Annotated in this window: 47 protein-coding genes; 7 read left to right on the forward strand and 40 right to left on the reverse strand. The window is 71.6% G+C overall.

The annotated features are described in order from the left end of the window. Window positions 1-528: 528 nt before the first annotated feature. The 9 genes from KV557_RS32755 to KV557_RS32795 all read right to left on the reverse strand — a co-directional run bounded on the left by KV557_RS32755 (window position 529) and on the right by KV557_RS32795 (window position 10,904). On the reverse strand, window positions 529-2,052 hold the full coding sequence (locus tag KV557_RS32755) for a CoA-acylating methylmalonate-semialdehyde dehydrogenase (RefSeq protein ID WP_218205197.1): 1,524 nt from the start codon (window positions 2,050-2,052) through the stop codon (window positions 529-531). A 240-nt stretch (window positions 2,053-2,292) separates the two neighbouring features. Beyond that, entirely contained in the window at window positions 2,293-3,081 is a 789-nt protein-coding gene (locus KV557_RS32760) for a nucleotidyl transferase AbiEii/AbiGii toxin family protein (protein WP_218205198.1), read from the reverse strand. A 63-nt stretch (window positions 3,082-3,144) separates the two neighbouring features. After that, on the reverse strand, window positions 3,145-3,576 hold the full coding sequence (locus tag KV557_RS32765) for a bifunctional DNA primase/polymerase (protein ID WP_218205199.1): 432 nt from the start codon (window positions 3,574-3,576) through the stop codon (window positions 3,145-3,147). A 138-nt stretch (window positions 3,577-3,714) separates the two neighbouring features. After that, a complete protein-coding gene (locus KV557_RS32770) occupies window positions 3,715-5,109 on the reverse strand; it encodes an NAD(P)/FAD-dependent oxidoreductase (protein ID WP_218205200.1) in 1,395 nt (464 codons plus the stop codon). Between the two features lie 64 nt (window positions 5,110-5,173). Beyond that, window positions 5,174-5,977, reverse strand: coding sequence for an ABC transporter permease (locus KV557_RS32775; protein WP_218205201.1), 804 nt, complete (start codon window positions 5,975-5,977; stop codon window positions 5,174-5,176). After that, window positions 5,977-6,906 carry an ABC transporter permease gene (locus tag KV557_RS32780; protein ID WP_218205202.1) on the reverse strand — a complete coding sequence of 310 codons (930 nt, stop codon included), beginning with the start codon at window positions 6,904-6,906 and terminating at the stop codon, window positions 5,977-5,979. Before KV557_RS32780 ends, KV557_RS32775 begins: the two co-directional genes overlap by 1 nt. Next, a complete protein-coding gene (locus tag KV557_RS32785; RefSeq protein ID WP_218205203.1) occupies window positions 6,903-8,042 on the reverse strand; it encodes an ABC transporter ATP-binding protein in 1,140 nt (379 codons plus the stop codon). The genes KV557_RS32780 and KV557_RS32785 overlap by 4 nt, the downstream gene beginning before the upstream one ends. Before the next feature lie 43 nt (window positions 8,043-8,085). Beyond that, entirely contained in the window at window positions 8,086-9,336 is a 1,251-nt protein-coding gene (locus tag KV557_RS32790; protein ID WP_218205204.1) for a polyamine ABC transporter substrate-binding protein, read from the reverse strand. A gap of 56 nt (window positions 9,337-9,392) precedes the next feature. Beyond that, window positions 9,393-10,904, reverse strand: coding sequence for a gamma-aminobutyraldehyde dehydrogenase (locus KV557_RS32795; RefSeq protein WP_218205205.1), 1,512 nt, complete (start codon window positions 10,902-10,904; stop codon window positions 9,393-9,395). 359 nt (window positions 10,905-11,263) lie between these two features. Between KV557_RS32795 and KV557_RS32800 the strand changes: the two genes are divergently transcribed. Further along, the gene (locus tag KV557_RS32800; protein ID WP_218205230.1) at window positions 11,264-12,919 is read left to right on the forward strand and encodes a PucR family transcriptional regulator; all 1,656 of its coding nucleotides are present in this window, start codon (window positions 11,264-11,266) and stop codon (window positions 12,917-12,919) included. Between the two features lie 6 nt (window positions 12,920-12,925). Here KV557_RS32800 and KV557_RS32805 read toward each other — a convergent pair whose 3' ends face one another. The 3 genes from KV557_RS32805 to KV557_RS32815 form a co-directional block, all read right to left on the reverse strand. After that, on the reverse strand, window positions 12,926-14,125 hold the full coding sequence (locus KV557_RS32805; protein WP_218205206.1) for a polyamine ABC transporter substrate-binding protein: 1,200 nt from the start codon (window positions 14,123-14,125) through the stop codon (window positions 12,926-12,928). Between the two features lie 71 nt (window positions 14,126-14,196). Continuing rightward, window positions 14,197-15,555 (reverse strand): aspartate aminotransferase family protein, encoded by a 1,359-nt coding sequence (locus tag KV557_RS32810; RefSeq protein WP_218205207.1) that lies wholly within the window; start codon window positions 15,553-15,555, stop codon window positions 14,197-14,199. 212 nt (window positions 15,556-15,767) lie between these two features. Continuing rightward, entirely contained in the window at window positions 15,768-17,213 is a 1,446-nt protein-coding gene (locus tag KV557_RS32815; protein WP_218205208.1) for a gamma-aminobutyraldehyde dehydrogenase, read from the reverse strand. A gap of 299 nt (window positions 17,214-17,512) precedes the next feature. Between KV557_RS32815 and KV557_RS32820 the strand changes: the two genes are divergently transcribed. From KV557_RS32820 to KV557_RS32835, 4 genes are all read left to right on the forward strand, one after another. Then, window positions 17,513-17,986, forward strand: coding sequence for an Lrp/AsnC family transcriptional regulator (locus KV557_RS32820; RefSeq protein ID WP_030243538.1), 474 nt, complete (start codon window positions 17,513-17,515; stop codon window positions 17,984-17,986). Continuing rightward, window positions 17,983-19,377 carry an aspartate aminotransferase family protein gene (locus tag KV557_RS32825; RefSeq protein WP_218205209.1) on the forward strand — a complete coding sequence of 465 codons (1,395 nt, stop codon included), beginning with the start codon at window positions 17,983-17,985 and terminating at the stop codon, window positions 19,375-19,377. The genes KV557_RS32820 and KV557_RS32825 overlap by 4 nt, the downstream gene beginning before the upstream one ends. Window positions 19,378-19,600: 223 nt before the next feature. Further along, on the forward strand, window positions 19,601-20,356 hold the full coding sequence (locus KV557_RS32830) for an ABC transporter ATP-binding protein (RefSeq protein ID WP_218205210.1): 756 nt from the start codon (window positions 19,601-19,603) through the stop codon (window positions 20,354-20,356). A gap of 27 nt (window positions 20,357-20,383) precedes the next feature. Next, complete coding sequence (locus tag KV557_RS32835; protein ID WP_218205211.1) at window positions 20,384-21,535, forward strand: hypothetical protein; 1,152 nt, start codon at window positions 20,384-20,386, stop codon at window positions 21,533-21,535. A gap of 15 nt (window positions 21,536-21,550) precedes the next feature. Here KV557_RS32835 and rlmN read toward each other — a convergent pair whose 3' ends face one another. From rlmN to rpsB, 6 genes are all read right to left on the reverse strand, one after another. Further along, complete coding sequence (rlmN, locus tag KV557_RS32840; protein WP_218205212.1) at window positions 21,551-22,690, reverse strand: 23S rRNA (adenine(2503)-C(2))-methyltransferase RlmN; 1,140 nt, start codon at window positions 22,688-22,690, stop codon at window positions 21,551-21,553. Between the two features lie 91 nt (window positions 22,691-22,781). Next, window positions 22,782-24,272: a phosphatidate cytidylyltransferase gene (locus KV557_RS32845; RefSeq protein ID WP_374106704.1), complete on the reverse strand. Its 1,491-nt coding sequence runs from the start codon at window positions 24,270-24,272 to the stop codon at window positions 22,782-22,784. After that, window positions 24,272-24,829, reverse strand: a complete 558-nt coding sequence (gene frr / locus KV557_RS32850; protein ID WP_218205213.1) for a ribosome recycling factor — start codon at window positions 24,827-24,829, stop codon at window positions 24,272-24,274. The genes KV557_RS32845 and frr overlap by 1 nt, the downstream gene beginning before the upstream one ends. A 98-nt stretch (window positions 24,830-24,927) precedes the next feature. Next, a complete protein-coding gene (gene pyrH / locus KV557_RS32855) occupies window positions 24,928-25,692 on the reverse strand; it encodes a UMP kinase (RefSeq protein WP_153462872.1) in 765 nt (254 codons plus the stop codon). A 262-nt stretch (window positions 25,693-25,954) separates the two neighbouring features. Beyond that, window positions 25,955-26,794 (reverse strand): translation elongation factor Ts, encoded by an 840-nt coding sequence (gene tsf, locus KV557_RS32860; protein WP_218205214.1) that lies wholly within the window; start codon window positions 26,792-26,794, stop codon window positions 25,955-25,957. Window positions 26,795-26,923: 129 nt separating this feature from the next. After that, window positions 26,924-27,781: a 30S ribosomal protein S2 gene (rpsB, locus tag KV557_RS32865; RefSeq protein ID WP_218205215.1), complete on the reverse strand. Its 858-nt coding sequence runs from the start codon at window positions 27,779-27,781 to the stop codon at window positions 26,924-26,926. A 532-nt stretch (window positions 27,782-28,313) separates the two neighbouring features. On the opposite strand from rpsB, the gene KV557_RS32870 reads away from it, so the two are divergent. Then, window positions 28,314-28,949 (forward strand): M23 family metallopeptidase, encoded by a 636-nt coding sequence (locus KV557_RS32870; protein ID WP_218205216.1) that lies wholly within the window; start codon window positions 28,314-28,316, stop codon window positions 28,947-28,949. Window positions 28,950-28,958: 9 nt separating this feature from the next. On the opposite strand, the gene KV557_RS32875 is transcribed toward KV557_RS32870, so the two are convergent. The 18 genes from KV557_RS32875 to proS form a co-directional block, all read right to left on the reverse strand. After that, window positions 28,959-29,534, reverse strand: coding sequence for a TetR/AcrR family transcriptional regulator (locus tag KV557_RS32875; RefSeq protein ID WP_218205232.1), 576 nt, complete (start codon window positions 29,532-29,534; stop codon window positions 28,959-28,961). Window positions 29,535-29,680: 146 nt separating this feature from the next. Beyond that, window positions 29,681-30,511 carry an RNA polymerase sigma factor WhiG gene (gene whiG / locus KV557_RS32880; RefSeq protein ID WP_218205233.1) on the reverse strand — a complete coding sequence of 277 codons (831 nt, stop codon included), beginning with the start codon at window positions 30,509-30,511 and terminating at the stop codon, window positions 29,681-29,683. 550 nt (window positions 30,512-31,061) lie between these two features. Next, the gene (dprA, locus tag KV557_RS32885; RefSeq protein WP_256178308.1) at window positions 31,062-32,234 is read right to left on the reverse strand and encodes a DNA-processing protein DprA; all 1,173 of its coding nucleotides are present in this window, start codon (window positions 32,232-32,234) and stop codon (window positions 31,062-31,064) included. Next, entirely contained in the window at window positions 32,231-33,991 is a 1,761-nt protein-coding gene (locus KV557_RS32890; protein ID WP_218205217.1) for a YifB family Mg chelatase-like AAA ATPase, read from the reverse strand. Before KV557_RS32890 ends, dprA begins: the two co-directional genes overlap by 4 nt. A gap of 1 nt (window position 33,992) precedes the next feature. Next, complete coding sequence (locus KV557_RS32895; RefSeq protein WP_218205235.1) at window positions 33,993-34,451, reverse strand: YraN family protein; 459 nt, start codon at window positions 34,449-34,451, stop codon at window positions 33,993-33,995. Between the two features lie 195 nt (window positions 34,452-34,646). Continuing rightward, complete coding sequence (locus KV557_RS32900; RefSeq protein WP_148642766.1) at window positions 34,647-34,973, reverse strand: DUF2469 domain-containing protein; 327 nt, start codon at window positions 34,971-34,973, stop codon at window positions 34,647-34,649. 54 nt (window positions 34,974-35,027) lie between these two features. Further along, window positions 35,028-35,501: an NUDIX hydrolase gene (locus KV557_RS32905; protein WP_218205218.1), complete on the reverse strand. Its 474-nt coding sequence runs from the start codon at window positions 35,499-35,501 to the stop codon at window positions 35,028-35,030. A gap of 115 nt (window positions 35,502-35,616) precedes the next feature. Next, entirely contained in the window at window positions 35,617-36,372 is a 756-nt protein-coding gene (gene lepB, locus KV557_RS32910; protein WP_218205219.1) for a signal peptidase I, read from the reverse strand. 145 nt (window positions 36,373-36,517) lie between these two features. Further along, window positions 36,518-37,519 carry a signal peptidase I gene (gene lepB, locus KV557_RS32915; protein ID WP_218205220.1) on the reverse strand — a complete coding sequence of 334 codons (1,002 nt, stop codon included), beginning with the start codon at window positions 37,517-37,519 and terminating at the stop codon, window positions 36,518-36,520. A gap of 242 nt (window positions 37,520-37,761) precedes the next feature. Next, complete coding sequence (gene lepB, locus KV557_RS32920; protein WP_374106705.1) at window positions 37,762-38,514, reverse strand: signal peptidase I; 753 nt, start codon at window positions 38,512-38,514, stop codon at window positions 37,762-37,764. A 151-nt stretch (window positions 38,515-38,665) separates the two neighbouring features. Beyond that, window positions 38,666-39,556 (reverse strand): signal peptidase I, encoded by an 891-nt coding sequence (lepB, locus tag KV557_RS32925; RefSeq protein WP_218205222.1) that lies wholly within the window; start codon window positions 39,554-39,556, stop codon window positions 38,666-38,668. 77 nt (window positions 39,557-39,633) lie between these two features. Then, window positions 39,634-39,984 carry a 50S ribosomal protein L19 gene (gene rplS / locus KV557_RS32930; RefSeq protein WP_030306736.1) on the reverse strand — a complete coding sequence of 117 codons (351 nt, stop codon included), beginning with the start codon at window positions 39,982-39,984 and terminating at the stop codon, window positions 39,634-39,636. 154 nt (window positions 39,985-40,138) lie between these two features. Further along, entirely contained in the window at window positions 40,139-40,957 is an 819-nt protein-coding gene (gene trmD, locus KV557_RS32935; RefSeq protein WP_218205236.1) for a tRNA (guanosine(37)-N1)-methyltransferase TrmD, read from the reverse strand. A gap of 35 nt (window positions 40,958-40,992) precedes the next feature. Further along, complete coding sequence (gene rimM, locus KV557_RS32940) at window positions 40,993-41,583, reverse strand: ribosome maturation factor RimM (RefSeq protein ID WP_218205223.1); 591 nt, start codon at window positions 41,581-41,583, stop codon at window positions 40,993-40,995. A gap of 126 nt (window positions 41,584-41,709) precedes the next feature. Next, window positions 41,710-41,949 (reverse strand): RNA-binding protein, encoded by a 240-nt coding sequence (locus tag KV557_RS32945; RefSeq protein WP_030056773.1) that lies wholly within the window; start codon window positions 41,947-41,949, stop codon window positions 41,710-41,712. Window positions 41,950-41,951: 2 nt separating this feature from the next. Next, entirely contained in the window at window positions 41,952-42,380 is a 429-nt protein-coding gene (gene rpsP, locus KV557_RS32950; protein WP_045700219.1) for a 30S ribosomal protein S16, read from the reverse strand. Window positions 42,381-42,679: 299 nt separating this feature from the next. Continuing rightward, on the reverse strand, window positions 42,680-43,258 hold the full coding sequence (locus KV557_RS32955; RefSeq protein ID WP_218205224.1) for a hypothetical protein: 579 nt from the start codon (window positions 43,256-43,258) through the stop codon (window positions 42,680-42,682). 472 nt (window positions 43,259-43,730) lie between these two features. Beyond that, on the reverse strand, window positions 43,731-45,143 hold the full coding sequence (gene proS, locus KV557_RS32960) for a proline--tRNA ligase (RefSeq protein ID WP_218205225.1): 1,413 nt from the start codon (window positions 45,141-45,143) through the stop codon (window positions 43,731-43,733). Between the two features lie 247 nt (window positions 45,144-45,390). On the opposite strand from proS, the gene KV557_RS32965 reads away from it, so the two are divergent. Beyond that, window positions 45,391-46,215, forward strand: a complete 825-nt coding sequence (locus KV557_RS32965) for a class I SAM-dependent methyltransferase (RefSeq protein ID WP_218205226.1) — start codon at window positions 45,391-45,393, stop codon at window positions 46,213-46,215. Window positions 46,216-46,269: 54 nt separating this feature from the next. Here the strand turns inward: KV557_RS32965 and ftsH are convergent, their stop codons facing one another. The 4 genes from ftsH to KV557_RS32985 all read right to left on the reverse strand — a co-directional run. Beyond that, window positions 46,270-48,228: an ATP-dependent zinc metalloprotease FtsH gene (gene ftsH / locus KV557_RS32970; RefSeq protein WP_218205227.1), complete on the reverse strand. Its 1,959-nt coding sequence runs from the start codon at window positions 48,226-48,228 to the stop codon at window positions 46,270-46,272. 139 nt (window positions 48,229-48,367) lie between these two features. Next, on the reverse strand, window positions 48,368-48,910 hold the full coding sequence (locus KV557_RS32975) for a GNAT family N-acetyltransferase (RefSeq protein ID WP_218205228.1): 543 nt from the start codon (window positions 48,908-48,910) through the stop codon (window positions 48,368-48,370). Window positions 48,911-48,970: 60 nt separating this feature from the next. Next, entirely contained in the window at window positions 48,971-50,536 is a 1,566-nt protein-coding gene (gene ffh, locus KV557_RS32980) for a signal recognition particle protein (protein WP_218205237.1), read from the reverse strand. Between the two features lie 100 nt (window positions 50,537-50,636). Beyond that, window positions 50,637-52,177 (reverse strand): ACT domain-containing protein (locus tag KV557_RS32985; protein WP_218205229.1); only part of this gene is annotated, 1,541 nt, incomplete at its 5' end.

Consider the following 52,177-nt stretch of genomic DNA (forward strand, 5'->3'; position numbering starts at 1 on the left):
CTCCAACCCCGATCAAGTGATCGAGGCCGGGGATGTCAACATATCTGGCGTTGACTTTTGGCACGCTGTTGAGTTCTCAAGGAACGGACACTTCCTTCGGACCGCCTTCCAGCGGGCCCTCCGGGCGTTTCGTTCTTTCGTGTTTCCAGCTTATCAGATGTTTTCCGCTCCGCTTTCCGGGGCTTCGTCATCCAACTCGCCGGTGTCTTCCGGGACTTGATGCCCCGTCCGACGTTTCAAACTCTAGCCGATCCCCGCTCCGAAAAGCGAATCCGTCCGCAATCCAATTAACTGCGCACGCCGAATACGCACCGAGCCACGACAAGACGCGACCCGGCCCGAACCAGGAAGTGGTGTTTCAGAGGATTGGCTGCCCCAGGACCGTCCGCGCCGATGCGTGTCCGGTGCTCCCTGCCAGGCAGCTCGGAGAACACTACGCGTTTCCGCTACCGGACGCAAACGGGACGCAAAGAGCCGGCCGGGCCCTGGGGGGAAGGGTCCGGCCGGCTGTCCTGCGGGAGCGGGGGCTCAGCTGTTGGTGGGGAACCCGAGGTTGATGCCGCCGTGCGAGGGGTCGAGCCAGCGCTGGGTGACGGCCTTGCCGCGGGTGAAGAAGTGGACGCCGTCCGACCCGTACGCGTGGGCGTCGCCGAACAGGGACGCCTTCCAGCCGCCGAAGGAGTAGTAGGCGACCGGGACCGGGATCGGCACGTTGATGCCGACCATGCCGACCTCGACCTCGTACTGGAAGCGCCGCGCCGCGCCGCCGTCGTTGGTGAAGATGGCAGTGCCGTTGCCGTACGGGTTGGCGTTGATCAGGGCGACGCCCTCCTCGTAGGAGGCGACGCGGACGACGGAGAGGACCGGGCCGAAGATCTCGTCGTTGTAGACGGACATGCCGGGCTTCACGTGGTCGAACAACGTGGGGCCGAGCCAGAAGCCGTCCGCGGTCGGGGCGCCGTTCTTGTCCTCGGCGGTGATCGGGTGCTTGCGGCCGTCGACGGCGAGCTCGGCGCCGTCGGCGAGGCCGGACTCGACGTAGGAGGTGACCTTGTCCCGGTGCTGGCCGGTGACCAGCGGGCCCATCTCGGAGTCGCCGTTGCAGCCCGGGCCGACCTTCAGGGCGGCCATCCGCTGCTTGATCTTGTCGACCAGCTCGTCCCCGATCGGGTCGACCGCGACCAGGACGGAGACGGCCATGCAGCGCTCGCCGGCCGCGCCGAAGCCGGCGTTGACGGCGGCGTCGGCGCTGAGGTCGAGGTCGGCGTCCGGCAGGACCAGCATGTGATTCTTGGCACCGCCCAGGGCCTGCACGCGCTTGCCGTAGCGGGTGCCGGTCTCGTAGACGTAGCGGGCGATCGGGGTGGAGCCGACGAAGCTGACGGACTTGATGTCCGGGTGCTCCAGCAGGCGGTCGACGGCCACCTTGTCACCGTGCACAACGTTGAAGACGCCGGCCGGCAGCCCGGCCTCCTTCCACAGCCCGGCGAGGAAGTTGGCCGCCGACGGGTCCTTCTCCGAGGGCTTCAGCACGACGGTGTTCCCGGCCGCGATGGCGATCGGGAAGAACCACATCGGCACCATGGCCGGGAAGTTGAACGGTGAGATGACCGCGACCGGGCCGAGCGGCTGGCGGATCGAGTAGACGTCGATGCCGGTGGACGCCTGCTCGGTGAAGCCGCCCTTGAGCAGCTGCGGGATGCCGCACGCGTACTCGACGACCTCCAGGCCGCGGGCGATCTCGCCGAGCGCGTCGGAGTGGACCTTGCCGTGTTCGGACACGATGATCTCGGCCAGCTCGTCGCGGCGGGCGTTGAGCAGCTCGCGGAAGGCGAAGAGCACCGAGGTGCGCTTGGCGATCGAGGCGGTGCGCCACTCGGCGAAGGCCGAGGCGGCGGCGGCCACGGCCTGGTCGACCTCGGCGATCCCGGCGAAGTCGACGTGTCCGCTGACCTGGCCGGTGGCCGGGTCGAAGAGGTCACCGCGGCGGGGCGCCGCGCCGGCGGTGGCGACCGGCTCGCCGCCGATCCAGTGAATGATGTGCTTGCTCAAGGTCCGTCTGCCTCCGAAGTCCCGGGCGGCGTCCTGCCGCCGGTCCCTTGTCTGGCGCCGCCCGCGAGTGGGCCGGGCGACGGGAATCACGGGGCTACCGCGCTCATCACCCAGTCTGGTGGCCGCCGTGCCCGGCCTCAACGACCAGGCTGACGGGGATCCGGGATTCAGCCTTACAGGTCGTCCGGTCACTCGGCCGAATGCCTGAACCATGTGCGCAAACCAAACATGCACCGGGAGTCACTCCTCCGCGGACAGGTCCTCCAGGTACGGATCGTGCAGACCGTCGGCCGCCTCCTGCGTCTCCAGCAGGTCCAGCCGCAGGTCCTGTGCCCAGGCGAGCGCCCACCGCTTCAACCCGTCCACCGCGTCGGCCGCGACGCCCCGGGCGCGGAACCGGCCGTCCGCCGCCTCGGCCAGCGTCTCCAGCCGGTCGGCGAGCGCCGCGGGCTGGAAGTCGGCGTCCAACGCGCTTGCCAGCACCAGTAGTTCGCCCTCCCGGTAGCAGCCGGTGAGGGCGTGCACGTCGATCAGGTCGCGCGGCATGCCGCGGTCGACGAGCAGCGCGGTGGTGAGCGCCGCCGCGTCCTCCAGGGCGACGACCGGCAGCGTCACCTCGGGCTCCCCGAGCGCGGGCGCGCCGAGGTCGAGCCGGACGGGCCGGTGGCCCAGCGGGTCCTTCCGCAGCTCGACCGAGTGCGTCCGCCCGCCGAGCGCGAGCCGGACCGCGAGCTGTTCCAGCCGTGGCGTGCCGGGCCGCTCGACGGCCTCGCCCCCGGCCGCGCGGTAGGCGGCGGCAAGCGCGGCGGCCACCTCCGGCAGCCCGGCGTCGGCCTGCTCGGTGCCGCCGGCCACCAGGGTGAGCCCGTCCTGGGTGCACGCCGCCACGCCGTGGGCGCGCAGCGCGTGTCCCCCGGCCAGCGCGAGGCCGTACCGGTCGCAGACCGGGCCGGCCAGTTCGGCGAGCCGCAGCTGGGCCGGTCCCGGGCTGAGGGACGCATCGCGGGCGGCGTCCGGGGCGGTGGTCACGCCTCCAGTCTGCCGCGACGGCCCGCCCGCCGCGCCACCGGCGGCCGCCGCCCGGCCCGGCCCTCACCAGTCGCTGAGCGCGGCGGCCGCCTCGTGCAGCGCGAGTTCGAGCAGCGCCGGGTCGCTGAGCCGTCCGGAGCCGTCCGGCGGGACCAGCCAGCGCACCCCGCGGCTGCTGCGCTCGGGGTGCGGGAGGACGATCCAGGTGCCTTCCCCCATACACCGCACCCCGGTGCCGACCCAGCGGGCGGCGGTGCCGACCGGCACGAGGAAGCTGACGTGCTCGTCCCCGAAGTCGGTGAGGACCGGGCCGCTGAGACCGGCGGCGAGGACCTCCAGGGCCGGGTGCCCGAGCCGCCCGGGCACCGAGAGGACGTCCCAGCGGCGCCCGGCGGGCAGCAGCATCAGGCCCAGCCCGGTGCGCTCCCACTGCTCGCGGAAGGCCTCCGGGTCGGGTGCCGCCTGGGCGAGCCAGTGCAGTCCGGTGCTCTCCATGTCTGTCCCCGCTTCTGGGTGCTCGTGCCGGTCGTTCGCACGGCGGGGACCGAAACCCGCCGTCACCAGGGAGAGGCGGACGGCGGGTCTCTCTTACACAGGTAGCTCCACGATTACCGAGGTCAGCTGTTACCGAGGTCAGCTGTCGAAGCCGAGCCCCAGGCGGTCGAGCGTGCGCAGCCACAGGTTGCGGTGGCCGCCGTTGCGGTCCGCGCGCTGGAGGGAGCGGGCGGTGATCTCGATGCCGGCCCAGCGGACCGGTTCGGGCGGGAAGGGCAGCGGCTTGCTGCGCACCATCTCCAGCGAGGTCCGCTCGGTGCGCTCGCCGGCGAGCAGGTCGAGCATCACCTCGGCGCCGAAGCGGGTGGCGCCGACGCCGAGGCCGGTGTAGCCGGCCGCGTAGGCGACCTTGCCCCGGTACGCGGTGTCGAAGAACGCCGAGAACCGGCTGCAGGTGTCGATCGCGCCGCCCCACGCGTGGGTGAAGCGCAGGCCCTCCAGCTGCGGGAAGCAGCGGAAGAAGTTGTGCGCCAGGGTGCGGAAGGTCTCCGGCCGCTGGTCGTACTCGTGCCGGACGCGGCCGCCGTAGTGGTAGACCGCGTCGTAGCCGCCCCACAGGATCCGGTTGTCGGCGGAGAGCCGGAAGTAGTGGAACTTGTTGGCGCTGTCGCTGAGCCCCTGCCGCCCGTTCCAGCCGATCGCGGCAAGCTGCTCCGCGCTCAGCGGTTCGGTCATCAGCGCGTAGTCGTACACCGGCACGACGTACGGACGGACGCGCTTGACCAGGGACGGGAACACGTTGGTCCCGAGCGCGACCCGGCGCGCGAACACCCGCCCGTACGGGGTGCGGACGGCCGTGCCGCTGCCGTACTCGCGCAGGTCGGTGGCCCGGGTGCGCTCGAAGATCCGCACGCCCTGGCCGAGGCAGGCCTCCTTGAGGCCCCAGGCGAGCTTGGCGGGGTGGACCATGGCCACCCCCTCCTTGTCCCAGAGCCCGCCGAGGAACGTCGGCGAGTCCACCTCGGCGCGCAGCGCGTCGGCGTCGAGGACGGTGAGGTCGAAGCCGTACCCGCGGACGGCCTCGGCGATCTCGTGCAGCTCCTCGACCTGGTGGGGCTGGGTGGCGATGTCGATCTCGCCGGTGCGCTCCCACTCGGCGTCGATGCCGTAGCGCTTGAGGGTGTCCTCGATGCCGTCGAGGTTGGCGGCGCCGAGGCGCTCCAGCTGCCCGAGCTCGCCGGGCCAGCGCTGGAGGCCGTTGCCGAAGCCGTGGGTGAGGCTGGCCGCGCAGAATCCACCGTTGCGCCCGGACGCGGCCCACCCGACCTCGTTGCCCTCGACCAGCACGACGTCCAGCGACGGGTCGCGCTCCTTGGCGATCAGGGCGGTCCAGAGGCCGGAGTAGCCGCCGCCGACCACGAGCAGGTCGCAGACGGTGTCGCCGACCAGGGCGGGCAGCGCCGCCGGCCGGCCGGGGTCCTCCAGCCAGAAGGGGGTGGGCCTGGCGTCACGGAGTGCGCGGGCGGAGTCCATGCATTATCAGCCACTTTCTACGCATAGGCGATGGTTTGCTCGGCCGCTGCCTGACGACGCTACGTCAGGCGGTGGCCTTCCGGCGGTTGTCGAGCCACTGGCCGGCGACGGTCAGCGCGACGGCGGCGATGAACATCGCGGTGCCGATGACGTTCACCTGCACCGGGATGCCGCGCTGCGACGCGCCCCAGACGAACATCGGGAAGGTGACCGTGGTCGGGCCCGAGTTGAACTGGGTGATGATGAAGTCGTCGAAGGACAGCGCGAAGCTGAGCAGCGCGCCCGCGGCGATGCCGGGCGCGGCCAGCGGCAGGGTGACCCGCAGGAAGGTCTGGGTGGGGGTGGCGTAGAGGTCCTGCGCGGCCTGTTCGAGCGTCGGGTCCATGCTCATCACGCGCGCCTTGACCGCCGTCACCACGAAGCTGAGGCAGAACATGATGTGCGCGATCAGGATGGTGGTGAAGCCGAACGGGATGCGCATGTTGAGGAACAGCGTGCCCAGCGAGGCGGCCATGACGACCTCGGGCATGGCCATCGGCAGGAAGATCATTGCGGTGGTGGCGGCGCGGCCGCGGAAGCGGTGGCGGGCCAGCGCGAAGGCGACCATGGTGCCGAGCACGGTCGCGCCGATGGTGGCGAGGGCCGCGATCTGCAGGCTGAGCGAGAGCGACTGGCACATGTCGGCCACGCCGCAGGGGTTGGTCCAGGCGTCGGTGGAGAATTGGTTCCACTCGTAGTTGAACTTACCCGCCGGCTTGTTGAACGAGAAGGCGAGCACCACCAGGTTGGGCAGCACCAGGTAGGCGAGCGCCAACAGGCCCGCCAGCACAACCAGATGGGCTCGGATCCACGTGAAGAGTCGGGACATCAGACCAGTTCCTCCGTCCCGGCCTTGCGCATGTAGACCGTCACCATGACCAGGATCAACGCCATCAGGATGAAGCTCAGCGCGGCGGCCGTCGGGTAGTCGAGCACGTTCAGGAACTGCTTCTGGATGCCGTTGCCGACCATCTGCTCGCTCGGCGAGCCCAGCAGCTGCGCGTTGATGTAGTCGCCGGAGGCCGGGATGAAGGTGAGCAGCGTGCCCGCGACGACACCCGGCAGCGAGATCGGGAAGGTGACCTTGCGGAAGGTGGTGAACGGCCGGGCGTACAGGTCGCCGGCCGCCTCGTGCAGGCGCGGGTCGATCCGCTCCAGCGAGGTGTACAGCGGCAGGATCATGAACGGCAGGAAGTTGTAGGTCAGGCCGCAGACCACGGCGAGCGGCGTGGCCAGCACCCGGTCGCCCGAGGTGAGCCCGAGCGCGTTGGTGACGTCCAGGACGTGCAGTGTGTTGAGTGCACCGACCACCGGGCCGCCGTCGGACAGGATCGTCTTCCACGCCAGCGTGCGGATCAGGAAGCTGGTGAAGAACGGCGCGATCACCAGGATCAGGATGACGTTGCGCCAGCGCTTGCTCGCCTTGAACGCGATCGTGTAGGCGAGCGGGTAACCGATGACCAGGCAGAGCACGGTGGCGATCGCCGCGTAGGAGAACGAGCGGACGAAGTGCCACTTGTACTCGACCAGGGCGTCCCAGTACGTCGAGACGTGCCAGGTGACCTTGAAGCCCGCTTCGAGCGAGCCGGTCTGCAGCGAGGTGGACGCCTGGTACACCATCGGCACGGCGAAGAAGACGACCAGCCAGGCGATGCCGGGCAGCAGCAGCCAGTACGGGGTGAGCTTGCGCTTCGGCTTCGAAGCAGCCTTGGCCAACGGGATGACCTGCGGCGGCGCGGCCGGGGTGGTGGTGGTCATGCGGCCTCCTCCGCGGTGCCCGCGTCGATCGCCTGCGCGGCGTCCAGGGCGAAGGAGTGCGCCGGGTTCCAGTGCAGGACGACCGGAGCGCCGGGGACGATCCGGGCGTCGCGCTCCATGTTCTGCTCGAAGACGGTCACCTCCTGGCCGCCGTCGGTGCGCACGAGGTACTGGGTGGAGACGCCGATGAAGCTGGAGTCGAGGACGGTGCCGGCCAGCCTGTTCCGGCCGTCGGCGACCTCGGCGGAGCCGTGCTCGATGGTGATCTTCTCGGGCCGGACGCCGAGGTGCACGTGCCTGGCCTCGGTGGAACAGCGCGCCTTCGGCACGGCGAGGCGGCCTCCGGCCGCGGTGAGCAGCAGGTCGCCGCCGTCGCTGCCGGTGACCTCGGCGGGCAGCAGGTTGGACTGGCCGAGGAAGTTGGCCACGAAGGTGGTGGCGGGGTTCTCGTACAGCTCGGCGGGGGCGCCCAGTTGCTCGACCCGGCCGCCGTTCATCACCGCGATGGTGTCGGCCATGGTCATGGCCTCCTCCTGGTCGTGGGTGACGTGCACGAAGGTGATGCCGACCTCGGTCTGGATCCGCTTGAGCTCCAGCTGCATCTGGCGGCGGAGCTTGAGGTCGAGCGCGCCGAGCGGCTCGTCGAGGAGCAGCACCTGCGGGTGGTTGATCAGGGCGCGGGCGACGGCGACGCGCTGCTGCTGGCCGCCGGAGAGCTGGTGCGGCTTGCGCCGGGCGTACGGGCCGAGTTCGACCAGTTCGAGCATCTCGTCGACCTGCTTCCTGACGTCCTTCCTGCCACGTCGGCGCAGGCCGAAGGCGACGTTCTCGAAGATGTCGAGGTGCGGGAAGAGCGCGTAGCTCTGGAAGACGGTGTTCACCGGCCGCTTGTACGGGGGCAGCGCGGTGACGTCCTGGCCGCCGATCAGGACGGTGCCGGTGGTGGGCTCCTCCAGGCCGGCGATCATCCGCAGGGTGGTGGTCTTGCCGCAGCCGGAGGCGCCGAGCAGGGCGAAGAAGGAGCCCTGGGGGACGGTCAGGTCGAGCGGGTGGACGGCGGTGAAGGAGCCGTAGGTCTTGCCTATGCCGGTGAGGCGGACGTCGCCGCCGGCCGCGTCGCGCTGCTGGTCTGTCATGTCGGGTGTCTTTCTGCTGTCTGCGGTCTCGGCCGGGGGCGGGTCAGGCGCCGATGAGCTTGGAGAACTTCTGCTCGAAGTCGCTCTCCTCGCTCTCGGTGAGGGTGCGGAACACGTGCGCCTTCGTCGCCATCTCGGGGGTGGGGACGACCAGCGGGTTGGCCGCGCTGTCCGGGGCGAGCGTGGCGAGCTCGTCCTTCATCCCGGTGACGGCCGAGACGTAGCCGATGCCCGCGACCAGCTGCGCCGCGATCTTGGGCTGATAGTAGAAGTCGATCAGCTTTTCCGCGTTCGTCTTGTGCTGCGCCTTGGCCGGGACCAGCAGGTTGTCGGTCGACGCGATGTAGCCCTTCTCGGGCACGACGAACTCGATGTCCGGGTTGTCGACGCGGAGTTGGATCAGGTCGCCGCCCCAGGCGACGCAGGCCGCGATGTCCCCGGAGGAGAGCTCCTGGCCGTAGTCGTTCCCGGTGAAGCGGCGGATCTGCTTGCTGTCGACGCCCTTCTGCAGCCGGGCGACGGCCGCCTCGTAGTCGTCGGCGGTGAACTTCGCCGGGTCCTTGCCCATGTCCAGCAGCACCATCCCGATGCTGTCGCGCATCTCGGACAGGAAGGTGACCCGGCCCTTGAGGTCGGGGTCGTCGAGCAGTTGGGAGACGCTCGTGACCTCCTTCCCCTTGGTGGCCTTCTTGTTGTAGGCGACGACGACCTGGATGCCCGCCCACGGGTAGGAGTAGAGCCGCCCCGGGTCCCAGTCGGGGGCTCGGAAGCGCGGCTCGACGTTGGTGATCGCGGTGGTGACGTTCGCCAGGTTGAGCTTCTGCACCCAGCCGAGCCGGATCAGCCGGGCGGCCATCCAGTCGGTGAGCACCATCAGGTCGCGGCCGGTGTCCTGGCCGGCCGCCAGCTGCGGCTTGATCTTGCCGAAGAACTCGACGTTGTCGTTGACGTCCTCGTTGTACCTGACCTTGATGCCGGTGGCCGCGGTGAAGGCGTCCAGGGTGCCGTGCTTCTGCTTGTCCTTCTCGTCGGTGTCCACGTACAGCGGCCAGTTGGAGAAGTTGACCTCCTTCTCGCTGTCCGAGAGGTCCTTGGCGGCGTTCGCGGTCGAGTCGCCGTTCGCGGTCCTGGCCGCCGGGATGCCGCAGGCGGCCAGGGTGCCCGCTCCGGCGGTCAGCGCGGCGGCGCGCAGCAGGGTGCGGCGGCCGATCGCGGCCCGGCCGCTGGTCAGGCTGCGTTCCCAGGCCCTGCGGACCGGTTCGGGCAGACCGTCGGTGAGCTCGTTGAACGCCATGGAACGGGCCTCCTGGGGAAGAACAGGGGTGTGGGGGTGCACCCTCTGACCGGGGGTTATCTGTCTCCGAAGACGGTGCGGTGCCAGTCCTTGCGGGCCACCGCGGTGGTGTCGAACATGACGTGCTTGACCTGGGTGTACTCGTCCAGCGAGTACTGGGACATGTCCTTGCCGTAGCCGGATGCCTTGTAGCCGCCGTGCGGCATCTCGCTGATGATCGGGATGTGGTCGTTGACCCACACGCACCCGGCGGCGATCTCGCGGGTGGCGCGCAGCGAACGGTGCACGTTCGTGGTCCAGGCGGAGGCGGCCAGGCCGTAGGGGGTGTCGTTGGCCAGCCGCAAGCCCTCGTCGTCGCCGTCGAAGGGCAGCACGACCAGCACCGGGCCGAAGATCTCGCCCTGCACCACCTCGCTGTCCTGGGCGGCGCCGGTGATCAGCGTGGGCAGGTAGTACGCGCCGCGGGTGAGGTCGCTGCCGTCGTGGCCCTTCTCGGGTGCGCGACCGCCGGTGACCACCGTGGCGTACGCGCGGGCGCGTTCGACGAAGCCGGCCACCCGGTCCCGGTGGGTGTACGAGACCAGCGGGCCGAGATCCGTCCGCGGGTTCAGCGGGTCGCCGACGCGGATCGCGGCGTACAGCTCGGCGACGCCGGCCACGAACGCGTCGTACAGCGGGCGTTGGACGTACGCGCGGGTGGCGGCGGTGCAGTCCTGGCCGCCGTTGATCAGCGAGGCGGCGACCGCGCCGTGCACGGCGGCGTCGAGGTCGGCGTCGTCGAAGACCACGAACGGGGCCTTGCCGCCGAGTTCCAGGTGGGTGCGCTTGACGCTCGCGGTGGCGAGTTCGGCGACCCGCCTGCCGACCGCCGTCGAGCCGGTGAAGGAGACCATCGCGACGTCCGGGTGGGAGACCAGGTGCTCGCCCGCGGTGCGTCCGGCGCCGGTGACGACGTTGACCACACCGTCCGGGATGCCGGCCGCGGTGCAGGCCCGGGCGAACATCAGCGAGGTCAGCGGCGTCAGCTCGGCCGGCTTGAGCACGATGGTGTTTCCGGCCGCGATCGCCGGGAGGATCTTCCAGGCGGCCATCTGCAGCGGGTAGTTCCATGGCGAGATCGAGCCGACCACGCCGATCGCCTCGCGCCGGACGTAGGAGGTGTGGTCGCCGGAGTACTCGCCGGCCGCCTTGCCCTCCAGGGTGCGCGCGGCCCCGGCGAAGAAGGACGTGTTGTCGATCGTGCCGGGCACGTCGAACTCGGTGGCCAGCTTGACCGGCTTGCCGGTCTGCGCCGTTTCCACTCGGGCGAGGTCGCCGCAGGCATCGGTGAGGACGGCTGCCAGCCTGGTCAGCGCCTCCGCGCGGGCGGCGGGGGTGGCGGTGGACCAGCCGGGCAGCGCGGCGCGGGCGGCGGCCACCGCGGCGTCGACCTCCTCGGTGGTGGCCAGGGCGACCTGCTCGACCACGCTGCCGTCCGCGGGGTTGACGACCTGGAAAGGCTCGCCGCTCCCCCGGCTCTGCCGGCCCGCGATGTACTGCGCGCCCGCGCCGAAGTCGGTCAGGTCCATATGGTTCCTCCAAGTGCCCGGTGGTTCGACTGCGCGCGGCGAGGCGCGCTTCCGCGGTGGGGAATCCGACCGGCCGATCAGCGGGTTGCGCGATCCTGGCAGTCCGGCGGGGCTTCGACAAGGGATTCCGCTGTTGCGTCCTGGTTGACGCGACGGATTCCGGCGCGGGATTCGCTCTTCGCCACTGCCGACCCGCTGACCTTGCCCGCCGGCACCCCGGCGTGACAAGGGTCACTCCGGCAGTCTCGGCACGAAGGGCCTTACAAGGTGAAAGGGTTCGGACAGGGCAACAGGTCGTCGCCACGATGGATGATCTACCTGACACCCTGGTCCCCCTAGAGTCCCTGGAGGCCCTCGCGATGCTCCCCACCGTCGCCCGTGTGCTCGATCTGGAGGTGATGCGGCGCGGCCTGCCCCAGGTCGTCGCCGGCGCCGACCATCTGGAGCGGCCGGTCCGCTGGGTCCACGTCAGCGAGCTGCCCGACGTGGCCGGCATGCTGCGGGGCGGCGAGCTGGTGCTGACCACCGGCATCGCGCTGCCCGAGGACCGCGACGGACTCGCCCGCTACGTCCGGGAACTGGACGAGGTCGGCGTGGCGGGCCTGGTCGTCGAGTTCGGCCGGCGCTACTTCGACTCGCTCCCCCGCGCCCTGGTGCACGCCGCCGAGCAGCGCGGCCTGCCGCTGATCGCGCTGCGCCGCGAACTGCGTTTCGTCGCCGTCACCGAGGCCGTGCACGCCCTCGTGGTCAACGCCCAACTCGACCAGCTGCGCGTCTCCGAGGCCGTCCACCAGGTCTTCAACGAGCTGGTGGTGGAGGGCGCCGAACCCCCCGAGGTGATCCGCCAGGTGGCCCGGATGGCGGGTGCGCCGGTGGTGCTGGAGAACCTGGCCCACCAGGTGCTGGCCCACGACGCCGCCGGCCGCCCGGAGACCGAGCTGCTGGAGGACTGGGAGCGCCGCTCGCGCGGGGTCCGCCCGCCCGGCCGCACCGGCCACGACCCGCGCAGCGGCTGGCTGGTGACCACGGTCGGCGCCCGCGGCCAGGACTGGGGCCGGCTGGTGCTCGTCCAGGAGCCGGGCCCGCTGCCCGGGGGCGAGCCGCACCCGCACACCATGCTGCTGGAGCGCGGCGCCTCCGCCCTGGCGCTCAACCGGCTGGTGGTGCGCGACCGGGAGAGCCTGGAGCGGCAGACCCACCGAACCCTGCTGTCCGGCATCCTCACCCACGCACTGACCGTCTCCGAGGTGGCCCTGCGCGCCCAGGCGCTCGGCGTCCCGCTGGAGGGCCGTCGGCTGGTCGGCGTGGTGCTGCGGCAGCGGCGCGGGCCGATCCCGGCCGCCCTGGAGGCGCAGGCCCGGCTGCGCGACTTCACCGAGCTGGCCGCCGGCGCCGTCCGGTCCTGCCGGTTGTCCGCCCTGGTCGGCGCGCTGGACGACGAGGGCGTCGGCGTCCTCATCGCGCTCGGCACCCAGCAGGACGAGCATGCCGCGCTGGACGCCTTCTCGGCCGCGCTGGGCCGGATGTCCGCCGAGGCCGGACGCGAGGCCGCCGCCCCGGCGCCGGCGCCGGTGGTCGCGGTGGGCTCCTCGGTCGGCTCGGTCCGGGACGCCCGGCGCACCCTGCTGGAGGCCACCCAGGTCGCCGATGCGGCCCTGCACGACGCGCCCGGCGGCCGGACCGCGTCGTACTACCGGCTGCCCGACGTCCGCCTGCGCGGCCTGCTGCACCTGCTGCGCGACGACGCCCGGCTGCAGACCTACGTGGAGCGCGAGCTGGGCCCGCTGCTCGCCCACGACGCCGAGCACAACGGCCAGTTGGTGCAGATGCTGCGGATCTACCTGGAGCAGGGCCGGAACAAGTCCGCGGCGGCCGACGCCGCCCACCTGTCCCGGCCGTCCTTCTACGACCGCCTGCACAAGGTCGAGCGGATCCTCGGCGTCGACCTGGACCAGGTCGAGTCCTGCCTCTCCCTGCACGTGGCCCTGCTCGCGCTCGACGCCGTCCGCCGCTGAGCACCGTCACACCCCGGTGATCCGCCCCCAGACCTTGTGCAGCTCGGGCCGCTCGGCCGAGGTCACGTCGCGCATGGTGTGCAGCCGGGCGCGCATCTCGTCGGTCGGGAAGACCAGCGGGTTCTCCGCCAGCCCGGCCTTGTCCTTGTCCCCACTCGCCGCCAGCACCTCGCGCGCGGCCGGCACCGGGCAGATGTACTGGACGGCGGCGGCGAGTTGAGCCGCGACCTCGGGCTGGTAGTAGTAGTCGACCAGCAGCTCGGCGTTGCGCTTGTGGGTGGCCCGGTTGGGGATCATCAGGCTCTCCGCCCACAGCTCCCCGCCCTCCTCCGGCACGAGGAACGCGATGTCCGGGTTCTCGGCGGTGAGTTGGACGGCGTCGCCGGAGTAGGCCTGACACGCGAGCGCAGCACCGGAGGCGAGGTCGCTGGTGTAGTCGTTGCCGGTGAAGCGGCGGATGTGGCCGTTGTCGACCATCTTCTGCACCAGGTTCATCGCCATGTGCGCGTCGTCGTCGCTGAACCGGGAGATGTCCGCGCCCTGCGCGAGCATCAGGAGCCCGAGCGACTCGTCCAGCCCGGCGAACAGGGTGACCCGGCCCTTGAGATCGGGCGCCCACAGGTCGGCGGTGGACTTCAGCTCCCGGCCGAGCGCCTTGCGGTTGTAAGCGATGCCGGTGATCCCGGACTGCCACGGCACGCTGCGCCTGCGCCCCGGGTCGAAGGCCGGATTGGCGAGCTGCGGGTCGAGCTGCGCGGTGACGTTGGGCAGGTTGGCCCGGTCCATGGCCTGCACCCAGCCGAGCGAGACGTACCGCCCGGCCATCCAGTCGCTGACCACCATGAGGTCCCGGCCGGGGTCGGCGCCCTGGGTGAGCACCGGGCTGATCCTGCCGAAGAACTCGTCGTTGTCGTTGATGTCCTCGGTGTAGGTGACCGCGATCCCGGTCCGCTCGGTGAAGGCGTCCAGGGTCGGCCGCCGCCCCTGGTCGTCGACGTCGATGTACTGCGTCCAGTTGGAGAACGCCATCCGCCTGTCGGCGTCCGAGCGGTCCGGCGCCGAGCGGCGGTCCTCGGCGACGTACGCGGACGGGATCCCGCACCCGGTCAGCGTGCCGGCGCCGAGCAGCGCGGCCCCGCCGAGGACCGAACGTCGGTGTATCGCACGGGAGTTCACAGGACGGCGGGTCAGGGTGGTGCTGGGCATGGTCGGGCCTCCGGAGCGTGGGACGGCCCCGGGTGCGCACGGAGACACCCGGGGCCGTCCTGGTCGGTACGTCAGACAGTGTGCGCGTCGGTGAGCGACAGCACCTCGTCGAGCACCGCGAGGCCGGCCTTGGCCTCCTCCTCGGTGACGGTGCACGGCGGGACGACGTGGAAGCGGTTCATGTTGACGAACGGCCAGAGCCCGCGCTGCTTGCAGGCGGCGGCCAGCTCGGCCATCGGCGCGTTGGCGGCGCCGGCGGCGTTGTACGGCACCAGCGGCTCGCGGGTCCCGCGGTTCTTCACCAGGTCGAGCGCCCAGAACACGCCGAGGCCGCGGACCTCGCCGATCGAGGGGTGCCGCTCGGCCAGCTCGCGCAGGCCGGGGCCGAGCACGGTCTCCCCGATGTGCTTGGCGTGCTCGACGATGCCCTCCTCCGCCATGGCGTTGATGGTGGCGACGGCGGAGGCGCAGGCCAGCGGGTGGCCGGAGTAGGTGAGCCCGCCGGGGAACGGCCGCTCGTCGAAGTCGGCGGCGATCTCGGCGCTGATCGCCACGCCGCCGAGCGGGACGTAGCCGGAGTTGACGCCCTTGGCGAAGGTCAGCAGGTCCGGGGTCACGCCCCAGTGGTCGGCGGCGAACCACGCGCCGGTGCGGCCGAAGCCGGCCATCACCTCGTCGAGGATGAACACGATGCCGTACCGGTCGCAGATCTCCCGCACCCCGGCGAGGTAGCCGGGCGGCGGGATCAGGATGCCGGCGGTGCCGACCACGGTCTCCAGGATGATCGCCGCGACGGTGCCCGGACCCTCGAACGCGATCACCTGCTCCAGGTGCTCCAGCGCGCGCTCGCACTCCTGCGCCTCGTTCTCGGCGTGGAAGTTGGAGCGGTAGGCGTACGGACCCCAGAAGTGCACCACGCCGGAGACGCCGGTGTCGTTGGCCCAGCGGCGAGGGTCGCCGGTGACGGCGATCGCGTTGGCGGTGGCGCCGTGGTACGACCGGTAGGTGGACATGACCTTCTGCCGGCCGGTGTGCAGCCGGGCCAGCCGGATGGCGTTCTCGTTGGCCTCGGCGCCGCCGTTGGTGAAGAAGATCTTGTCGAGGTCGCCGGGGGTGCGCTCGGCGATCAGCCGGGCGGCCTCGCTGCGCGACTCGACCGCGAAGCCCGGGGCGATGGTGCAGAGCTTCGCCGCCTGCTCCTGGATCGCGGCGACCACCTTCGGGTGCTGGTGCCCGATGTTGGTGTTCACCAGCTGCGAGGAGAAGTCGAGGTAGCGGTTGCCGTCGTAGTCCCAGAAGTACGAGCCCTCGGCGCCGGCCACCGCGAGGGGGTCGATCAGCGCCTGGGCGGACCACGAGTGGAAGACGTGCGCGCGGTCGGCGGCCTTGACGGCCTGGCCGGCGGCTGAGTCAGCGGTGGGGATGCTCATGCGGTAAGGCTAGGGAGTCCTACCCCCGAATTGCAGTTTCATCTTGTCAGTCGGTCACGCGAACGGCCGACAGGGTGCAAAGAGACAAGGGCCCGGGTCGAAAAGACCCGGACCCATTGTCAGTTCACACCATCATCAGATGGCGGTCATACTGCGCCGACGGTCACGACCCGCTAGATCGCGGTCATACTGCGCCCGACGGTCATGACCCGCTAGATCGCGGTCATGACGTGCTTCACGCGGGTGTAGTCCTCGAAGCCGTAGGACGACAGGTCCTTGCCGTAGCCGGACTTCTTGAAGCCGCCGTGCGGCATCTCGGCCACCAGCGGGATGTGGGTGTTGATCCACACGCAGCCGAAGTCCAGGCGGCGCGACATCCGCATGGCACGGGCGTGGTCCTTGGTCCACACCGAGGAGGCCAGCGCGTACTCGACGCCGTTGGCGTACTCGACGGCCTGGTCCTCGTCGGTGAACTTCTGCACGGTGATGACCGGGCCGAAGACCTCGTTCTGGATGATCTCGTCGTCCTGCTGGAGGCCGGACACGACGGTCGGGGCGTAGAAGTAGCCCTTGTCGCCGACCCGGTGGCCACCGGCCTCGACCTTGGCGTGGGCGGGCAGCCGCTCGATGAAGCCGGCCACCTGCTTCAGCTGGCTGGCGTTGTTCAGCGGGCCGTAGAGCACGTCCTCGTCGTCCACGCCGCCGGTCTTGGTCTCGGCCGCGGCCTTGGCCAGCGCCTCGACGAAGGCGTCGTGGATGGACTCGTGCACCAGCACGCGGGTGGCGGCGGTGCAGTCCTGGCCGGCGTTGAAGAAGCCGGCCACCGAGATGCCCTCGACGGCCTCGGCGATGTCGGCGTCCTCGAAGACCACGACCGGGGCCTTGCCGCCCAGCTCCAGGTGCACGCGCTTGACGTCCTTGGAGGCCGACTCGGCGACCTGGATGCCGGCCCGGACCGAACCGGTGATGGAGGCCATCGCCGGGGTGCGGTGCTCGACCATCAGCTTGCCGGTCTCGCGGTCGCCGCAGATCACGTTGAATACGCCGGCTGGCAGCTCCAGCTCCTTGAGGATGCCGCCGATGATCTCGGCCAGCAGCACGGTGGAGGCCGGGGTGGTGTCCGAGGGCTTCAGGACGACGGTGTTGCCGGCGGCGATCGCCGGGGCGAACTTCCAGACGGCCATCATCATCGGGTAGTTCCACGGCGCGACCTGGGCACAGACGCCGACCGGCTCGCGGCGGATGATCGAGGTCATCCCGTCCATGTACTCACCGGCGGCCTTGCCCTCCAGCAGGCGGGCGGCGCCGGCGAAGAAGCGGATCTGGTCCACCATCGGGCCGATCTCCTCGGAGAGGGTCAGCCCGCGGGGCTTGCCGGTGTTGCGCACCTCGGCGTCGACGATCTCGTCGGCGCGGGCCTCGACTGCGTCGGCGATCTTGAGGAGCAGCTTCTGGCGGGTGCTCGGGGTGGCGTCGCGCCAGACCGGGAACGCGGCGGCGGCCGCGGCCATGGCGGCGTCCACGTCGGTGGCGCCGGACAGCGGGGACGTCGCGTAGACCTCGCCGGAGGTCGGGTCGACGATGTCGAGCGTGCGGCCGTCCGTCGCGTCGACGAACTCACCGTTGATGTAGTTGCGCAGCGTGCGAAGGTCGCTCACGGGGTCTCTCCTCGGTCTGAGCCTGCGGCGTTGCAGATTCCGGCGCCATGGTACGTCGGCGGATCCGGCGTACGAAGGGTGCCGAGTGGCCGGGCCCGAAGCGGCGCGGTCCACTGGTGGGGGAACGCGCGCTGCGCTGCGGAGCCGCGCGCGTACCGTGCCAGAGTAGCCGCTGGACGGACGGGATCGACAGACCTGACGCGCTCACGCGATGAAATCCGTACACACTTTCCAAGATCACAACGAAATCAGCAGTTTCCACGCTTGCGAACAGGGGAACGATCAGGCACAGTGGCGGCGTGGCCAACCGCGACCGGAACGCCAGCGTTCCCCTCGACGCCGCCTCCAAGGCGATCATCGAGCAGCTCCAGGAGGACGGGCGCCGCCCGTACGCCGCCATCGGCAAGGCCGTCGGCCTGTCCGAGGCGGCCGTGCGCCAGCGCGTCCAGAAGCTGCTCGACCAGGGCGTGATGCAGATCGTCGCCGTCACCGACCCGCTCACCGTCGGCTTCACCCGCCAGGCGATGGTCGGGATCCGGGTCGAGGGTGACATCGAGCCCGTCGCCGACGCGCTGGCCGCCCTCGACGAGGTCGACTACGTCGTCTGCACCGCAGGCTCGTTCGACCTCCTGGCCGAACTGGTCTGCGAGGACGACGAGCACCTGCTCGAACTCATCAACAAGCGCATCCGCGCGCTTCCCGGCGTGCGGAGCACCGAGAGCTTCGTTTACCTGAAGCTCCGGAAACAGACCTACACCTGGGGCACCCGATGACAGCCGACCCGGCGCAGAAGGACCTTTCCAAGACCGCCTACGACCACCTGTGGATGCACTTCACCCGCATGTCGTCGTACGAGAACTCCCCCGTGCCGACGATCGTCAAGGGCGAGGGCACCTACATCTGGGACGACAAGGGCCGGAAGTACATCGACGGCCTCGCCGGCCTGTTCGTCGTGCAGGCCGGTCACGGACGCACCGAGCTCGCCGAGGTGGCCGCCAAGCAGGCCAAGGAGCTCGCGTTCTTCCCGATTTGGAGCTACGCGCACCCCAAGGCCGTCGAGCTGGCCGAGCGGCTGGCCAACTACGCCCCGGGCGACCTGAACAAGGTCTTCTTCTCCACCGGCGGCGGCGAGGCCGTCGAGACCGCGTGGAAGCTGGCCAAGCAGTACTTCAAGCTGATCGGCAAGCCGACCAAGTACAAGGTCATCTCCCGCGCCATCGCCTACCACGGCACCCCGCAGGGCGCCCTGTCGATCACCGGCCTGCCGGGCCTGAAGGCCCCGTTCGAGCCGCTGGTGCCGGGCACCCACAAGGCCCCGAACACCAACATCTACCGCGCCCCGCACTACCTTGAGGGCCCCGACGGAACCGTCGACCCCGAGGCCTACGGCCGCTGGTGCGCCGACCAGGTCGAGGAGGCCATCCTCTTCGAGGGCCCCGAGACCGTCGCCGCCGTCTTCGTCGAGCCGGTACAGAACGCCGGTGGCTGCTTCCCGCCGCCGCCCGGCTACTTCCAGCGCCTGCGCGAGATCTGCGACCGCCACGACGTGCTGCTGGTCTCGGACGAGGTCATCTGCGCCTTCGGCCGCCTCGGCACCATGTTCGGCGCCGACAAGTTCGGCTACGTGCCGGACATGATCACCTGCGCCAAGGGCATGACCTCGGGCTACTCCCCGATCGGCGCCACGATCATCTCGGACCGCATCGCCGAGCCGTTCTACAAGGGCGACAACACCTTCCTGCACGGCTACACCTTTGCCGGCCACCCGGTGTCCTCGGCCGTGGCGCTGGCCAACCTCGACATCTTCGAGCGCGAGGGCCTGAACCAGCACGTGCTCGACAACGAGTCGCGCTTCCTGGCCACCCTGAGCAAGCTGCGCGACCTGCCGATCGTCGGCGACGTCCGCGGCAACGGGTACTTCTACGGCATCGAGCTCGTCAAGGACAAGGTCACCAAGGAGACCTTCAACGACGACGAGACCGAGCGCGTGCTCTACGGCTTCCTGTCGAAGGCGCTCTTCGACAACGGCCTATACTGCCGCGCCGACGACCGTGGCGACCCGGTCGTCCAGCTGGCCCCGCCGCTGATCTCCGACCAGTCGACCTTCGACGAGATCGAGCAGATCCTGCGGACCAGCCTCACCGACGCGTGGGCGAAGCTCTGATCACCTGATCCTTCTTCCGCCCCCTCCGCCGAAGGGCGGTCCCGCTCCCCGCGGGGCCGCCCTTCGGTGTTTCGGGCACGGTTTCCGGCCCGTACCTGCCCACAAACATGCCTGATTGCGGGTGATTTGCCCGCGATGGACCTGTGTGCCGCAACCGCGCAAGGTCCCAGTCGTTCTAATCTGACGACTGTCATATCCCTGCGGCCACCCAGGATGGAACCTCATGTCAGCGGCCCCGCCTGACAACGACGTGCTGTGGGCCCGAGGGATCGTCAAGTCCCATCACGGCACTCCCGCCCTGCGCGGCATCTCGATCGGCGTCCGCGAGGGCGAGGTGCTCGCCGTCACCGGCCCGCGCGGCTCCGGCAAGAGCACGCTGCTCGGCTGCCTCTCCGCCCTCCTCCCGGTCGACAAGGGCGAGGTCTGGTTCAACAGCGCCCCCGTGCACACCCTCACCCGGGCCGGCCGCGAACGGCTGCGCCGCGACCGCTTCGGCTTCGTCGGCTCCGAACCCCACCTGGTGCCCGAACTGAGCGCCCGGGAGAACGTCGCCCTGCCGCTGCTGCTCGCCGGCGCCGGCAACAAGGCCGCGTACACGGCCGCCGACGAGTGGCTGGAACGCCTCGACGTCGGCGAGATCGCGCGGCAGCGCCCCGACCGGCTGGTCCAGAGCCAGCGCCAGCGGATCGCTGTCGCCCGCGCGCTCGCCCCGCTGCCGCCCGTCGTCTTCGCCGACGACCCCACCGCGCCGCTCCACCGCGAGGCCGCCGACCAGGTCCTGCGGATACTGACCAGCGCGTCCCGCTCGCACCAGCTCACCCTCGTGCTGGCCACCCACGACCCCGAGCTCGTCCGGTTCGCGGACCGTGCCGTCGCCCTCGTCGACGGACGGCTCACCGCCCCCGCCGCCCCCGTCCGGCGCGCCCCCGCCGCCCCGGGCACGGCCGGTGCGTCCACCGTCTCGGCCACCCGCCGCTGACGACGCCGAGCCGCTGAAAGAGTCGACGTGTTCTATCTCCGTCTGGCCCGGGGCTACCGGGTGCCCGACCTCGGCCGCTGGCTGCTCACCGCCCTCGCCTCCGCCGTGGTCGCCGCCTTCCTCCTGCGCTCGCTCGGCCGGGCGATGAGCGAGCAGACCGGCGGCGCCGTCCCGGTCGTCCGGCTGGTCTGGTGCCTGCCCCCACTGGCCGCCGTCGCCTGGTTCGCCGCCGTCGCCGCCCGCGCGGTGCCCGCCCAGCGGCCGGCGCGGATCGCCGGCCTCACCGCCGCCGGGGCCAGCTCCGGCCGGATCCGCAGCCTGATCGCCGGCGAGGTCGCGCTCGCCTGCACCCTCGGCAGCGTGCTCACGCTGCTGCTCTTCCTGGTGCTGCGCAACGACATCGCCGGGCCCTCGCTCGCCCCCGACCTCGGCATGGGCGCGCCGCTGCCGGCCGCCGCCCCGGTCACCCTGCTCGCCCTGGTGCCTATCACCGCCGGGATCGCCGCGGCCTGCGCGGTACCGATCGCCGAGACCCTGCCCGGCGGCCGGCGCACCAGCCGCACCGGCTTCTCGTCGCTCCGGATCGCTCTGCCGATCGGCCTGGCCGTCGTCGGCCTCGCCCTCGAACTCATCGCCCTGCGGCCCGGCGCCGCCGAAGACGGACGGCCGGTCCACCTGCCGGCCGGGCTCGGCACCACCAGCGTCGCGGCGTTCGGCGGCTGGGCCGCGAGCGCCCTCGGCCTCGCCCTGCTCACCGGCCCGCTGCTGTCCTGGACCGGACGGCTGCTAGCCCTCGGCCGGCCCACCCCGCTGCGGCTGCTGGCCGGCCGAGGCCTCACCGCGCAGGCCCGCCGGCTCGGCGCGCCGCTCGCCGTGCTCACCCTCGTCGTCGCGGTGGTGCTCACCACCATCCGCTACTGGATCGGCACCCCCGACAGCGCCGACGCACTGCCGGCCGTGGAGGCCTGCCTGGTGCTCGGCTGCGCGGCGGCGGCCGTCGCCGCCCGGCTGGCCGAGGTCCGCACCGACCGCCGGGACGTCACCGACGCACTGCTGCGCCTCGGCACCTCGCCCCGGCTGCTCTTCGGCGCGGTCGCCCTGCGCACCCTCGCGGTGGGCACGACGCTGCTGGTCACCGGCGGGGCGACGGCCGCCCTGGCCGCCGCCGGGCTCCGCTAGTTCTGACCCGTAGCCCTAGCCCGCCGCGGCGAGCTGGCCGCAGGCGCCGTCGATCTCCTGGCCGCGGGTGTCGCGGACGGTCGTCGGCACGCCGTGGGACTGGAGCCGGCGGACGAACTCGCGCTCGTCCTCGGGCCGGGAGGCGGTCCACTTGGAGCCGGGCGTCGGGTTCAGCGGGATCAGGTTGACGTGCACCCGGTGGTTCTTGATCAGCCGGCCGAGCAGGTCCGCCCGCCACGCCTGGTCGTTGATGTCCTTGATCAGCGCGTACTCGATGGAGATCCTGCGGCCGGACTTCTCCGCGTAGTTCCACGCCGCGTCCAGCACCTCGGCGACCTTCCACCGCGTGTTCACCGGCACCAGTTCGTCGCGCAGTTCGTCGTCCGGGGCGTGCAGCGACAGCGCGAGGCGGCAGCTGAGGCGCTCGTCGGCGAGCCGGTTCATCGCCGGGACCAGGCCGACGGTGGAGACGGTGATGCCGCGCTGGGACAGGCCGAAGCCGTCCGGCGCCGGGTCGGTCAGCCGGCGGATCGCGGCCAGCACCCGGTTGTAGTTGGCCAGCGGCTCGCCCATGCCCATGAACACCACGTTGGACAGCCGCGCCTCGCCCCCCGGACTGCGACCATCTCGGGGGGACGACCCCCCGCGCCCCCCGAACTCGCCGGTCTTGAGCGCGCGCATCCCGGCGGCGATCTGCTCGACGATCTCGGCAGTGGAGAGGTTGCGGGTCAGACCGGCCTGGCCGGTCGCGCAGAACGGGCAGTTCATGCCGCAGCCGGCCTGCGAGCTGATGCACATCGTGACCCGGTCCGGGTAGCGCATCAGCACCGACTCGACGAGGGTGCCGTCGAACAGCTTCCACAGCGTCTTGCGGGTGGTGTCGTCGTCGCAGGAGACGTGCCGGACCACCGACATCAGCTCGGGCAGCAGGCTCTCGGTGAGCTTCTCCCGGCTGGCGGCGGGGATGTCCGTCCAGCTCGCCGGGTCGTCCGACATCCGGCCGAAGTAGTGGTTGGAGAGCTGCTTCGCGCGGAACGGCTGCTCGCCCAGCTCGGCGACGGCCTCCTTGCGCTCGGCGGGGCTCAGGTCGGCGAGGTGTCGCGGGGGCTTGGCGCCGCGCGGCGCGACAAAGGTGAGTTCTCCGGGCTTAGGCATGGTTGTTCCAGTGTCGCAGACGCCCCGGGGCGGGCCGAACACGACGAAGGGGCCCCGGATTGTCCGGGGCCCCTTCGCGTACGCGCGGCCGTTAGCTGCCGACGAAGGCCGCCAGCAGCAGCCAGACCACCGGGGCGGTCGGCAGGAGCGAGTCCAGCCGGTCCATGATCCCGCCGTGGCCGGGCAGCAGCGTGCCCATGTCCTTGATGCCGAGGTCGCGCTTGATCATCGACTCGCCCAGGTCGCCCAGGGTCGCGGTGACCGCCGCGCAGCCGCCCAGGATCAGACCCTGCCACCAGCTGCCGCCGTCGATGATCAGCTGCATCAGGAGGGCGCCGGCCAGCATCGACAGGCCGATGCCACCGGCCAGGCCCTCCCGGGTCTTGCCCGGGCTGATCGTCGGGGCCAGCTTGTTCTTGCCGAACTTGTAGCCCACCGCGTAGGCGCCGGTGTCGCTGCAGATCGTGACGATCAGGAAGAGCACGATCCGCTGCGGGCCGTCGTCGGCCGCCAGCATCATCGCCACGAAGGTGGCCAGGAACGGCACGTAGAAGGCGGTGAACACACCCGCCGTTATGTCCCGCAGGTAGTTCTCCGGCGGCTCGGCCATCCGCCAGACCATCACCGCAAGCCCGGTCAGCGCGAGCGAGGCCGCGGCCCACTGGACCCCGGCCCAGTAGCCGGTGGCGATCATGGCGATGCCGCCCGCGACCAGCGGGACCAGCGGCGCCTTGATCTGCTTGCGCTCGGACAGCCGGCTGGTCAGCTCCCAGATGCCGACCGACGCCGCAGCCATCACGACGATCAGGAACAGCGCCTTCACCACGAACAGCGAGGCGATGATCACCGCGCCAAGACCGACTCCGACCCCTATCGCGGCCTGCAGGTTACGGCCGCCGCGCTGCTTGCGCGGCTGGGGCTGCGGATCGGGCTGGGCCACGGGTGTCTCCTGCCCTGGGTGGGACAACGGCACGAAGTGGGGCTGCCCGGCCGCCGGGTGGCTCGGCGGCGGCCCGGGATGCACCGGGGCCCCCGGGTACGGCGGGCCGCCGTGGCCGGGGGTGGGGGCGGCGTCATCGGTTATCGCGCGCAGCACTACGGTCTCCGACGCGCCCGGCGCCGCCGTCTCGGGCTGCTCGTCCCGGAACAGCGGGCCGCTCAGCCGGCCGGCCTCCCGGCCCGGACCCGCTTCCTGGCCCGGGGCCGGACGGGCCGCCGGAGAGGCGGGCAGGCCTGGTCCGGCCGGCGGAACCGGGCCGGCCGGTACGGGAGGCATGACCTGAGTCTCCTCCGCGTCGGGGCCCCAGTACGCCGGGGGCTGCGGCGCGTGACCCGTTCGCCGGCCCTGGTCGCCCGGGCCGGCGCCCGGCACGCCAGGCACACCCGGCGCACCCGGGAAGGCGGCCTGGCCGCCCGGGTGGCCGGGGTGACCCGGGGCCTGCGGCGCCGCCGCGGGCTCGCCGTACCCCGGCGCCGGGTGCGACGGCTGCCCGGGGGCCTGCGGCTGCGGCGCCGGGCGGTAGGGCTGGTACTGCTGGTCGGATGGGCCCCAGTAGCCAGGGGCGTCAGGGGCGTCGTTCATCAGACTTCGAGCAGCTCGGCTTCCTTGTGCTTGAGCAGCTCGTCGATGCTCGCCACGTACTTGGCCGTGGTGTCGTCGAGCTCCTTCTCGGCGCGGCGGCCCTCGTCCTCGCCGACCTCGCCGTCCTTGACCAGCTTGTCGATGGCGTCCTTGGCCTTGCGGCGCACGGCGCGGATCGAGACCTTGGCGTCCTCGCCCTTGCCGCGAGCGACCTTGATGAACTCCTTGCGGCGCTCCTCGGTGAGCTCGGGCAGGACCACCCGGATGATGGAGCCGTCGTTGGACGGGTTGACGCCCAGGTCGGAGTCGCGGATCGCCTGCTCGATCGCCTTCAGCGCGGTCTTGTCGAACGGCGAGACGACCGCCATCCGGGGCTCCGGCACCGAGAACGAGGCCAGCTGGTTGATCGGCGTCACGGCGCCGTAGTACTCCGCGACGATCTTGGCGAACATCGCCGGGTGCGCACGGCCGGTACGGATGGCGGCGAAGTCGTCCTTGGCGACGGCGACGGCCTTCTCCATCTTCTCCTCGGCTTCGAGGAGGGTCTCTTCGATCACTGTGATCTCCCTGTCCGGTTCATCTGCTGTTGTCCCGACCGGTGTCGGCGTGGCGGCCGGTCACGGCGCCGACGCCGTCCCGTACGGCTGGTTGCTGCTCAGGCCCGGACAGAATCCTGGCTGATGAGTGTGCCGATCTTCTCACTCTTCACCGCACGCGCGATATTGCCCTCCGCCAGCAGCTCGAAGACCAGCATCGGGAGGTTGTTGTCCTTGCACAGCGTGATGGCGGTGAGGTCGGCGACCTTGAGGTCGCGTGCGATGACCTCGGAGTACTCCAGGGCGTCGAACTTGACCGCGTCCGGGTTGGTCCGGGGGTCGGAGTCGTAGACGCCGTCCACGCCGTTCTTGCCCATCAGCAGCACGTCCGCGTGGATCTCCAGCGCCCGCTGGACGGCCGTGGTGTCGGTGGAGAAGTAGGGCATGCCCATACCGGCGCCGAAGATCACCACACGGCCCTTCTCCAGGTGCCGGACGGCCCGCAGCGGCAGGTACGGCTCGGCGACCTGGCCCATGGTGATCGCGGTCTGGACCCGGGTCTCGATGCCCTCCTTGACCAGGAAGTCCTGGAGCGCCAGGCAGTTCATCACGGTGCCGAGCATGCCCATGTAGTCGGAGCGGGCCCGGTCCATGCCGCGGACCTGCAGCTCCGCACCGCGGAAGAAGTTGCCGCCTCCGATGACGACCGCGACCTCGGTGCCGGCGCGCACGACCGTGGCGATCTCCCGGGCGATCGCGTGCACGACGTCCGGGTCGACGCCGAGCCCGCCACCACCGGCGAAGGCTTCACCGGACAGCTTCAGCAGCACCCGGCGGCGCGAGCCGTCCTTGGGTTCCTGCGCGGTCTCCTGCGTCTCCTGCATGGGACTTCTCCTTTTTGCACCTACTGGCTCACAGACGCGGGAGTGCGGATGCCCGGTCTGCGCGTACACGCGAGGAGGCCACTGCCGCGGGAACCGGTACGGTGTCCTGCACGGCAATGGCCTCCTCGTCGTTCATGGTGCCGACGTGGCCCGCCCATAGACGGTTGGCGCTGGGTGAGCCCGTTCGGCGTTCCTCCCGCCCAGGTCAGCGGGCGGGGGCGGTTCCCAGCGTAAGCGCGCCGGGGACCAGGTGGAACGTGGCTCAGGCGCCGACGCGGAAGCGGGCGAAGCGCTTGAGGGCGACGCCGTTCTCCTCGAGGACCTTGGCGACGGTCTTCTTGTTGTCCTTCGCGAAGGCCTGCTCCAGAACGGCGTTCTCCTTCACGAAGCCGGTGACGCGACCCTCGACGATCTTCGCCAGGGCGGCCTCGGGCTTGCCCTCCTCGCGAGCGGTGGCCTCGGCGACGCGACGCTCGTTGTCGAGCACCTCGGCCGAGATCTCGTCGCGGGACAGGAACTTCGGCGCGAAGGCGGCGATGTGCTGCGCGACGTCCTTGGCGACCTCGGCGTTCTCCTTGTCCAGCTCGACCAGGACGCCGACGGCCGGCGGCAGGTCGGGGCTGGTCTTGTGCAGGTAGACCGCGACGAAGCCGTCACCGTCGAACTGGGCGAAGCGGCGGAAGACGATCTTCTCGCCCAGGGTCGCGTTGGCCTCGTCGACGAACTGCTGGACGGTCTTGCCGGGCTCGATCTCGGAAGCCAGGGCGGCGTCCAGGTCGGCCGGAGAGGTCTTGGCCACGTGGACGGCGATCGCGTTGGCGACCTTGACGAAGTTGTCACCCTTGGCGACGAAGTCGGTCTCGCAGTTCAGCTCGACCAGAACGCCGGACTTCTTGTCCTCGGCGATCAGCGCGGCGACGGCGCCGTTGGAGGCGTCACGGCCCTCGCGCTTGGCAACGCCCTTCTGGCCCTTGATGCGCAGGAGCTCGACGGCCTTCTCGACGTTGCCCTCGGCCTCGTCCAGGGCCTTCTTGCAGTCCATCATGCCGGCGCCGGTGAGCTCACGGAGCTTCTTGACGTCCGCGGCGGTGAAGTTCGCCATGGTGTGAATCTCTTCTCGCGTCTCGCGTGTCTGCGTGGGGAGACGCCGGGACCGATGGTTCGGTCCCGGCGTGGGAGAGAGGGGCACCTACCGGTGTCGTACCGGCGGGTGCCCCTCACCCTTGGTACGTCAGGCCTGCTCGGCCGGGGCCTCGGTGACCGGAGCCTCGGCGGCGGGAGCCTCGGCGGCGGCGGGGGCCTCCTCGGCCTTCTTCTCGCCCTCGATGAGGTCCTTCTCCCAGTCGGCCAGCGGCTGGTCGGCACCCGGCTCGGCCTTGGCGTCGCCCTTGGCGACACCGGCGCGGGCCTTCAGGCCCTCGGCCACGGCGTCGGCGATCACGCGGGTCAGCAGGGTGACGGAGCGGATCGCGTCGTCGTTGCCCGGGATCTTGTAGTCGACCTCGTCGGGGTCACAGTTGGTGTCGAGGATGGCGACGACCGGGATGTTGAGCTTCCGGGCCTCGCCGACCGCGATGTGCTCCTTCTTGGTGTCCACGATCCAGACGGCGCTGGGAACGCGCTGCATGTCGCGGATACCGCCGAGGGTCTTCTCCAGCTTGTCGTGCTCGCGCTGGAGGACCAGGAGCTCCTTCTTGGTGAGGCCGGAGCCGGCCACGTCCGAGAAGTCCAGCTCGCCGAGCTCCTTCAGGCGCTGCAGGCGCTTGTAGACGGTCGAGAAGTTGGTCAGCATGCCGCCGAGCCAGCGCTGGTTCACGTAGGGCATGCCCACGCGGGTGGCCTGCTCGGCGATGGCCTCCTGGGCCTGCTTCTTCGTGCCGACGAAGAGGACGCTGCCGCCGTGGGCAACGGTCTCCTTGATGAACTCGAAGGCGCGGTCGATGTAGTTCAGCGACTGCAGGAGGTCGATGATGTAGATGCCGTTGCGCTCGGTGATGATGAAGCGCTTCATCTTCGGGTTCCAGCGGCGGGTCTGGTGACCGAAGTGGACGCCGCTCTCCAGCAGCTCCCGCATCGTGACGACGGCCATAGCCGTGCTCCTCAGGTGTTACGGCCCGGCGGTGACGCGGTGCACGGCGGGTTCGCGCGGTGCGCTTCCCGTTCGGCGACTGCGTACGGCCGGGTCAGGCTCGGTTTGTCCGTGGCGGCCAGGTGACAGCCACGCCTGACGCCCCGAACGTGCCGAGCCGCTTCCACCCGCTCGGTCCTGGGACCGGGGCGGGCTCGGCGGACCGAGCGGCACTCGCACCTGGCGGGGGCGGCGGCAGAGCCGCTTCCGACCACCGGTGGCGGGGCGTGCGAAGTCGACCCGGCGGACCGGGTCGCGTGTGAAGTGTACGGGAAGCGCCGAGCGGCGGGCGACTCCGCAGCTGGCGGAGGGGCCGGGGCGCGCGGGCCCGGAGGGGCTGACGGTCCGCCCGCGAGTGCGGCCGGGGTGTTTGTACATCGGATGGCGGGGTCGTACACCCGTCGGAGGGATGGCATTTGTCCACAGGGGCGGTTTGTCCACAGGAATCCGAATGGGGTGGTGTGGGCGCATCGTTGCCGGGAGCCTCGGGCGCATGACTGCTCGTGCCGGGGTTCGGGGGATGCTCGCTGTGGTGTTGCTGGTGGCGCTCGCTCTGTCGGGCGCCTCGGGCGCCGCGCGTGCGGCGGGCGACGCGCGTACGGCAGGCGCCTCGGGGCTGCCGTTCGGTGGTGGCGGCGGCGCTTCCGGCGCTGTTGGCGGGCGGGGGCGGGCGTGGCCGGTGGGCGGGCCCGGCGGGGTCCTCGGTCGGTTCGAGCCGCCGGCGAAGCCGTGGGCCGCCGGGCACCGGGGAGTGGACCTGGCCGCCGCGGTCGGGGAGGAGGTGCGGGCGGCGGCCCCGGGGGTGGTGACGTTCGCGGGGCTGGTGGCCGGTCGTCCGGTCGTCACCGTCACGCACCCGGACTCGGGCGCGTCCCCACTGCGGACCACCTACCTGCCGGTCACCGGCAGCGTGCCGGTGGGCAGCGTCGTCGCGGCCGGGCAGGTGATCGGAAGGCTCGCCCCCGACGGGCGGCACTGCACCGGACGGGACTGCCTGCACTGGGGACTGCTGCGCGGCGGCCGGTACCTCGACCCGCTCGCCCTGTTCGGCGTGGGCTCGGCACGGCTGCTGCCCCTGGGCGGGCCGGAGCGGCCGGGGAGGCCCAGGCGGTCGGGGCCGGCGGGGTAGCTCGGTGACTCAGGCGCGGCTGAGGCCGTGCAGAGCCATGGCCACGGCGGCGTCGGCGATCGCCTCAGGGCTCTCGGGCGCGGCTCCGGCGGCCGCCAGCTGCTCGCTGTGGCGGACGGCGGCCTCCACGATCCCCTGGAGCAGGGCCGCCGTGAGCCGGGGCTGGGTGTGACCCAGGTCCTCCAGCGCTTGGATCACCAGGCCGACCAGCTTCCCGTGCGCCGCCCGGATCCGCTCGCGCGCGGCCTCGTCGAGCTCCAGTGCCGAGATCGCCACGACCGCCCGGTGGCGCGGATCCGCGGCCAGCACCAGCTGGCCCCGGACATACGCCTCGATCCGGTCGGCCGCCGTGTCGCAGCTCTCCATGCCGGCCTCGATCTCGGCCGCCCAGAGCGGGAGGTCCACCTCGCAGAGCGCCTCGACCACCGCGGCCCGGGAGCGGAAGTACTCGTAGACCGAGGACCGCGCCAGCCCGGTGCGCGCCGCAAGGGCGGGGAAGGTCAGCGCCTCCATGCCCCCCTCGGTGAGCAGGCTGCGGGCAGCGTCAAGAAGAGCTGCCCGCTGCAGCTGGCGATGCTCGGCCACCGTGGCCGCTCGGATCTTCGGCACGCTCCCACTGTACGGAGCCCTACACGCGGCCGATACGTTGCCGCGCATATGGAGGGGAGCCCGACCGTGCCGCCCGGCGTACGCCGAGGCAGTGTCGCGGTCCTGAGCAGCCCCGGGTCTCGCTAGCGGATGTCCGACAGCTTGGCGCGCAGCTGCAGGACGGACTTGGTGTGGATCTGGCTCACCCGGCTCTCCGTCACCCCGAGGACCTGCCCGATCTCGGCGAGGGTGAGTCCCTCGTAGTAATAGAGCGTCACCACGGTCTTCTCCCGCTCAGGGAGGGTGTTGACCGCCTGGGCCAGCAGCCTGCGCAGCTCGCGGTCCTCGGCCACCTCGACCGGATTGTCGGCGCCGTGGTCCTCAAGGGTGTCCATCAGGCTCAGCCGGTCGCCGCCCTCCCCCACCGGGTGCAGCAGTTCGTCGAGCGCGACCACGTTCGCCAGGGACAGCTGGCTGAAGATGGCGTGCAGATCCTCGATCGCGATGCCCATCTCCGCCGCGACCTCCGGGTCGTGCGGAGTCCGGCGCAGCCGGGCCTCCAGCGTCGCGTACGTCCGCTCGACCGCCTTGGCCTTCTGCCGCACCGAACGCGGGATCCAGTCCAGCGCGCGCAGCTCGTCGATGATCGCGCCGCGGATACGGCTGATCGCGTAGGTCTCGAACTTGATGGCGCGGTCGATGTCGAACTTCTCGATCGCGTCGATCAGCCCGAAGACTCCGGAGGAGACGAAGTCGGCCTGCTCGACGTTGGACGGCAGCCCGACTCCGACACGCCCCGCCACGTACTTGACGAGCGGCGAGTAGTGCAGGATCAGCTGCTCCCGCAGCCGCTGGTCGCCGGTCTCCTTGTAGGAGCGCCAGAGCTCCTCAAGCGCGCTGCGCCCGTGCCCGCCGGACTCCGGCCCGCCCTGGGGTGCCTGCGCTGCCCCAGTTGGAGAGGCCGGCGGAGGCACCCCGTCGGGCGCCTCCGTGGCGAGGCGCGCACCGGCCCCGTCGGTGGGTGCCCCGGACAGCGCGCGCGGACGGTCCACGACCTCGCCGCTGCTGGCATCGGCGCTGGTGCTGACGCCGGTTCCGCGGACGGTGTCGGCGCCACCGACCGCGTCGGCGGGCTGGCCGGGCACCGACGCCGGCCGGCCGCCCTGCCGAGAAAGGCCACCCATCGCCCCCGTCGCCTTGGGCGGGAACTCGGTCACGGGGCGCCGCTCGGTGCGCGGCCCTCCCGAGGACCGGGCGCCACCGGTCACTCTGTGTCCGGGAATGTGTGTGGGCATACGTTGGTCTGCGCCGTTCTGCCGAGTCATGTGCTGATAGGGAAGGCATGTGGAGCGTAGCGTGACCGACTCGCTGCAATGCGCTACCGCCACTCGGTCGTCCCCCGATCCGGTGGCGTTCCCGTCACCGGATCGGGACGCTGGGGGTGGACGGCCCGGATCGGCAGGTCAGCCGGGGTCGCCACCCATCACCCCTTCCTTCAGCGCAGGTATTCCCTCCCCCTCACCATCACCTCCTCCGCACCGCTCGCCAGTGCGCACCGCGCCGCTCCACAAAGCCGAGCGAGCCCAACTCGTAGAGCCGCTGCAGCACTTCGTCCGGCGGGAGCCCGGACTGCCGGGCCAGCCGCTCGACGGGCGCGCCCTCGGCGGTGGCCGGAACGGCCTCCAGGACCCGGGCCACCACCGGCTCCAACAGGTCCCGCGGCAGGACCGGTCCGGTCCGCTGCGGCGCCAGGTCGTCCCCGATCGATCCGATCAGCTCCGTGACCTCCGCCGCGTCCGTGACCAGCGTGGCGCCGCCACTGCGGATCAGGGCGTGCACCCCCGCCGAGAACTCCGAGGTGACCGGGCCGGCCACGCCCATCGTGTGCCGGTTGAGGTCGCGTGCCCGTCTGGCCGTGCTCAGCGCGCCGCTGCGCACAGCCGCCTCGACCACGACGGTGCCCCGGGTGAGCGCCGCAATGACCCGGTTGCGGAGCACGAAGCGGAAGCGGTTCGGGTGCTCCCCCGGCGGGAGTTCGCTGAGCAGCAGCCCCTGGACGCCGATCCTCCGGATCAGTTCGGCGTTGCCCTTCGGGTAGGCCACGTCGACCCCGCAGGCCAGCACCCCGATGGTCATCCCACCCACGGCCAACGCCCCGCGATGTGCCGCCGCGTCGATTCCGTAGGCAGCGCCGGAGACCACCACCCAACCGCGCTCGGCGAGTTGGGCCGACAGCTCCCCCGCAACGTGCGCGCCGTAGGCGGTGCAGGCCCGGGAGCCCACCACGGCCACCGAGCGGAGGGCGAGCAGGCGCAGCGAGCCCGTACCGGTGGTCCAGAGCCCGATCGGCCGCCCGTCGCCCAGATCGTCCAACTGGCTGGGCCATTCCGTGTCCCCCGGAATGATGAAGCGTCCACCGGCCAGTCGTACCCGTTCCAGGTCTTCGGCGGGGTCCAGGCCGGGGAGTCTGGCCTGGTAGCCGGCGAGTCGGGGCCCGTCGAGCCCGGGGTGGTCGGGCACAGCACCGTCCCGGATCGCCTGGACCACGTCGACGGCGGCGAGTTGGCGCAGCCAGCGGCCGACCACCGCGTCCCCCGGTTCGCTCAGCCGGCTGAGCAGGGCTCGGGCGAGACGCTCGGGCTCGGGCTCGGCAGGTGTTGCGAGCGGCTGCTGGGGGTCCGCCATCATCCGGTTCATGTGTCACCGTCCTCGTTCGCCGGGTACTGGTCTTGCGCTCCGGCCCGTCGGACGCGGCCCGGACGGTCCTGCCCGCCAGGTCCGTCGCTCCGATCGGGCGGGTCCTCGCCCGGCGCGCTCCGCTGGGCCGGGATGGCCCCGAGCCGACCGAAGACGCGTTCGGTCAGCGGGAGGCCGTGCTCGACGCCAGTGCGCAGGACCAGTGCGGTGCGCACGTCCCGCTGGTCCGGGCGGTCCCGGCCGGCGAGGTCGGCAACCGTCCAGGCAACCCGGAGCACCCGGTCCAGGCCACGGGCGGTCAGCAGCCCGCGCTCCAACTGGCGCGCGGCATCGTTCAATGCGCCGGGCGCGAGCTGCCAGCGTGTCCGCAGTTCGTGGCCCGGCACCTCCGCGTTGGTCCGCCACGGGGTGCTGGCCAGCCGGGCCGCCGCCCGTTCCCGCGCGGCCAGCACCCGGGCCGCGACCGTCTCGGTGTTCTCCGCCGTGCTGTCCCGCTCCATCAGCTCGACCCGCGTCACCGGTGCGACCTGGACCTGGAGGTCGACCCGGTCGAGCAGCGGCCCGGACAGCCGCCCCTGGTAGCGACTGACCATCACCGGGGTGCAATCGCACCCCTCGCCCCGCCGCGAATACCGGCCGCAGGGACAGGGGTTGGCGGCCAGGCAGAGCAGGAACCGGGCCGGCAGCCGAAGCGATCCAGCCGAGCGCGCGATCACCACCTCGCCCGACTCCAACGGCTGCCGCAGCGCGTCCAGCACCCGGACGGGGAACTCCGGCGCCTCGTCCAGGAACAGGACGCCCCGATGGGCCAGCGAAACCGCACCCGGACGGGGCAGGCCGCTGCCACCACCGACGATCGCCGGCATCGTGGTGGAGTGGTGCGGGGCGCAGTACGGCGCGCGGTCGATGAGCGGCCGGCCGGCCGGGAGCAGGCCCGCGACCGAGTGCACGGCGGTGACCTCCAGCGCCTCCTTCTGTGTGAGCGGTGGGAGCAGCGAGGGCAACCGCTCGGCCAGCATGGTCTTGCCCGCGCCCGGCGGTCCCTTCAGATACAGGTGATGTCCGCCGGCGGCGGCGATCTCCAGGGCGCGCCGGGCCTCGTGCTGGCCGGCCACGTCGGCCATGTCTTGGTGCGCCGCCTTGTCGTCGGGCAGGCCCCGGACGCCGGCACTGGGCAGCATCAGCCCGGCCATCAGGGGATCGGGGCGGCCCCCGATCGGGTCCGGCGGCTCCTCCGGCGCGGGAACACCGGCGAGGACGGCGAGCAGTTGGCGCAGGCTGCGGACGCCGATCACGTTCACCCCGGGGACGAGCGAGGCCTCGGCCGCGGTCTGCTCCGCGACCACGACCCGCTCGTACCCGGCGTCGGCGGCGGCCAGCACCGACGGCAGCACCCCGCGGACCGGCCGCACCCGGCCGTCCAGCCCCAGCTCTCCGATGATCAGCAGGTCGGCGATCGCCGACGGGTCCAGCCGCTCGGCGGCGGCCAGGACCGCGCAGGCCACCGCGAGGTCGAAGCCGCTGCCGCTCTTGGGCACGGAGGCCGGACTGAGCCCGACCGTCAGCTTGCGCTGCGGCCAGGCCTCGCCGCTGTTCACGACGGCCGCGCGCACCCGGTCGCGAGCCTCGGACAACGCCTTGTCGGGCAGGCCGACCAGGGTGAACGCGGCCACCCCGGGCTCCAGATCGGCCTGGACCTCGACGATCACCCCGTCGACGCCGACCAGCGCGACGGAACAGGTCCGGGCGAAGGCCATCTCAGACCACCCCCCGCAGGTGGTCCACCGAGGCCGCGCCCCGGCTCCGGTTGATGACCGCCACCAGGTCGATCCGGATGCCGCCGGGCGGGGCGGGCGGCCACTGCGGATCCGCCGGCCCGGGGTCGTACCCCGGCCCGGCCAGCTGCGCGAAGTGCCCGGGCCAGCGCTCGGCCAGCCAGCGTTCGGCCAGCCGCTGCAGCCGGGCAGCCTTGGCCTGGTCGATCGCCTCGGTGGGCTGCTGGAAGCCCCGTTCGGAGCGGGTCTTCACCTCGCAGACCGCCACGGTGTCGCCGTCGAGAGCGACGATGTCCAGCTCGCCCTCGACGCAGCGCCAGTTGCGGTCCAGGATGCGGAGCCCGTCCTCAGCGAGGCGGCGGGCGGCGACCCGCTCCCCGTAGCGGCCGAGGCTGTTCTTGCTCTGCTTGACCGGCCCGTCCTGGCGGGCCTTCTGCGTGATCGTGTTCGGTACGGTCGTGTTCTGCACGGTGACCACCTCCGCCGTGGAGGTTGTATCGCCGTGCGCGACGGGACCAGGTATTTCCCTTTTCCTGTGGACAACTCGGACCTGTGGATAACTACCGTCACCCGCAGGAGTGAGAATCCCCGATTACGCGAAATTCCTCTGGACAACGCGGGACCGGGCGGTCCAACGTCAGTTCCCGAAGCCGGAGTCGTCCGAGGGAAGCTCCAGATCGCTCTTCGCGAGTTCCTCGATGTTCACGTCCTTGAAGGTCAGCACCCGGACCTTGCGGACGAACCGAGCCGGCCGGTACATGTCCCAGACCCACGCATCCGCCATCGACACCTCGAAGAAGACCTCGCCCTGGACCGAGTGCACCTGCAACTCGTAGTCGTTGGTGAGGTAGAAACGTCGCTCGGTTTCGATCACGTACTTGAACAGGCCGACGACGTCCCGGTACTCCCGGTAGAGCTTGAGCTCCATCTCGGTCTCGTACTTTTCGAGATCTTCGGCACTCATCCAGGCGTCCCCTCAACTTGTCAGTCCACCCATTGTGGACCACTGCGCCCACGCTCAGAGCCGTACCGGAGCGACCGGCGGGCCCTCCGCCAGCAGCCGCTCCAGGAAGTCGGCCAATCCGACCGGGTAAACCGTCTCGGCGGTCTCCCTCAGCTCCTCGACCGTCCACCAGCGCGCCGCAAGCAGCTGGGCGTGTTCCTCCTCGCCCATGGCCGAGTGGTCCAGGCCCGTGTCCCTGGTCCGGGCCAGATGGAACCACTGGTCCTGCTCGTAGCGCTGTCCCTGAAAGGAGAACGACACCGTGCCGTACCCCACCAAGGGCCCCAGCTCCACGCCCCGCAAGCCGGTCTCCTCCGCGAGCTCCCGCGCGGCGGCCTCGCGCACGTCCTCCCCGGGCTCCAAGCCGCCCCCGGGGGTGAACCACCAGGTCACGCCCGGCACCGCCGGGTCGGAGCACAGGAAGAGAAGAATGCGGTCCAGCCCGTCCAGCAGCAGGATCCGCGCCGCCTTGCGACGCTGTGCCGTCATGGCCGCTCTTCACGCTCCTTCCGTTCGCATCGGTGGCTGTACCGATCCTGCCACCCGGCGCGTCCATCCGGGGCGATGTTCGACAGAGCGGCGGCCCGACCCGCGACGGCCGCGCTCAGGAAGCGCGCCCCCGGCGGAGCCTCCGGGCCAGGCCCGCCACTCCGCCCACCGCCGAGGTCACGACGATCAGCGCCGCGCCGGCCACGGTGGCGGCCGCGGCCGGCAGCAGCGGCCCCGGCTCGCCGGCCTTCGGTCCGGGGATCGCGTCGAACGCGCCGGTCCGAACGAGCTCGCCCATCCGGCCGAACGGCATCACGGTGGCCTCGACCCTGGCCTGCACCGCATCGGCCGGGACGGTCCCGCCGTCCACCTCCAGGTGGGTGCGGGAGTCGAGCGAGGCCAACCGGTTGTCACCGAGCAGGAACAGCCGGCCCGGCGGCACCGTGACGCTGAACGTGGCGCCCTGCGGGCCCTGCGCCGCGAGGTAGGGCTCGTCCACCGGCTTGCCGTTCACGGTGAGCCGACGGTCGTCCCCGGTGGTGGCGACGGTGTCCCCGCCCACCGCGACGACCCGCTTCACCATGAGTTCGTCGCCCCAGGCCTGGTCCTTGAAGACCACGATGTCGCCGCGGCCGACGGAGCCGCCGTCGGTCTTCCGGGCGATTACGGTGTCCCCGATCTGCAGCGTGGGGGACATCGAGGCGGTGGGAATGTTGTAGGGCCGGTAGCCGATCGCGATGACGGCGAAGCCTCCGATCAGCAGCACCAGGCCGAACGCGATGGCGACTCCCTGCAGCACGGCGGCGAGCCGGTGGCGCGGCCGGGCGGGCGCCGCCGGACGGCCGGCCGTCTGTTCCACGACACTGCTCATCGACACCGTCCACCTCTGACCGACCGGAGCATGCCCCGGGTGCGCCGGAGGCGCAGGCGGAAAACCCGACGGGCCGTGGCACGTCCGAGCAGATTACTCGTCGGTACCACGGCCCGCGCAAGAGCTGGGGACGACCCAGTGGAGCTCAGGACTCCTTGCGGCGATCCTTCCGGTCCCGCACCCGACGCACCACCGGGAGCAGCCCGACCGCGCCCACCGCGCCGGCCACGGGCGGCACCAGCGGCACGCCCTCCGCCAGGCCCTTCTGGTCGAAGGTGCTCGGCACCGGGAGCGTCGCCCAGCGGTCGATCGGCCAGGCCACCACGAAGGCGCGCCCGATCACGTGGTCCGCCGGGACGGTCCCGCCGCCGGGCTGGTCCATGTGGAAACGGGAGTCCAGCGAGTCGCCGCGGTGGTCGCCCATCACCCAAATCCGCCCCTGCGGCACCTTCACCGGGCCGAAGGACTGCTGGCAGGGGATGTTGCCCGGGTAGATGTACGGCTCGTTGAGCGCCACGCCGTTGACCCTGACCGGCCCGCCGCTCTCGCACTCGACGGTGTCGCCGCCGACCCCGATGACCCGCTTGATCAGGTCCTTCTCGTTCGTGGAGGGCATCAGGCCGACGAAGCTGAGGATGTCCTGGACGCCCCGGAGGAAGGAGTTGCTGCTCTGCTGGGCGGGCTCGTCGTTCAGCCAGCCGCCCGGGTCGTGGAACACCACGACCTCACCGCGCTCGGGCTCGGCCCCGAACCAGGGGGTCAGCTTGTCCACCAGGACGCGGTCGCCGACCTGAAGCGTGTTCTGCATCGACTCCGACGGAATGGAGAACGCCTGGACGAAGAAGGTCTTGATCACGAGCGCGAGGATCAGCGCGATGCCGATGAGAATCGGCAGTTCTTTCCAGAACGATCGCGGCTTCTTGTCACTACCGGGAGCCTCCGCCTCTGACTCGTCCGCCGGCCCGGTCTCGCCCCGGATCTCTTCCGGAGTGCCGCCCGTCCCATCGCCCGGCTCGTCGGCGGACTGGGCCGCCGCGTCCTCTACCGAGGTCGACGGCACTGCGGACTCGGCGGACCGGGCCGCCCGGCTGCCGGAGCCCTCGGGCTCTCCGGCGCCTGAGCGGGCGCCGATCACCAAATCCCCCACAACGTCTCCTCCCTGCTGTGCGGACGCCCGTGCGCCCGCGCTCACAGTGCCGCACAGCGGGCACCACGCTCACCACGACCATGAACGCCTCAGGGCTGCCCACCACGGGCGCTCCTGACACCAGCACAGCCTCGGTGCCCAGCCGGGACCGCTCCCGGCCGCACCTGCACTTCTCTATCACTCCAAGGCATCCGGCTCGCGATCCCACACGCGCAACCCGGTGGGTCGGCGGTCGGCAAGGCCTACTCGGGAGACCGCCCCGGCCTGCGAACGGCGAGCGGAAGGATGCCCAACACACCCATAACGAGCGGAGGTTCCATCGGAACCGGCCCAACCGCCACCGAATTCGGCGCAGTTCCGCGGGCCTGCGGACCACGTGCCAGAGAGGAGAGTGAACTCGGCACGTCAAGTTGATGGAAGCGGTCCAGCGGCCAGGCGATCACGAAGGCCCGACCGACCACGCCGCTCAGCGGGATCGTGCCCTGACCCGGATTCCCCATGTGGAAACGGGAGTCCGCGGACACGTCCCGGTGGTCGCCCATGACCCAGAGCCGCCCCTGCGGCACCTGCACCTTGAAGGGCTGCCGGGACGGCGGGTTCCCGGGCGAGAGGTACGACTCGTCCACCGGTGTGCCGTTGATGCTGAGCCGACCCTGCGCGTCGCAGCACTCCACGGTGTCCCCGCCGACGCCGATGACCCGTTTGATCAGATCCTGCTCGCTGTCGGACGGCAGCAGCCCGACGAAAGCGAGAACCTGCTTGGCCCCACCCAGAATCGGACCGTCCTGCGACGGCTTGCGATCGTTCTCCAGCCAGCCGCCCGGGTCCTTGAACACCACGACGTCGCCGCGCTCCGGCTCATTGCCGAACCAGGGGGTGAGCTTGTCCACCAGTACCCGGTCCCCGACCTGGATGGTCTGCTCCATCGAGCCCGAGGGGATCACGAACACCTGGATCATGAAGGTCTTCATCACCAGCGCCACCAGCAGCGCCACCAGGATGATCAGCGGGAACTCGCGCAGCAGCGAACGGCTGCGTCGGCGGGCCGCCCGTCGGGCGGTGCGGCGGCGGTCGGCCCGGCCGCGTAGCGGTACCGCCGTATCGGACTCCGCCGGCTCCGGGGCCGGGCGGTCGGCCAGCCGGCCTCTACCTCTGGTCCCCATGACCGCCCGTCCCCGCTGTCGCGGCGAAGGCCGAAGGCCTGTCCAGACTGCTCCAGTGCGGGATCGGGTAGACCACCCAGTCCGCCCGTCCGATCACCTTGCTCTCGGGCACGAACCCGCCGCCGGGCTCACCGAGGTGGTCGCGGGAGTCACGGGAGGCGCTTCGGTGGTCCCCCATCACCCACAGCTTGCCTGCCGGTACCACCACGTCAAAGGCCACGTTCGACGGCTCGTCCCCCGGGGCCAGGTAGGAGGACTCGTCGATCGGCACGCCGTTGACGGTGATCCGCCCGCCCGGGCCGGTGCTGGTCACCCGGTCCCCGTCGATGCCGATCACGCGCTTGACGTAGACCGTGTTCCCGGCCGGGGCCAGCCCGAGGTCCCGGCCGAGCGAGCGCAGCCCGTCCCAGAACCCGGCTGGCTCGTCCGGCTCGCGCAGGAAGGAGCCCGTCCCGTCGAAGACCACGACGTCGCCCCGCTGGGGGTGGCCGCCGAAGGCGTAGGCAAGTTGGTTCGCGATCAGCCGGTCGCCCGGGCGCAGGGTGTCCTCCATCGACCCGGACGGCACCGCGAACGGGCGCGCGACGAAGGCGTTCACCAGGAGCAGGGCGAGCAGGCAGATGCCCGCCAGCAGCAGGAGGTCTCGCGAGTGCGACCGGCCCGGCTGCTCGTCCTCCGGGACGGACGCAGGGTCGGACTCCCGGCCGGGCTCCGGCTCCGCCCCCGGCTCAGCAACCGGCGCGCTCTCCGAAGGAGCACCGGCCGAAGGAGCACCGGCCGCATCCTCGGAAACGACCGCGGACCGCGACAGCGCGTCCGCACCGGTGGGTGCGGGACTGCCGTCGCGGTCCGCGGGTGGTTCATGCGTGCTCATCGGGGGCTGAGCCTACCGTGCGGCAGCGGCGCCCCCGAGAGCGCTCCGATCCCCCGGCGAGGCCGGGGGCCGGTGGATCAGCGGTCGCGCTTCTCCTTGATCTTCGCGGCCTTGCCGCGGAGGTCACGCAGGTAGTACAGCTTGGCGCGGCGAACCGCACCGCGGGTCACGACCTCGATCTTCTCGACGACCGGGGTGTGCACCGGGAAGGTGCGCTCCACGCCGACGTTGAAGCTGACCTTGCGGACGGTGAAGGTCTCACCGATGCCCGCACCGTGGCGGCGGATGACAACGCCCTGGAAGACCTGGACACGGGAGCGGTTGCCCTCGATGACCCGGACGTGAACCTTCAGGGTGTCACCGGCGCGGAAGGCCGGAATGTCGCTACGCAGCGAGGCCGCGTCGACAGCAGCGAGCTTGTTGCTCATGTTGCTCTCCATCGCAGGCGCCACGGGCCGCCCACGGAAGTTCGTCACAATGGGGTTTGCTGCGGGCCGCATCGGCTGGCGGCGATCCCCCCGTGGCGGGGGCGCCGGTCCACGTGACTCCTGGGAAAGGAGCCCAGCGACAGACAACAGCGGCCTATTCTTCCACATCATCGGCCACGGACCGAAATCGGCCGAGCCGCTCGTCCCAGGCGAGGCCGAGGATCGAGAGCGCCTCCCGGTCCTTCTTGTCGAAGGCGCCGTACTGCCAACGCTCCACGAGGTCGGGCCGGTTCGCCAGCGTGCGGGCGAATGCCTGCTCCCGCCGCCAGCGGGCGATCCGGCCGTGGTTGCCGCTGAGCAGCACGTCCGGCACGGTCCGGCCGCGCCACTCGGCGGGCTTGGTGTAGACCGGGCCCTCCAGCAGGTCGGCCATCGCGCCGGGGGCGAAGGAGTCGTCCCGGTGGGATTCGGCGTTGCCGAGCACCCCGGGCAGCAGCCGGGCGATCGCCTCGACCATCACCAGCACCGCGACCTCGCCGCCGGCCAGTACGTAGTCGCCGATCGAGGCCTCGACCACTGGCATCCGGGTGCCCGCCTCCTCGATCACCCGCCGGTCGATGCCCTCGTACCGGGCGGGGGTGAACGCCAGCCAGGGGCGGCCGGCCAGTTCCTGGGCGAGTTCCTGGGTGAACGGGCGCCCGCTGGGGGTGGGCACGACCAGCGTGGGCACCTCGCCCTCCGGTCCGCCGGCGACCACCGCGTCCAGGGCCTCGCCCCACGGCTCGGGCTTCATCACCATGCCGGGGCCGCCGCCGTACGGGCTGTCGTCCACCGTGCGGTGCACGTCGTACGTCCAGTCGCGCAGGTCGTGGATGTGCACGTCCAGCTGGCCGCGGGCGCGGGCCTTGCCGACCAGCGAGATGTTCAGCGGCTCCAGGTACTCCGGGAAGATCGTGACGACGTCGAGCCGCATCCCGGTCTGCACGCCGTCGCCTGCACCCTCGACGGTCACTCCGACTCCTCCGCGCCTTCCGCAGACCCGGCGGATTCAGGCGCCTCGGCGGAGGCAGCACCCGCGACCTCGGCCTGCTCGGGGTCGATCAGCCCGGCGGGCGGGGTGATCACGGCGCGCTGGTTCTCCAGGTCGATGGTCGGCACGATCTGCGTGACGAAGGGCACCAGCACCTCCGTCCCGTCGGCCTTCTTCACGGTGAGCAGGTCCTGGTACGGCAGGTGGACGACCTCGGTCAGCTCACCGACCAGGGTGCCGTCGAGCAGCACCACGTCCAGGCCGATCAGCTGGTGGTCGTAGTACTCCTCCGGGTCCTCGGGACGCTCGTCCGGGTCGACCTCGGAGATCAGCAGGGTGTTCCGGAGCGCCTCCGCCGCGTTGCGGTCCTTGACGCCGGCGAAGCGCAGCAGCAGCCGCCCGCTGTGCACACGGCCGGACTCGACGGTCAGCGGCCCGGCCGACGCGGGGTCGGTGAGCAGGACGGCACCCGGGCCGAGCCGGAGTTCCGGCTCGTCGGTGCGGACCTCGACGCTGACGTCCCCCCTGATGCCGTGGGCGCGGCCGATCCTGCCGACGACGAGCTGCACGGTGATCGTTCTCCTGGAGTTCCTGAGCGGGACGGAAATGAGCGAGACGGAAATGCGAAAGAGGCCGGCCGGGACGCCATGCGTCCCGGCCGGCCTCAAGCCCTGACGGCTGAACGAGCAGCTGCGTCAGCGAATGTTGTCCACGTCGACCAGGTCGACCCGGACGTTGCGACCGCCGAGGGCGCCGACCACGGTGCGCAGCGCGCGCGCCGTACGGCCGCCCCGGCCGATCACCTTGCCGAGGTCATCGGGGTGCACCCGCACCTCGATGGTGTTCCCCCGACGCAGGTTGCGCGAGCGCACCTGCACCTCGTCGGGGTGCTCGACGATGCCCTTCACCAGGTGGTCGAGGGCGTCCTCGATCACGCTCAGGCCTCGGCGGCGGCGTCGGCCTCAGCCTCGGCCTTGTCCGACTTCTTGGCCTTCGGGGTGATGGCGACACCGGTGGTGGCGTCCTCGAAGCCGGCGACGGCCTTGGCGAACAGGTGCGAGAAGTCCTCGACCTTCGGCTCGGCGACCTTCAGCGGCGCCGGAGCCGGCAGGCCCTTGAACTTCTGCCAGTCACCGGTCAGCTTGAGGATGGCGAGCACCGGCTCGGTCGGCTGGGCGCCGACGGACAGCCAGTACTGGGCGCGGTCGCTGTCGACCTCGATCTTCGAGGGGTTGTAGGTCGGCTGGTAGATGCCGATCTCCTCGATCGCGCGGCCGTCACGCTTGGTGCGGGCGTCGGCGACGACGATGCGGTAGTGCGGGGAGCGAATCTTGCCGAGACGCTTGAGCTTGATCTTGACTGCCACGGGAGTGGATTCTCCTGGTGTTGACGTGGGTGAGCGGCCTCGTCACCGCGTGGGGTTGCGGAGGGGGGCCGTTCAAGGGACACGCCAGCCGTAGGAGAGAGGGGTCCTGCTCGGCTGCCGAGTACTCAGCTGTCCATTCTGCCATACCGGCGCGAACCGCCTTCACCCGGCCATCACGGACCCCGTGTTCAGGGCCGGACCGGGAGCCCCCGCTCCCGGTCAGCCCACACGCTCATCCAGCGTTCCCCGGCCGGATCCGCTGCCCGCACAGCCGTCCGCCGGGTTCCCGGTCGCCCGGGTTATGCGATCTTGAACGGCTGCTGGCACGCGCCACAGACGATGGACGCCTGGGCGAGCACCGACGGCACGACCCGGACGTTCCGCCCGCAGCCGCAGACCGCCTTGACCCGGACGCCGCCCCCGGAGGAGCCGTGCCGGGCGGCCGGGCCGCGGAACGCGCGCGTCGCGCCGTCACCGGCCACCGCCTCCTGGTGCGCGCCGAGGGCGCGGTCCAGGCGCTCGATGGTCTCGGCGTACCGCTCCTGCGTCTCCGTGAGCATGGTCACCTGGGAGAAGCCGCTGCTCGCGTGCGGTTCGACCGGGTGCGCCAGGCCGAGCTCGGAGGCGAGCATCAGGAAGCGCCGGTTGTGGTAACGGCCGGCCCGCGAGGTGTCCCGGATGTCCCGGGCCGCGGCCAGACCGTGGGCAGCCTCGTGGAGGAGCCGCTCGAAACCGAGCCGCGTGCCACAGGCCGAGGAGGATTCACCGATCAGGGCCTCGGGCGAGGCCAGGTCGGGGAGATCCTGGTGGTAGGCCTGGATGTCACTCCAGGCGGCGGCCAGTTCGGCCGCGAGGACGAGGGGCTGTGTCGTGCTCACGCTAGACCAACGATGGAGTGCGAGCCGATGTTCCGCGTGTTCCGGTTCCCCGGGAATTCCCAGGGAACTCTCAGGAATGCATGGTCGCGCGCGAATTGCGCGTTCCGGATCTGACGCAAGACCAACCCCCTGCCGGTTTCGGCCCGCGCTGCTCGGCGGGCCTGGTGAATTCCGTCCGGAGGCGGGCTGTCGCCCCCAGGACGTACGGCCCGTGGTCCTGTCCAGTTGACAGGGCCACGGGCCGTACACCGTACCGCTATTCCGTTAATACCGGCAGTTGACCGGTCAGTAGGGATGTTGCGAGCCCGGACGCCCCTGTGAGAGTTACCGGATTCTTACCACCCGCATTCCGGGCAAATGTTGCCGCTAACGGTCATTACCTACCGGTAGCCGAACCAGTAGTCGTACCGGCGGTCGGCATGAGTACGCGCGATCAGTGCGTGCGATCAGTGCGTGCGATCAGTACATGCGATCAGTACGCACGCGCGACGATCGCGATATTGCCGTCCTGGTCGTCCGCCTGCGGCACCGAACCGTCGGCGGCGACGATGCAGCGCACCGTGACACCCTGCTCGGCCAGCTTGGCCTCGCCCTCCGGACCGAGGTCGGCCCAGGAGATCCGGCCCCAGCCGGTGGCGGAGGCCTCGACGGCCTCGTCGAGGGTCTTGACGTCGACCGTCCGGGCCTCGCGGCGCTCGCGGGACTGGCGCAGCAGCAGTGCCTGGTCCTCCTCCAGGATGCCCGGCAGCAGCTCGGCCAGGGCGTCGATGGAGACCGGCTCCTTGCCGCCCGGAATACGGCGGGCCAGCATCGCGGTGTTGTTCTCCAGGTCGCGCGGGCCGACCTCGATGCGCAGCGGGACGCCCTTGAGCTCCCAGTCGACCGCGCGGCGGCCGAACGGGGTGTCGGTGCGGTCGTCGACGACCACCCGGATGCCGACGGCCTCCAGCCGGGCGCCGATCTCGCGGACCTTGGCGATCACCGCGTCGTCGCCCTTGATGGCGAGGACGACGGCCTGGACGGCGGCCAGGCGCGGGGGCACCCGCAGGCCGTTGTCGTCGCCGTGGGACATGATCAGGCCGCCGACCATACGGGTCGAGACGCCCCAGGAGGTCTGCCAGACATACTCGCGCTCGGCACCCTGGAGCTGGTACGTGGTGTTGAACGCCTTGGCGAAGTTCTGGCCCAGCTCGTGGCTGGTGCCCATCTGCAGCGCCTTGCCGTCGCCCATCATGCCCTCCAGGGTGAGGGTGTTGATGGCGCCGGCGAAACGCTCCTTGGCGGTCTTGCGACCGAGCACGACGTCGATGCCGAGCACGTTGGTCATGAAGTCGCCGTAGACCTGGGTGTGGATCATCGACGCGTAGTCGCGGGCGTCCTCGTAGGTGGCGTGGGCGGTGTGGCCCTCCTGCCAGAGGAACTCGGTGGTGCGCAGGAAGACGCGCGGGCGCAGCTCCCAACGGACCACGTTGGCCCACTGGTTGATCAGCAGGGGCAGGTCGCGGTGGCTCTGCACCCACTTCGAGAAGTACTCGTTGATGATCGTCTCGGAGGTGGGCCGGACGACGACCGGCTCCTCCAGCTGCTTGCCGCCGCCGTGGGTGACCACCGCGAGCTCGGGGGCGAAGCCCTCGACGTGCTCGGCCTCCTTGGTCAGGTAGGACTGCGGGATGAACATCGGGAAGTAGGCGTTCTGCGCGCCGGCCTTCTTGATCCGCGCGTCCATCTCCTGCTGCATCCGCTCCCACAGGCCGTAGCCGTACGGTCGGATGACCATGGTGCCGCGCACCGGACCGTTGTCGGCCAGCTCGGCCTTGTTGATGAGGTCCTGGTACCAGCGCGGGAAGTCTTCCGCCTGAGGGGTGAGAACGGGTGCCTTAGCCATGGCCCGAATGGTACGGGGAGCGGCCCCCTGACTTCGAATCGGTATCACACCCGCAGCCGGTATGACGGCCCCGGGAGAACGCCGCCGGGGGGACGACCCCCGCCGACAGCAGGGGGCGCACTACCGCGACACGCGCGCACCACCCTGCACCCCTCTGGACGCCGCGCCCGAGCCGCTGTTCGCTGGAGTGGGGCGGGACTTTGGGGGAGCCATAGCAGCACACCGAAGGACCGGATGGGAGGCCGCGATGGCTTCAGCTCGGACGACCGGCACGACCGTACGACCAACAGGCGCACGACCGCACCACCCGCAGCCCGGGGGCGCACCGCCCGCGCGGGCGCGCGACTGGGCGGAGATCCAGGAACGCATGCTGGTTCCGCTCTACGAGGCGGTCTACGACCGGCTGGAGGTCGGCCCGGCGAGCAGCGTGCTGGGCCTGGGCTGCCGGTCCGGACTGGCCCTGCTGCTGGCGGCCGGACGGGGCGCCCAGGTCGCCGGCCAGGAGCCGCGGGACGAGCTGCGCGAGCTGGCCCGCGGCCGCCGGCTGCGGGTGTGCGCGGGGGCCCGCCCGGCCACCGCACTCCCCCGCTCGGCCCATTCGCTGGTGACCGTTTTCGAGCAGCTCCCCGGGTGCGCCGAGCCGCGCCCGGTGGTCGCCGAGGCCGCCCGGCTCACCCTCCCCGGCGGGCACGTGGTGCTGGCCGCCTGGGGCCCGCAGGAGCGCTGCGAGAGCGCCGCGGTGCTGGACGTGGCCCGCCGGAGGGCCGGCCGCACCACCGCGCGCGACCCGTTCGAACTGAGCGCTCCGGGGGCACTGGAGGACCTGATCGCCGCGGCCGGCCTGCGCCCGGCCGGGAGCGGTCGGGTGAGCTGCCCGTTCGCCTACCCGGACCTGGACAGCGCGGTGCGCGGCCTGCTCTCCACCGGCCTGTTCGAGGCGGCCGAGGACTTCTCCGGTGGTCCACTGGTGGCCAAGGAACTGGAGGAGGCGCTGCAGCCGTACCTGCGCGCGGACGGGTCGGTCCGGATGGAGAACGTCTTCCGGTACCTGATCGCCGAACGGCCCCGCTGACCGGACGAAATCGGGGGCGCCCGCCACCACGGCGAGCGCCCCCAGCCCCACAGCTCACGCCTCCCCGGAAGCGTCCCCGGAAGCCTGCTCCGACGCGTCCTCGGAAGCCTTCCGCGGCACCCCGGCCGCCCGGTAGGCCGCCTCCTCGTCCAGCGTCTCCGCCTCCAGCAGCGCCGCCGCCAGCGCGTCCAGCCGGGCCCGCTGCTCGGTCAGCAGCCGCACCGCGTCGTCGTAGCACTCGGCGACGATCCGCCGCGCCTCCTCGTCCACCGCGTCGAGGGTGGTCGGCGCCGCGGAGAGCCCGTACGCCCCCTGCGCGTCGGCGGGCACGGCGGTGAGCCGGCCGACCCGCTCGCTCATGCCCCAGCGGCCGGCCATCCCCCGGGCGATGTTGGTGACCTGCTCCAGGTCGCTCTCCGCGCCCGTGGTGATGACCCCGTAGACGACCTGCTCGGCCGCCATCCCGCCGAGCGCGCCGATGATCCGGCCGCGCAGGTACGGCTCGGTGTACGAGTAGCGGTCGTCCTCGGGCGTGGAGAGGGTGACGCCGAGCGCCCGCCCGCGCGGCACGATGGTGATCTTGCGGACGGGGTCGGCACCGGGCTGGAGCATGCCCAGCAGCGCGTGCCCGCTCTCGTGGTAGGCCGTCCGCTCGCGCTCCTCCTGCGGCATCACCAGCGGCCGGACGGCGCCGAGCTGGACCTTCTCCAGGGCGTCCGAGAGGTCCCGCTCGTTGACCGCGTCCTGCTTCCGCTTGACGGCCAGCAGGGCGGCCTCGTTGACCAGGTTGGCGAGCTCGGCGCCGGTCATTCCGGGGGTGACCTTGGCCAGCCGGCCGAGGTCGGTGTCGCCGGCCAGCGGCACGGTCCGGGTGTGGATGGCGAGGATCGCGGCGCGTCCCTCCCGGTCCGGCGGGCTGACGGTGATCCGCCGGTCGAACCGGCCGGGGCGCAGCAGCGCCGGGTCGAGCACGTCCGCCCGGTTGGTCGCGGCGATCACGATGACGCCCTCGGAGCCGGTGAAGCCGTCCATCTCGGTGAGGATCTGGTTGAGCGTCTGCTCGCGCTCGTCGTGCCCGCCCATGCCGCCGCCCGCGCCGCGCTGACGGCCGATGGTGTCGATCTCGTCGATGAAGATGATCGCCGGGGCGACCTTGCGCGCCTCGGCGAACAGTTCGCGGACCCGGCTGGCGCCGACGCCGACGATCATCTCGATGAACTCGGAGGCGGAGGCGGAGAAGAACGGCACGTTCGCCTCGCCGGCGACGGCCCGGGCGAGCAGCGTCTTGCCGGTGCCGGGCGGACCGCTCAGCAGCACGCCGCGCGGCATCTTGGCACCCAGCTTCCGGTACTGCTGCGGGTTCTTCAGGAAGTCGACGACCTCGGTGAGCTCGGCCTCGACCTCGTCGATGCCGGCCACGTCGGCGAAGGTGGTGCGCTTGCCGGCCTCGGCGACGACCGGCTTGGGCGGGGCCTTGCGGCCGAGCGCCCCGGCGCCCAGGCCGCCGGACATCCGGCGCGCGAGCAGCACCCAGATGAGGATCAGCAGCACCATCGGGGCCAGCGAGAGCAACAGGTTGGCGAGGAAGCTGCGCTGCTGGACCACCGGCGAGGTGGCGGTGACCTCGATGCCCTGCTGCTGGAGGGTGGCCCAGAGGTTGTCGTTGGCGAAGGACGGCCGCTGGGTGGCGAAGTCGGTGTACTCGCCCTTGGCGCCGTCCGGCTTGGGCTGGGCGCTCTTGAGGGTGCCCTCGATCGCGTCGCCCTTGGAGTAGATCTTGGTGATGTTGCCCTTGTTCAGCTGGTTGTTGAACTCGGTGTAGGAGATCGTGGTGGCGCCGGGGTTGCCGAAGAAGGACAGCAGCAGGTCGGAGATCAGGAACACCACGAGCGCGGTGAGGATGAGGCCCATCCAGCCGCCGGGCATCCGGCGGCGGGGCGGCGGCGGGGGCGGAGCACCCTCGGACCGCCAGGGCTGGTCGGGGGTCTGGCGCGGCGGCACGGGTTCGGTCACCCATCGGACGATACGGACGCGTGCTCGGGTGAGCCATCCGCAACGCCGCGCCGCGGAACCCCCTGACCGGCCGCAACGCGGCCCCGCGCAAGCCCCTGACCGGCCGCAACGCCCCGCCGCACAGGCCCCCGACCGGCCGCTACGCCCCCGAGCCCGGCCACTCCTCGGCAGTCAGCGCGAACCGCTCGTGGTCCCGCCAGGCGCCCTGCAGGAACAGCATCCGCGGGGTGAAGCCCTCGTGCCGGAAGCCCAGCCGCTTCGCCAGCGCGATCGACCGCTCGTTGTCCGGCTGCACGTTGATCTCCAGCCGGTGCAGGCCCAGCCCGCCGGCCGTCTGCGGGGCGAAGCAGCGGTCCAGCACCAGCCGCAGACCCTCGGTCATCCGCCCGGTCCCGGCGAACGGCAGGTAGGAGTCGTAGCCGAGCGCGCCGTTGCAGAACCGGCCCATCACGATGTTGGCGACGTTCACCTTGCCGACCAGCCCGCCGGTCTCCCGATCGACGATCAGGAAGGTGCGCAGGCCCGAACCCTGACGCTCCAGCAGTTCCGGCAGCCCGTCCGGCTCGACCGGATTCCACCGCCCGATGTGATCGGCGGACCGTCGGACCGCCTCGGCGTACGCACTCTCGTCCTCGGCCCGCGGGGCCCTGATCGTCACTCGCACCCCACCATCATCGGACATGCGATCGGCCCGCCGCCCGGAGGATCCGGACGACGGGCCGATCAACGCGACGGCGGGGACCTACAGCAGGTCCTTGAACTCCTTGGGCAGCTCGAAGTCGGCCGGGCCCTTGCCCGCGCCGAGGCCGAACGCGCCACCGTCGGCCGGTGCCTGGGCGCCGGCCGGGCCGAGCGCGCGCCGCTCGGCGGCGGCCGCCTCCTCCTGCGCGCGCTTCAGCGGGTTGCCGCTCTTGCGCTTGCCCTTCGCCTGCGGGGCCTTCTTGGCGGACTTCTTCGCGCCGCCGCCCATGCCCGGGATGCCGGGCATGCCGGGCATCCCCTTGCCGGAGGCCATCGCGGACATCATCTTGCGGGCGTCGAAGAACCGCTCGATCAGGTTCTTCACCTCGCCGACCTGGACGCCCGAACCCTTGGCGATACGGGCCCGGCGGGAGCCGTTGATCATCTCCGGCTCGGCCCGCTCGGCCGGGGTCATCGACTTGATGATCGCGCCGACCCGGTTGACGTCCTTGTCGTCGATGTTGTTGATCTGCTCGCGGATCTGGCCCATCCCCGGCAGCATGCCGAGCAGCTTGGAGATCGAGCCCATCTTCTGGACCTGCTCCAGCTGGGACAGGAAGTCGTCCAGCGTGAAGGCCTTCGGGCCGCCGCGCAGCTTCGCGGCGATCTTCTCGGCCTCCTCCTGCGAGAAGGTCTGCTCGGCCTTCTCGATCAGCGAGAGGACGTCACCCATGCCGAGGATGCGCGAGGCCATCCGGTCCGGGTGGAAGGCGTCGAAGTCGTCGACCTTCTCGCCGTTCGAGGCGAACATGATCTGCCGGCCGGTGACGTGCGCGACCGACAGGGCGGCACCGCCGCGGGCGTCGCCGTCGAGCTTGGAGAGCACGACACCGGTGAAGTCGACGCCGTCGAGGAAGGCCTGGGCGGTGGTGACCGCGTCCTGGCCGATCATCGCGTCGACGACGAACAGGACCTCGTCCGGGTTGACCGCGGCGCGGATGTCCGCGGCCTGCTGCATCAGCTCGGCGTCGATGCCGAGGCGGCCGGCGGTGTCGACGACGACGACGTCGTACTGCTTCTGCTTGGCGTACTCGATCGAGTCCTTGGCGACCTGCACCGGGTCGCCGACGCCGTTGCCCGGCTGCGGGCCGTAGAAGGCCACGCCGGCCCGGTCGGCGACGACCTGGAGCTGGTTGACCGCGTTGGGGCGCTGGAGGTCGCAGGCGACCAGCAGCGGGGTGTGCTTCTGCTTCTTCAGCCAGTGGCCGAGCTTGCCCGCGAGGGTGGTCTTACCGGCACCCTGCAGACCGGCGAGCATGATCACCGTCGGGCCGCTCTTGGCGAACCGCACCCGGCGGGTCTCGCCGCCGAGGATCGCGATGAGCTCCTCGTTGACGATCTTGATGATCTGCTGCGCCGGATTCAGCGCGCCCGAGACCTCGGCACCGAGCGCCCGCTCCTTGACCTGCTTGATGAAGGCCCGGACGACCGGCAGCGCGACGTCCGCCTCCAGCAGCGCGATGCGGATCTCGCGGGCGGTGGCGTCGATGTCCGCCTCGCTGAGGCGGCCCTTGCCCCGGAGGTTCTTGAACGTCGCTGCGAGGCGATCGGAAAGGGTGTCGAACACGTCGTCGCGGGTCCTCTGCGGCATCGGTATCAGTACGGTCGTCGCCCCCAAGGGTATCCGGCCGCCCGGGTATGGTCTCCACCCCTACCGGCAGCGGCTCTCAGCCCAGTGCCGCACGCACCGCCGCCGCCACCTCCCCGGCCCGCTGGGCGGCGAGCGGGCGGCCCGCCTCGTCGGTCAGGTAGAAGGAGTCGACGGCGTCCGCGCCGAGCGTGGAGACGTGCGCGGTGCGGACCCGTACGCCCGCCGCGTCCAGCGCCCGGCCGATCCGGTGCAGCAGCCCGGGGGCGTCGTGCGCGCGGACCTCCAGGACGGTCGCGGTCGCCGAGGCCACCGCGGGCGCGACCGCGACCAGCGGCGGCGGGGTGGGAATGCCCCGGCGGCGCGGGGCGGCGGCGTCCCGCTCGGCGAGCCGGCGGGCGACGTCCAGCGAGCCGTCCAGCGCCCGGCGCAGATCGGCCCGCAGCCGGGCGGCCTCCGGCAGCTCGCCGAACTCGGCGGCCACCCGCCACCTCAGCAGCAGCACCGGCCCCGCGCCGATCGGATCGAGTTCGCGCAGGCTCGCCGAGCGGACGGCCAGCCGGTGCAGCGCGAGCACCCCGGCGACCGTGCCGAGCAGCCCCGGCTGGTCCGGCACGGCCAGGGTCAGCTCGACGCCCATCGGCTCGACTCCGATCGACTCGGCGCCCGGCTCGGCGCGCCGCTCGATGCCGGGCTCCGCCGCGCCGGCCTGGGCCTGCAGGGCGAGCGCCGGACCGCCGGTGCGGGCGGCCTCGACCGCGAGCCGCTCCTGCTCGGCGCTCGGCGCCGCCTCGGCCGGGGCCGCCGGCCCGCCGGCCAGCTGGGCGGCGGCCCGGGCCACCAGCCCGTCCACCAGCGAGGCCCGCCAGCTGCTCCACGCGGCCGGGCCGGTGGCCAGCGCGTCCGCCTCGGTGAGCGCGTGCAGCAGCTCCAGCCGCGGCAAGGTGGTGACCACCTTGGTGATCGCCTCGACGGTGGCCGGGTCGTCCGGATCCCGCCGGGTGGCGGTGTCGATCAGGGTCAGGTGGTGGCGGACCAGCACCGCGAGGGTCTCGGTGTCCTCGGGGTCGAAGCCCATCCGGACGGCGACGTCCCGGACGATCACCTCGCCGGCCTCGCTGTGGTCACCGGGCCAGCCCTTGCCGATGTCGTGCAGCAGCGCGGCGACCAGCAGCAGGTCGGGCCGGGCCACCCGGCGGGTCATCGCGGCGGCCCGCACCGCCGTCTCCACCAGGTGCCGGTCCACCGTCCAGCGGTGCACGGCGTTGCGCTGCGGGCGGCAGCGGACCCGCTCCCAGTCCGGCAGCAGCCGGGTGACCAGGCCCTCCGCCTCCAGCGCCTCCCACACCGGGATGCCCGCCTCGCCCGCGCCGAGCAGGGTGACGAGCTGCTCGCGCGCCTCGTCCGGCCAGGGCACCGGCAGCGGACGGCACTCGGCGGCCAGCCGCCGCACCGTCGCGTACGAGACGGTGAGCCCGTTCTGCGCGGCGGCGGCCGCGGCGCGCAGCGGCAGCACCGGGTCGGCGGCCGGGCGGGCGCCCTGGGCGAGCACCGCCTCGCCGTCCTGCTCGACGACGCCCTCGGCGAGCGGGCGGCGCTCGACCGCGCCGCGGGCGACCG

The organism is Kitasatospora aureofaciens (genome assembly GCF_019192735.1).
GTDB lineage: Bacteria > Actinomycetota > Actinomycetes > Streptomycetales > Streptomycetaceae > Kitasatospora > Kitasatospora aureofaciens_A.

Coding starts and splice junctions, on each gene's coding strand:
- KV557_RS32765 (WP_218205199.1), bottom strand. CDS start 3,576: ATGGAGAGCACCGGACTGCACTGGCTCGCCCAGGCGGCACCCGACCCG.
- KV557_RS32770 (WP_218205200.1), bottom strand. CDS start 5,109: ATGGACTCCGCCCGCGCACTCCGTGACGCCAGGCCCACCCCCTTCTGG.
- KV557_RS32775 (WP_218205201.1), bottom strand. CDS start 5,977: ATGTCCCGACTCTTCACGTGGATCCGAGCCCATCTGGTTGTGCTGGCG.
- KV557_RS32780 (WP_218205202.1), bottom strand. CDS start 6,906: ATGACCACCACCACCCCGGCCGCGCCGCCGCAGGTCATCCCGTTGGCC.
- KV557_RS32785 (WP_218205203.1), bottom strand. CDS start 8,042: ATGACAGACCAGCAGCGCGACGCGGCCGGCGGCGACGTCCGCCTCACC.
- KV557_RS32790 (WP_218205204.1), bottom strand. CDS start 9,336: ATGGCGTTCAACGAGCTCACCGACGGTCTGCCCGAACCGGTCCGCAGG.
- KV557_RS32795 (WP_218205205.1), bottom strand. CDS start 10,904: ATGGACCTGACCGACTTCGGCGCGGGCGCGCAGTACATCGCGGGCCGG.
- KV557_RS32800 (WP_218205230.1), top strand. CDS start 11,264: ATGCTCCCCACCGTCGCCCGTGTGCTCGATCTGGAGGTGATGCGGCGC.
- KV557_RS32805 (WP_218205206.1), bottom strand. CDS start 14,125: ATGCCCAGCACCACCCTGACCCGCCGTCCTGTGAACTCCCGTGCGATA.
- KV557_RS32810 (WP_218205207.1), bottom strand. CDS start 15,555: ATGAGCATCCCCACCGCTGACTCAGCCGCCGGCCAGGCCGTCAAGGCC.
- KV557_RS32825 (WP_218205209.1), top strand. CDS start 17,983: ATGACAGCCGACCCGGCGCAGAAGGACCTTTCCAAGACCGCCTACGAC.
- KV557_RS32830 (WP_218205210.1), top strand. CDS start 19,601: ATGTCAGCGGCCCCGCCTGACAACGACGTGCTGTGGGCCCGAGGGATC.
- rlmN (WP_218205212.1), bottom strand. CDS start 22,690: ATGCCTAAGCCCGGAGAACTCACCTTTGTCGCGCCGCGCGGCGCCAAG.
- KV557_RS32845 (WP_374106704.1), bottom strand. CDS start 24,272: ATGAACGACGCCCCTGACGCCCCTGGCTACTGGGGCCCATCCGACCAG.
- pyrH (WP_153462872.1), bottom strand. CDS start 25,692: ATGCAGGAGACGCAGGAGACCGCGCAGGAACCCAAGGACGGCTCGCGC.
- tsf (WP_218205214.1), bottom strand. CDS start 26,794: ATGGCGAACTTCACCGCCGCGGACGTCAAGAAGCTCCGTGAGCTCACC.
- rpsB (WP_218205215.1), bottom strand. CDS start 27,781: ATGGCCGTCGTCACGATGCGGGAGCTGCTGGAGAGCGGCGTCCACTTC.
- KV557_RS32870 (WP_218205216.1), top strand. CDS start 28,314: ATGACTGCTCGTGCCGGGGTTCGGGGGATGCTCGCTGTGGTGTTGCTG.
- dprA (WP_256178308.1), bottom strand. CDS start 32,234: ATGAACCGGATGATGGCGGACCCCCAGCAGCCGCTCGCAACACCTGCC.
- KV557_RS32890 (WP_218205217.1), bottom strand. CDS start 33,991: ATGGCCTTCGCCCGGACCTGTTCCGTCGCGCTGGTCGGCGTCGACGGG.
- KV557_RS32900 (WP_148642766.1), bottom strand. CDS start 34,973: ATGAGTGCCGAAGATCTCGAAAAGTACGAGACCGAGATGGAGCTCAAG.
- KV557_RS32905 (WP_218205218.1), bottom strand. CDS start 35,501: ATGACGGCACAGCGTCGCAAGGCGGCGCGGATCCTGCTGCTGGACGGG.
- lepB (WP_218205219.1), bottom strand. CDS start 36,372: ATGAGCAGTGTCGTGGAACAGACGGCCGGCCGTCCGGCGGCGCCCGCC.
- lepB (WP_218205222.1), bottom strand. CDS start 39,556: ATGAGCACGCATGAACCACCCGCGGACCGCGACGGCAGTCCCGCACCC.
- rplS (WP_030306736.1), bottom strand. CDS start 39,984: ATGAGCAACAAGCTCGCTGCTGTCGACGCGGCCTCGCTGCGTAGCGAC.
- trmD (WP_218205236.1), bottom strand. CDS start 40,957: ATGCGGCTCGACGTCGTCACGATCTTCCCGGAGTACCTGGAGCCGCTG.
- proS (WP_218205225.1), bottom strand. CDS start 45,143: ATGGCTAAGGCACCCGTTCTCACCCCTCAGGCGGAAGACTTCCCGCGC.
- KV557_RS32965 (WP_218205226.1), top strand. CDS start 45,391: ATGGCTTCAGCTCGGACGACCGGCACGACCGTACGACCAACAGGCGCA.
- KV557_RS32975 (WP_218205228.1), bottom strand. CDS start 48,910: ATGTCCGATGATGGTGGGGTGCGAGTGACGATCAGGGCCCCGCGGGCC.